Origin of the sequence: Chryseobacterium luquanense (assembly GCF_026460945.1) — a bacterium.
Lineage (GTDB): Bacteria > Bacteroidota > Bacteroidia > Flavobacteriales > Weeksellaceae > Chryseobacterium > Chryseobacterium luquanense.
Window position 1 is genome coordinate 1 of record NZ_JAOVZV010000016.1, and the last position, 57,671, is coordinate 57,671.

Annotated in this window: 55 protein-coding genes (1 of these 55 running past the window's edge); 20 read left to right on the forward strand and 35 right to left on the reverse strand. The window is 33.6% G+C overall.

All coding sequences use genetic code 11. From position 1 onward, the window contains the following. Positions 1-56: 56 nt before the first annotated feature. The 7 genes from OEA66_RS14255 to OEA66_RS14285 all read right to left on the reverse strand — a co-directional run bounded on the left by OEA66_RS14255 (position 57) and on the right by OEA66_RS14285 (position 7,668). Positions 57-1,148 (reverse strand): hypothetical protein, encoded by a 1,092-nt coding sequence (locus OEA66_RS14255; RefSeq protein WP_267282013.1) that lies wholly within the window; start codon positions 1,146-1,148, stop codon positions 57-59. A gap of 39 nt (positions 1,149-1,187) precedes the next feature. Next, positions 1,188-1,631, reverse strand: coding sequence for a hypothetical protein (locus OEA66_RS14260; RefSeq protein ID WP_267282014.1), 444 nt, complete (start codon positions 1,629-1,631; stop codon positions 1,188-1,190). A gap of 26 nt (positions 1,632-1,657) precedes the next feature. Next, on the reverse strand, positions 1,658-5,137 hold the full coding sequence (locus tag OEA66_RS14265; RefSeq protein WP_267282015.1) for a hypothetical protein: 3,480 nt from the start codon (positions 5,135-5,137) through the stop codon (positions 1,658-1,660). Positions 5,138-5,196: 59 nt separating this feature from the next. Further along, entirely contained in the window at positions 5,197-5,319 is a 123-nt protein-coding gene (locus tag OEA66_RS14270) for a hypothetical protein (protein ID WP_267282016.1), read from the reverse strand. Between the two features lie 322 nt (positions 5,320-5,641). After that, positions 5,642-5,809 carry a hypothetical protein gene (locus OEA66_RS14275; RefSeq protein WP_267282017.1) on the reverse strand — a complete coding sequence of 56 codons (168 nt, stop codon included), beginning with the start codon at positions 5,807-5,809 and terminating at the stop codon, positions 5,642-5,644. A gap of 236 nt (positions 5,810-6,045) precedes the next feature. After that, positions 6,046-7,083: a patatin-like phospholipase family protein gene (locus OEA66_RS14280; protein ID WP_267282018.1), complete on the reverse strand. Its 1,038-nt coding sequence runs from the start codon at positions 7,081-7,083 to the stop codon at positions 6,046-6,048. A 75-nt stretch (positions 7,084-7,158) separates the two neighbouring features. Beyond that, on the reverse strand, positions 7,159-7,668 hold the full coding sequence (locus tag OEA66_RS14285; protein ID WP_267282019.1) for a M15 family metallopeptidase: 510 nt from the start codon (positions 7,666-7,668) through the stop codon (positions 7,159-7,161). A gap of 268 nt (positions 7,669-7,936) precedes the next feature. Here OEA66_RS14285 and OEA66_RS14290 point away from each other — a divergent pair, with 268 nt between their 5' ends. Further along, a complete protein-coding gene (locus OEA66_RS14290; protein WP_267282020.1) occupies positions 7,937-9,211 on the forward strand; it encodes a Y-family DNA polymerase in 1,275 nt (424 codons plus the stop codon). Between the two features lie 72 nt (positions 9,212-9,283). On the opposite strand, the gene OEA66_RS14295 is transcribed toward OEA66_RS14290, so the two are convergent. Both OEA66_RS14295 and OEA66_RS14300 read right to left on the reverse strand, forming a co-directional pair. Next, entirely contained in the window at positions 9,284-9,898 is a 615-nt protein-coding gene (locus OEA66_RS14295; RefSeq protein ID WP_267282021.1) for a YdeI/OmpD-associated family protein, read from the reverse strand. A gap of 186 nt (positions 9,899-10,084) precedes the next feature. Next, positions 10,085-11,158: a serine hydrolase domain-containing protein gene (locus tag OEA66_RS14300; protein ID WP_267282022.1), complete on the reverse strand. Its 1,074-nt coding sequence runs from the start codon at positions 11,156-11,158 to the stop codon at positions 10,085-10,087. A 153-nt stretch (positions 11,159-11,311) separates the two neighbouring features. Between OEA66_RS14300 and OEA66_RS14305 the strand changes: the two genes are divergently transcribed. After that, entirely contained in the window at positions 11,312-12,610 is a 1,299-nt protein-coding gene (locus OEA66_RS14305) for a M48 family metalloprotease (protein WP_267282023.1), read from the forward strand. A gap of 83 nt (positions 12,611-12,693) precedes the next feature. Here OEA66_RS14305 and OEA66_RS14310 read toward each other — a convergent pair whose 3' ends face one another. Further along, on the reverse strand, positions 12,694-14,223 hold the full coding sequence (locus OEA66_RS14310; protein ID WP_267282024.1) for a hypothetical protein: 1,530 nt from the start codon (positions 14,221-14,223) through the stop codon (positions 12,694-12,696). A 196-nt stretch (positions 14,224-14,419) separates the two neighbouring features. Beyond that, positions 14,420-15,961 carry a glycine--tRNA ligase gene (locus OEA66_RS14315; RefSeq protein ID WP_267282025.1) on the reverse strand — a complete coding sequence of 514 codons (1,542 nt, stop codon included), beginning with the start codon at positions 15,959-15,961 and terminating at the stop codon, positions 14,420-14,422. 353 nt (positions 15,962-16,314) lie between these two features. Between OEA66_RS14315 and OEA66_RS14320 the strand changes: the two genes are divergently transcribed. From OEA66_RS14320 to OEA66_RS14330, 3 genes are all read left to right on the forward strand, one after another. Further along, positions 16,315-16,509 (forward strand): DUF4177 domain-containing protein, encoded by a 195-nt coding sequence (locus OEA66_RS14320; RefSeq protein ID WP_267282026.1) that lies wholly within the window; start codon positions 16,315-16,317, stop codon positions 16,507-16,509. Between the two features lie 37 nt (positions 16,510-16,546). Continuing rightward, a complete protein-coding gene (locus OEA66_RS14325) occupies positions 16,547-17,242 on the forward strand; it encodes a pseudouridine synthase (RefSeq protein ID WP_267282027.1) in 696 nt (231 codons plus the stop codon). Positions 17,243-17,627: 385 nt separating this feature from the next. Then, positions 17,628-18,665 (forward strand): quinone-dependent dihydroorotate dehydrogenase, encoded by a 1,038-nt coding sequence (locus OEA66_RS14330; protein WP_267282028.1) that lies wholly within the window; start codon positions 17,628-17,630, stop codon positions 18,663-18,665. Positions 18,666-18,800: 135 nt separating this feature from the next. Here OEA66_RS14330 and OEA66_RS14335 read toward each other — a convergent pair whose 3' ends face one another. Continuing rightward, entirely contained in the window at positions 18,801-20,045 is a 1,245-nt protein-coding gene (locus OEA66_RS14335; RefSeq protein ID WP_267282029.1) for a DUF445 domain-containing protein, read from the reverse strand. Between the two features lie 217 nt (positions 20,046-20,262). Between OEA66_RS14335 and msrB the strand changes: the two genes are divergently transcribed. Both msrB and OEA66_RS14345 read left to right on the forward strand, forming a co-directional pair. Further along, complete coding sequence (msrB, locus tag OEA66_RS14340; RefSeq protein WP_267282030.1) at positions 20,263-20,706, forward strand: peptide-methionine (R)-S-oxide reductase MsrB; 444 nt, start codon at positions 20,263-20,265, stop codon at positions 20,704-20,706. A 111-nt stretch (positions 20,707-20,817) separates the two neighbouring features. After that, positions 20,818-21,579 carry a murein L,D-transpeptidase catalytic domain family protein gene (locus tag OEA66_RS14345; RefSeq protein ID WP_267282031.1) on the forward strand — a complete coding sequence of 254 codons (762 nt, stop codon included), beginning with the start codon at positions 20,818-20,820 and terminating at the stop codon, positions 21,577-21,579. 184 nt (positions 21,580-21,763) lie between these two features. Here OEA66_RS14345 and fabF read toward each other — a convergent pair whose 3' ends face one another. The 10 genes from fabF to OEA66_RS14395 form a co-directional block, all read right to left on the reverse strand. After that, complete coding sequence (gene fabF, locus OEA66_RS14350; protein WP_267282032.1) at positions 21,764-23,005, reverse strand: beta-ketoacyl-ACP synthase II; 1,242 nt, start codon at positions 23,003-23,005, stop codon at positions 21,764-21,766. 72 nt (positions 23,006-23,077) lie between these two features. Continuing rightward, entirely contained in the window at positions 23,078-23,503 is a 426-nt protein-coding gene (locus OEA66_RS14355; RefSeq protein ID WP_267282033.1) for a PaaI family thioesterase, read from the reverse strand. A gap of 5 nt (positions 23,504-23,508) precedes the next feature. Next, a complete protein-coding gene (locus tag OEA66_RS14360) occupies positions 23,509-24,114 on the reverse strand; it encodes a TetR/AcrR family transcriptional regulator (RefSeq protein ID WP_267282034.1) in 606 nt (201 codons plus the stop codon). Positions 24,115-24,346: 232 nt separating this feature from the next. Next, positions 24,347-24,766, reverse strand: coding sequence for an OsmC family protein (locus OEA66_RS14365; RefSeq protein WP_267282035.1), 420 nt, complete (start codon positions 24,764-24,766; stop codon positions 24,347-24,349). Between the two features lie 87 nt (positions 24,767-24,853). After that, positions 24,854-25,720, reverse strand: a complete 867-nt coding sequence (locus OEA66_RS14370; RefSeq protein WP_267282036.1) for a helix-turn-helix domain-containing protein — start codon at positions 25,718-25,720, stop codon at positions 24,854-24,856. 116 nt (positions 25,721-25,836) lie between these two features. Beyond that, entirely contained in the window at positions 25,837-28,530 is a 2,694-nt protein-coding gene (locus tag OEA66_RS14375; RefSeq protein ID WP_267282037.1) for a TonB-dependent receptor domain-containing protein, read from the reverse strand. Positions 28,531-28,635: 105 nt separating this feature from the next. Next, positions 28,636-29,004, reverse strand: coding sequence for a hypothetical protein (locus OEA66_RS14380; protein ID WP_267282038.1), 369 nt, complete (start codon positions 29,002-29,004; stop codon positions 28,636-28,638). Between the two features lie 22 nt (positions 29,005-29,026). Then, positions 29,027-29,647: a hypothetical protein gene (locus tag OEA66_RS14385; RefSeq protein WP_267282039.1), complete on the reverse strand. Its 621-nt coding sequence runs from the start codon at positions 29,645-29,647 to the stop codon at positions 29,027-29,029. A gap of 79 nt (positions 29,648-29,726) precedes the next feature. Next, the gene (locus tag OEA66_RS14390) at positions 29,727-30,413 is read right to left on the reverse strand and encodes a response regulator transcription factor (RefSeq protein ID WP_074230805.1); all 687 of its coding nucleotides are present in this window, start codon (positions 30,411-30,413) and stop codon (positions 29,727-29,729) included. Between the two features lie 38 nt (positions 30,414-30,451). Beyond that, a complete protein-coding gene (locus tag OEA66_RS14395) occupies positions 30,452-31,999 on the reverse strand; it encodes a sensor histidine kinase (RefSeq protein WP_267282040.1) in 1,548 nt (515 codons plus the stop codon). 179 nt (positions 32,000-32,178) lie between these two features. Between OEA66_RS14395 and OEA66_RS14400 the strand changes: the two genes are divergently transcribed. Continuing rightward, positions 32,179-32,676 (forward strand): SRPBCC family protein, encoded by a 498-nt coding sequence (locus tag OEA66_RS14400; protein WP_267282041.1) that lies wholly within the window; start codon positions 32,179-32,181, stop codon positions 32,674-32,676. Between the two features lie 83 nt (positions 32,677-32,759). Here OEA66_RS14400 and OEA66_RS14405 read toward each other — a convergent pair whose 3' ends face one another. From OEA66_RS14405 to OEA66_RS14420, 4 genes are all read right to left on the reverse strand, one after another. Continuing rightward, positions 32,760-33,101, reverse strand: coding sequence for a hypothetical protein (locus OEA66_RS14405; protein ID WP_267282042.1), 342 nt, complete (start codon positions 33,099-33,101; stop codon positions 32,760-32,762). Positions 33,102-33,155: 54 nt separating this feature from the next. Further along, positions 33,156-35,201 carry a S9 family peptidase gene (locus tag OEA66_RS14410; RefSeq protein WP_267282043.1) on the reverse strand — a complete coding sequence of 682 codons (2,046 nt, stop codon included), beginning with the start codon at positions 35,199-35,201 and terminating at the stop codon, positions 33,156-33,158. Positions 35,202-35,292: 91 nt separating this feature from the next. Further along, complete coding sequence (locus OEA66_RS14415) at positions 35,293-36,033, reverse strand: uroporphyrinogen-III synthase (protein ID WP_267282147.1); 741 nt, start codon at positions 36,031-36,033, stop codon at positions 35,293-35,295. 12 nt (positions 36,034-36,045) lie between these two features. Next, on the reverse strand, positions 36,046-36,714 hold the full coding sequence (locus tag OEA66_RS14420) for a DUF4271 domain-containing protein (protein WP_267282044.1): 669 nt from the start codon (positions 36,712-36,714) through the stop codon (positions 36,046-36,048). A gap of 75 nt (positions 36,715-36,789) precedes the next feature. On the opposite strand from OEA66_RS14420, the gene OEA66_RS14425 reads away from it, so the two are divergent. The 4 genes from OEA66_RS14425 (at position 36,790) to OEA66_RS14440 (ending at position 40,208) form a co-directional block, all read left to right on the forward strand. After that, positions 36,790-37,506, forward strand: coding sequence for a polyprenol monophosphomannose synthase (locus OEA66_RS14425; protein ID WP_267282045.1), 717 nt, complete (start codon positions 36,790-36,792; stop codon positions 37,504-37,506). Further along, positions 37,503-37,883: a DUF4296 domain-containing protein gene (locus OEA66_RS14430; RefSeq protein WP_267282046.1), complete on the forward strand. Its 381-nt coding sequence runs from the start codon at positions 37,503-37,505 to the stop codon at positions 37,881-37,883. Before OEA66_RS14425 ends, OEA66_RS14430 begins: the two co-directional genes overlap by 4 nt. 65 nt (positions 37,884-37,948) lie before the next feature. Continuing rightward, positions 37,949-39,079, forward strand: a complete 1,131-nt coding sequence (gene tgt / locus OEA66_RS14435; RefSeq protein WP_267282047.1) for a tRNA guanosine(34) transglycosylase Tgt — start codon at positions 37,949-37,951, stop codon at positions 39,077-39,079. A gap of 16 nt (positions 39,080-39,095) precedes the next feature. Beyond that, positions 39,096-40,208, forward strand: coding sequence for an LptF/LptG family permease (locus tag OEA66_RS14440; protein WP_267282048.1), 1,113 nt, complete (start codon positions 39,096-39,098; stop codon positions 40,206-40,208). On the opposite strand, the gene OEA66_RS14445 is transcribed toward OEA66_RS14440, so the two are convergent. Further along, positions 40,202-40,918 carry a biotin--[acetyl-CoA-carboxylase] ligase gene (locus tag OEA66_RS14445; protein WP_267282049.1) on the reverse strand — a complete coding sequence of 239 codons (717 nt, stop codon included), beginning with the start codon at positions 40,916-40,918 and terminating at the stop codon, positions 40,202-40,204. The two genes, OEA66_RS14440 and OEA66_RS14445, sit on opposite strands and share 7 nt — an antisense overlap. A gap of 86 nt (positions 40,919-41,004) precedes the next feature. On the opposite strand from OEA66_RS14445, the gene rsfS reads away from it, so the two are divergent. The 6 genes from rsfS to OEA66_RS14475 all read left to right on the forward strand — a co-directional run bounded on the left by rsfS (position 41,005) and on the right by OEA66_RS14475 (position 47,467). Further along, the gene (gene rsfS / locus OEA66_RS14450; protein ID WP_267282050.1) at positions 41,005-41,373 is read left to right on the forward strand and encodes a ribosome silencing factor; all 369 of its coding nucleotides are present in this window, start codon (positions 41,005-41,007) and stop codon (positions 41,371-41,373) included. Between the two features lie 16 nt (positions 41,374-41,389). Then, positions 41,390-43,405: an ATP-dependent zinc metalloprotease FtsH gene (gene ftsH, locus OEA66_RS14455; protein WP_267282051.1), complete on the forward strand. Its 2,016-nt coding sequence runs from the start codon at positions 41,390-41,392 to the stop codon at positions 43,403-43,405. 149 nt (positions 43,406-43,554) lie between these two features. Then, entirely contained in the window at positions 43,555-44,136 is a 582-nt protein-coding gene (locus tag OEA66_RS14460) for an LUD domain-containing protein (protein WP_267282052.1), read from the forward strand. A gap of 23 nt (positions 44,137-44,159) precedes the next feature. Continuing rightward, positions 44,160-45,032 carry a phosphatidate cytidylyltransferase gene (locus OEA66_RS14465; protein WP_267282053.1) on the forward strand — a complete coding sequence of 291 codons (873 nt, stop codon included), beginning with the start codon at positions 44,160-44,162 and terminating at the stop codon, positions 45,030-45,032. A gap of 69 nt (positions 45,033-45,101) precedes the next feature. Next, entirely contained in the window at positions 45,102-45,755 is a 654-nt protein-coding gene (locus tag OEA66_RS14470) for a phosphatidylserine decarboxylase family protein (protein WP_267282054.1), read from the forward strand. 383 nt (positions 45,756-46,138) lie between these two features. Next, positions 46,139-47,467 carry a peptide-N-glycosidase F-related protein gene (locus OEA66_RS14475; RefSeq protein ID WP_267282055.1) on the forward strand — a complete coding sequence of 443 codons (1,329 nt, stop codon included), beginning with the start codon at positions 46,139-46,141 and terminating at the stop codon, positions 47,465-47,467. Positions 47,468-47,518: 51 nt separating this feature from the next. Here the strand turns inward: OEA66_RS14475 and OEA66_RS14480 are convergent, their stop codons facing one another. From OEA66_RS14480 to OEA66_RS14495, 4 genes are all read right to left on the reverse strand, one after another. After that, positions 47,519-47,866, reverse strand: a complete 348-nt coding sequence (locus OEA66_RS14480) for a DUF1801 domain-containing protein (protein ID WP_267282056.1) — start codon at positions 47,864-47,866, stop codon at positions 47,519-47,521. A gap of 23 nt (positions 47,867-47,889) precedes the next feature. Continuing rightward, a complete protein-coding gene (locus OEA66_RS14485) occupies positions 47,890-49,728 on the reverse strand; it encodes an ABC transporter ATP-binding protein (RefSeq protein ID WP_267282057.1) in 1,839 nt (612 codons plus the stop codon). Positions 49,729-49,778: 50 nt separating this feature from the next. Beyond that, on the reverse strand, positions 49,779-50,702 hold the full coding sequence (locus OEA66_RS14490) for a M28 family peptidase (RefSeq protein WP_267282058.1): 924 nt from the start codon (positions 50,700-50,702) through the stop codon (positions 49,779-49,781). A gap of 392 nt (positions 50,703-51,094) precedes the next feature. Then, positions 51,095-51,484, reverse strand: coding sequence for a DUF4293 family protein (locus OEA66_RS14495; protein WP_267282059.1), 390 nt, complete (start codon positions 51,482-51,484; stop codon positions 51,095-51,097). A gap of 144 nt (positions 51,485-51,628) precedes the next feature. Between OEA66_RS14495 and rho the strand changes: the two genes are divergently transcribed. Then, the gene (rho, locus tag OEA66_RS14500; protein ID WP_267282060.1) at positions 51,629-53,497 is read left to right on the forward strand and encodes a transcription termination factor Rho; all 1,869 of its coding nucleotides are present in this window, start codon (positions 51,629-51,631) and stop codon (positions 53,495-53,497) included. 54 nt (positions 53,498-53,551) lie between these two features. On the opposite strand, the gene OEA66_RS14505 is transcribed toward rho, so the two are convergent. Beyond that, positions 53,552-54,142: a hypothetical protein gene (locus OEA66_RS14505; protein ID WP_267282061.1), complete on the reverse strand. Its 591-nt coding sequence runs from the start codon at positions 54,140-54,142 to the stop codon at positions 53,552-53,554. 140 nt (positions 54,143-54,282) lie between these two features. Between OEA66_RS14505 and OEA66_RS14510 the strand changes: the two genes are divergently transcribed. After that, entirely contained in the window at positions 54,283-54,879 is a 597-nt protein-coding gene (locus OEA66_RS14510; RefSeq protein ID WP_267282062.1) for a superoxide dismutase, read from the forward strand. A 67-nt stretch (positions 54,880-54,946) separates the two neighbouring features. Here OEA66_RS14510 and OEA66_RS14515 read toward each other — a convergent pair whose 3' ends face one another. The 3 genes in view from OEA66_RS14515 to OEA66_RS14525 are tightly spaced (at most 11 nt apart) and all read right to left on the reverse strand, a layout consistent with a single transcriptional unit that may run on beyond the window. Further along, positions 54,947-56,659: a T9SS type A sorting domain-containing protein gene (locus OEA66_RS14515; RefSeq protein WP_267282063.1), complete on the reverse strand. Its 1,713-nt coding sequence runs from the start codon at positions 56,657-56,659 to the stop codon at positions 54,947-54,949. Between the two features lie 3 nt (positions 56,660-56,662). Beyond that, positions 56,663-57,613 carry a hypothetical protein gene (locus OEA66_RS14520; RefSeq protein ID WP_267282064.1) on the reverse strand — a complete coding sequence of 317 codons (951 nt, stop codon included), beginning with the start codon at positions 57,611-57,613 and terminating at the stop codon, positions 56,663-56,665. Positions 57,614-57,624: 11 nt separating this feature from the next. After that, positions 57,625-57,671 carry the end of a hypothetical protein gene (locus OEA66_RS14525; protein WP_267282065.1) on the reverse strand. Its footprint extends 808 nt past the window's final position, so only the last 47 of its 855 coding nucleotides appear in the window; its start codon lies off the right edge, out of view; the stop codon is at positions 57,625-57,627.

Genomic DNA, 57,671 nt, shown 5'->3' on the forward strand with positions numbered 1-57,671 from the left:
GAGTTTTAAACTCTGCCTGTTCAGGTTAATATTCTGTTGAGTAGAATATATAGCTGTTAATTGAGTTCAAACCCTTCAATAAAATTAATGGTGTTTTCATAAGTCATTGCTCTATTACTACCTTGAACTAAAAGGCATAGAGCTTCCGAGGTTCCAGTAAAACTAAAATTAGATATTTGGTTATTTAAAGTATTTGTAATAACAACGGTATATAGTTGTCCTGTACGTTGAATAACTACATTATAGGAAACGTCTACATACGATTGCACTGGGAGTTGAATTCCATTTAAGAAAGATTTTATCTCCTTTGCTTGAAAACCGGGATGTGAAAAATAAGAACCTAAATTATGCTTAAGCTGCGAAATTCCTTTTATAATTAAATTATTGGGTGTTCCTACAGGAATTAATGAAATATAGGTATTTGCAATTGTTGTAAAACTTGGGTTAATAGCAGTATTTGCAGTTGTATTGTAAGAAAGATAAAAATCTTTATTAGCTCCAATAAATTGATTGCTCATTAAAGAAGATATAATTTCATTATCATCAGCCAATGCTTTTATATCCTGATCTGTCTTTAAGACAACTGAAGAACCTACAGCCTGAATTATAGATGATGAGTTACCTCCAAAAAAAACCTTATCCCAATTTAAACTGTTTAAGTCTATGCGCGGGAATGTATTTGATATTGTTGTATGCATTGTGGTTGTGTGGTAAGAAACCCCGTTCCATAGTCTCACTCTAAAATCACCTGTCTGAAATCCACTGAAGTTGTAGTAGAAAGTCAACTCTATTCCGTTTGAATTTAGTTGCACCTGATTATTTGGAATTGCAGCTATGACATTATCTGATGAATCTATCAAAACAATAGAAAAAGAAGTAGGATTCAAATTTAAATTAGTTCCTTTAAGTAAAAACCATGTTGGATGATTCAAATTGTTATCAACCATTGGAGGTGATATTAATCCCACACTCATTGTATTTGTTGTCCATCCACCATTCATCGCTGTTTTCCATGCTGTTTTTTCTTCTTCTGTAAGAATATTAGGTAGCGTCAGGAATGGTTGTACTCCATTTGTTTTTCCTAATTGGCCGTTTTCGTTTTGAGATAGAAAAGCATTGAATGTAGAATCATTTGATACATTATTCAATCCTGAAATTGATTATTTTTTTCCTTGTGTTTCTAAAGCTCAATCTGCTCCTAAAGTTAATCCGGCTCCTTCAATAGATGTCAGCGAAGAATTGGCAATATTTTTACCTAAATCTCCGGCAGGTAATTTAGCGGTATTTCCATGATGGTCAAATCCCAAAACTTCAGTGTATTGCGATGTTGTACCTGTTGTAGAGGGCTTATTTAATTTAGCTCCTAATTGCTCACGAGTATTTAAATTAAATTCTTCTTGGGTTTCAATGCCTTCCTCAAGAAATTCGGGAGTTGAAATATTTACAGCATAATCAACCAAATCTTCGGGATTAAAATAACCTACGTGTGTTTTGACATCACCATTTTCATCAATAGCGTAGTCTGTGTAAGTAGCTGCACCTGGCGCAGCTACTTGGTAAATGACATTGTTTTCTCTTTCTTCAATAGGAGGTAATGTATTTACTCTTATGATCTTTCCTGTATTAGACATATTTGTTTTTTTTAATGTTAGTTTGATTATTCCCAGTCTCCGGAAATGACTTTTTCAGAATTTCCATTAGATTGTACTCCCAAAAGATTATTATTTGACTTAAAGTCCGAATCATTAATTACTACATCTGAAGGAACTTCAAATTCTTCAGGATTTTCTTGAGTAAATGGTAATGCTGTCAGTGTTTTCAATCCGATGGAATCTTCTTGTAAAATATTTAATGAAGTTGGTAATGTGGTAATCCAGGCTTTACCTTGTTTTAATCCTAAAGGCTCACGCATTTCGTCTACAATAGACATGTACATAGGGTCTCCGATTACAGGAACTTCGCCACCATTCCAGATTTTTCCGGTGGTCATAAAGAACTGTACAGCATCTTCAAAACCAGGATTTACGGTTACGATCACTCTTGCCATACCTGCCTGTAAGAAGTTTCTGAATAGAGGGTCTGTACTTTCAGATAAATACATTGTCTGCCATTCATCACGGTTTGCCCAATAGTAAGGATAGAATGTATAGTCCATGATCGTCCACTCAAACGCCTGTTCTAAGAATTTGGCTAAAGCAGCATATTGGTCAAGGTTTTCATCAAGAATTACACTGAACTCTTTCATTGTTTGAGCATTATTGGTGAGATTTTGTCCCAATGTATTGCTGTTAAGATAATCCTGTAATAAGAAAGCGATACAGTTATGTTTAATAATAACTCTTTCCATTTCACGATAGAAATTAGAAAGCTGAACTTTGTTGTTCTCTTCTTCCTCTTTGGCCTTTTCTTCCTCTTCTTTTTGTTTTGCCAAAAAGTCTGCATAAGCAGTTTCGTAAGCCTGAATAATTGCATCGAAGTTCTCCTTTTTCCAAGCCTCAAACAATTCCGGTTTAATTTCTAAATTCAGTTTTAAAGAAATGTCTACAATACCAATATTATATCCTGAGTTTTTAAACACCCAACTTCCTGAAAGATTAAATCCTCCTAAGAAGAATGTTTCAGTTGGTTGGCTCTTAGAAAAACCAATGCCATTAGTAAAATCTCCAGTAACTTCGAGTCTTCTGCTACTTTTTGACTTTGTTGCAGAGTAAGATACTTCCACCGACTTACAGATGTAGTTTGCCGGAATTCCGAAATTTCTTTGCTGGACACTTAAGTTTCCGCTGTCATGAAACTCGTCATGGATGCTTTCAATTTGTTGATCTGTCTCTTTAATTTCTGTTAGCTTGACACCATATATTCCTGCCCAATATGACAATAAATCTTTTGTTGCAGATTTGGAGTCGGCCATAGTTTGAGGAGCTGGCGCTTTCCTTGGATCAACTGGCTCAGTTAACATTGAAGAGGCTTTTGTGAAAGTGGTTGCCAAACGATGAAGCTTTGCAGGCTCAGGAATCATAAATTCAAACATATTACGCTTACCATAATTGTAGATCTGATTTTTCATTTTTTTATCAACCCATCTGTAAACTCCCACTACATGCTTATCACCATTTCTGTTATCAAAACCATGTGCATTATTTTCTTCAAATTCTTCAATGATTTTTTCAATTCTTTCTTCAGCTACTTTGGTAAGAATTCGTTCGGTGGCTTTTTCTGTTATTTCCTGAGATTTTGCAATAGCTTGTCGTGTGCTGTTTTCCTTTGAATTGTGAGTTGCAAAATTTCCACCAACCTCGAATGATTTATTTCCACCACCGTATCTAAAATAAGCTTGAGCATTGGTCTCTTGCTGGATAATGTTAGCAACTTCAGATTGTAAATCATTTCTTGATGTAGTAGTGGTATCGCTTAAGTTTTCTCTCTCAGTAGATTTTGAAGTTGTGGTTTGAATTTCACTTCTTCTTAATCTTCTAGTAGATTTTTGTTTAAACTCTTTTGCTATTACATTCTCGATATGAGTGACTTCTCCCGGAACATAGGCATGAGTGCTTTGTACAACTTTCAGATAATCGGCAATTCCGAGTCTTTTAATTCCAAAGTTTTTAGGAATGAAAGTTCCCGGTTTTGGAGTTGTTCCTGGTTCGGAAGGATTTTCAATTTCCTGTTTTACTCTTTCAGTATATAAAATTCCAGTATAAGGCTCATCCATCACTAAACCAGAAAATTCAAGATTAGCTTCTTCTCCGTTGCTGAAGAATATTTGAATTTTTAATTGTCTAATTACTTTTCCAAACTTATTAATTAACATAGAAGGAAAAGTTACTTTGCCTCCGTAAACACTGATGTTTGAATAAGTTTCTTCATAGGTATTGAAATCTGTAACGGCATAAATTTTAGCTGAAGCTGTTCCCCATGCATTACTTTCTGCTTGATAATAGAATGTAAGATAAGATTGGGATGTAGTCTGTTGATTTGCTTTAAGATAATATGTTCTGGAAATTGAAGATGATTTATTTGCAGAATCATTTACAGGAATCAAAACTCCACCTAAATTGGCATAAACTCTTTGATTTAGAGGGGTCTTTTCAAATAATGATTGTGTATGAAAACTTAATCTTTCGGTTAATTCTTCTAAAACTTCGGTGTAATTGTCGTATTCATCATTCATTGTAACTACCACTTCTCCTAATTGTAATTGTCTGTCTGAAATTACATTCATTGATGAAAAGTTTAGTTCCCTATTATTTGCATCAGTGAAAATGTTAACAAATAATTTTAAAGATTCTAATGAAAGTTTGCTTTTGAAGTCATCAAAATTCAATTCATCTCTGTATTCAAAAATAAAAGATGGAACATTTAATACACCCAATTCGGCGTAGAGGGCACGAATTTCTTCTTCAGAAGTTTCTTCAGTGATTAGGTCTTCAATTTCTTCAAGTCTTGCATTGTACCTATCGATTTCAGGTTGATATTGCTCAAGGTATTCCTTGTAAGCTGCAGTATAAGTCTTGTTTTTAATCTTATAATACGACTTTTGAATTTTCTCAAGTTCAGTTTTTAATTTTTCTAAACCTTGTTTTTCTAAATCAATGGATAATAATTCTGAAATTTTCTCTCCTTCAGCTTTTAGCTGTTCCTGAACAGCAATAGGAAGTTGTTGAGCATTAATAGGATCTTCAGAATCTACTTCGGATCTTCCTACTATAAAAAGTCTGTTAGTTATGGCTCCTGAGTTATCGGTTCCGTCACCGAAAAACCTTAATGGAAGAACCACTTTTGCCTCTAATGCTTTTGCTTTTAAATCATCTCCATTTATTTTCTTAAGCTCATCAGTTACCTGCAATTGACAAACATAGCCAAAGTGGATGGCTTTTAAAATATGAATAATTGCTTCTTTTACGTAGAAATCACTTTGAATTACGGTCTGAAACATTAAGTTGTCCCATAATACTTTATAATGCTCTACTGTCACGCTGTCATATAAATTTACGGCACTATCTCTATCTTGGTCAGAAAGTTCTTGTTTTTTAGCAATTTTTCTTCCTAATCTTAATGTTTCTACAAAAATACCAGATTCAATCTGTGCTTCATTGGTAAATCCTGTTGGACTAAATTCTCTTGCAGCACGTTCCATTGACTGAAATTTGGCTATTGCTGAATCTGTTTCGGTAACCTTGTTATCAAAGGCGCTCTCTAAATCTGTTGGACGGTGAATAAACCTAAATTATCAGCCTTTATTTCGGTAAGTTGAGGATTTCTTAAACTTACAAATCTGAAAAGAGTTTGTGATGAGTTGTTTTTGTGTTCTGTTGCCATTTTTTAAATAAATTTATAAGGTTTTTAAGATTAAAATTTTGAAGTTTCTTTTTATTAGAACTACTTCAGGTTTTAGCCTTATTTTTTAAGGTGGTGTCCGGCAAAGGATATCCACCTTTATTTTTAATAGGAAAAGTCATTTTTATATTTTTATTGATTAATTTTTAGACATATTTTTGGCTGTTCAGACTTTTTATAGGCTGAATACAAAGACTTTCAAAAAGGATAATTGATTGTTTTTGTGCTTTTAATGATATTTCAAATTTACCATCGAGGAGTGATAAAACCTGACGTTTTGAAATTTAATTTTATCATTTTTAATTTAATAATCATCTTCCAAAATGTCATTTTCAAAATCTTCTTTGAAGAAATTTTCAATGTCATCGAGATAATTTTCGTAATCGATTTCTGTGTTTTCGATGTCGCTCCAATTGATGGTGTAGAGGTCTTCATTAAAAATTATATCAGAATTGTGATTTGGTATTTTCATGTTTTGTGTTTTAAAGATTAAAGTTTTTTGAACATATTTTTAGCTGTTCAGCATGTAAGAATGTTGAAATTCAAAAAGGATTTTAAATTTTTTTAGAATTTTTTGTTTTTGTGTCTTTATTTATACTACAAAAGTAGAAGTGAAAAGCGACAAAACTCGACGTGTTAGAATGTTTTTTTAGTAAATGACAAATATAAGCTTAAATGCTTATATTTATCATTTATAAGCTGAAATGCTTATATTTTATTTTTGATTAATTTCTGCACAATTTGATTTAACATCTCTCTATTATCATCAATATAGCTCAAACCTGCTTGAATCAGATTTTCAATATTTGACCTTTTCACATTATCCATTGCGGGAGAAGCATTTTTCAGAGATGGATTGATCCGGTAATAATTCTTTTGATTTCTCTGCCCTAAAGTCTGAAACATCTGACAAAGCTGATAATCCACCGTTTCGGCATTTGCAGACATCAGAATATCGATAATTGGAGTTACCCAACCGATTTTTCCAGCTTTTTCCATTTTTTTGAAGGAATAACTTTTAGATTCAATTCCAGTTCCGATAGAAATAATAATCATATCGTTTACTGTAGGATGATTGGCCTTCTGATGATTTTTTAAAACTTCGGCAAAAGGAATTTTTCTGGCTTCCGCATAAGCACACAATGCCGGATTATTGGCAAACATTCCACCGTCAATTAAACTGAAAATCTGACCGTACATGGATTTAATCTGAACCGGAGTAAAATATGTCGGTGCCGCTGAAGTTGCTCTGCAGACATCCTTTACATAGAAATTATCAGTGCTTAAATTTGCTTTCCAAGAGTTAAATAATTTTGCCCTTCGGTTTTCTATGTCATAACTTGTTATTAAACATGGTTTTATTAATTCTTTTAATTCTAAATTTCCGAAAAAGTCATTCAGGTTTTTTTCTAAAGCTTCCTGAGAAATTTTTTCATTCAGCAATCCAAAAGGATTCACCAATTTTTCCCAAAATGAAACTTGGAATATGTCGCCACCTCTTTCAGAATACAATTCCAACCCTTTCTGAATAGAATATTTTGCTTTTCTGTGTTCGTCGGGACACAAAATAATCGCTGCGATCAATGCTCCTGTGCTGCTTCCTGCAACCAGATCAAAATAATCTCCAAGCTTTGCGCTCGGCTTATCATAAATTTGCAGTTGCTCTTCTATATAGCGTAAAATAATGCAGGTGATGATTCCTCTTATTCCGCCTCCGTCTAAAGAAAGTAGGGTTGTTTTCTTCATTTTTCTACCGTTGTTTTGGTAGAGTAAAGGTAGGAGCGGGAAGCGACAGAACTTGACGTGTTATATTAATAATGCTCAATTATTTTCAAATGTTACATATCCATCCTTATCCTTTTTCAGCTTAGAAAGCGCTTTCCAACTCGTTTTTGCCAAACCTTTTTTAATTGGGAAATTTTTCTTTTCAAAGTGGGGGAGATCTTTGAAAGTCTTCCAGTTTCCGCCCCAATCCCAACCATATTTTGCAAAAACTTTCACGCATTCGTACCAATCGGCAACTTGATCATTGTCCCAATCTTTTGCGGTGTCCCAACTTACAGTTTTTCCGCCGATGATCAAACACATATCCACGGCCAAACCATAATTGTGAATGCTTTGTCCAGCTTTGGCATTGGTTACTTTTTTTCCTGAAGTAATTCTTCCGATGGCATATAATCTTTCCTGTTCCTCAAAACTTCGTAGTCCCTGAGTGATTCTGATTTTGGCTTTTCTGGTGAGAGCTTTATCACATTCTTTAATAATTTGTTTTACTTCCTCTCTCACGAAAGGATGTAGTTTTTCTATTCTTTGCAATGTTACTTTATCCATAATTTTTAATTTTCTTCTGAAGCAAATGTAGATGTGCATTGCGCCAAAACTTGACGTGTTGAAAATGAAAAAAGGTTGTTTTTTTAATAAAAGAATAAACTTCTGTAAACGCTGAATAATACATTAATGCGACAAAACGTGACGTATTTTAAAGTGTTTAAATGGTTGGTTTTTAGTTAAATAATTGTGATGTTGAAAATTTGATTAAACAGAATATTCTATTTTAAAAGTTATAGATTTGTATCTTCAATTAGTCATTTTTACCATTATGTACGCTTTAGTAGATTGCAATAATTTCTTTGTTTCCTGTGAGAGAACGCTCGATCCGGAACTTGAAAACAAACCTGTTGTTGTACTTTCCAACAACGATGGATGTGTTGTGTCCAGAAGTAAAGAAGCAAAAGATTTGGGAATTCCGATGGCGGCTCCCGCATTTAAGTACCAAGAATTATTTAAAAAGCATAATGTAAAAAGTTTTTCTGCAAAATTTGAATTGTATAATTTCAAAAGTCAACAGGTAATATCAATTGCAAGTTCTTATGTTACCGAGTTTGAAACTTACAGTATCGATGAGTTATTTTTAAATCTCACAGGCTTTAAATATATTAACATCTATGATTATTGTCTTGAAATTCGGAAAAGAATTAAAAATGAAGCTAATATCCCTGTAAGCATCGGCATTGCACCCACAAAAACCTTATGCAAAGTTGCCAACAGAATTGTAAAAGATTTTCCTGAAAAATTTAATGAAGGGGTTTATATTTTAGACACTCCCGAAAAAATTGAAAAAGCTTTAAAATGGCTCAATATCGGCGATGTTTGGGGAATCGGTCGAAGACTTGGCGCAAAAATGAATGACAACGGTGTTTATAAAGCCTGGGATTTGCTTCAAAAACCGGAAATGTGGGTTCGTAAAGTTATGGGAATTCATGGGGTAAGAATGATTAACGAACTGAAAGGAATCCGTCAGTTGGAATTAGATTCTCCTTCACCTAAAAAATCGATTGCTGTTACAAGAAGTTTCATGCAAATGTTAACAAAAAAAGATGAGGTAAGGGAGCGTGTGGAAACCTTCGGAATGTATTGCTCAGAAAGGCTGAGAAAACAAAATACCTGTTGCAAAATGGTCACGGTTTTTGTACAGACCAACCGTTTTAGAAAAGATTTACCGGAATATAGAAATGCTAAAACACTGATTTTGCCTAATCCTACCAACTCTTCAATTATTATTGGAAGAGTTGTGAATGATTTGTTTGAATCTATTTTCGAAGAAGGTTTTCATTATAAAAAAGCGGGAGTTATCGTCAATGATTTTGTGCCTGAAGATCAAAGATTGATAAATTTATTTGAAGAAGACGCGCAAAATCAGCATTTACCAGTAATGAGAGCGATGGATGCAATGAATAAAAAATACGGTAAAGATAAAGTTCGCCTCGGAAGTATGAGCGGGAAAAATACTTGGGGAAGAGCACAGATGTCCCCGGAATATGAAGCTTTTCTAAAAAATAATACATTACCGGAAGCTAATTTTAGATTCCACTAAGAGTTTAGTTTGTAATTGAAATTGTCTTCAATATTGTAAACATTCAGCTTACATATCTAACTTCCATCCAAATCACTTCTTTTTCTCATACTTCCAGTTCCTGCCTTTTCCTTCAGAAATCCATTCGATTGCCTGTTCGATTCTTTTATTTTTGGTGGGTTCAGTTTTAGCGTCAATAATCCAATTAATATATTCTTTTCTGAATGATGGAGAAGCTTTTTCAAAAACTTCCAGAGCTTTTTTATTTTGGTTTAAAGAAGTTTTAAAATATTCAGGAACTTCAATTTCTGTTTTTGAAGGCGATGCCTTTTTCAATGTAACACCCATATCGGTCAATTCTATGGCTTCGAGGATGATCTTCTTAAGCTGAGGTCGTTTGGGAAGTTCATCCATTTTGGTAATCTTTCCAAGGCTGAACATGTTAGTTTGTTCTGCATTAGTTTCAAGATTTTTTATCGTCTGCATTTCACTATGAAGCCAAAACCCCATGCTACAATATTGCTTAAATGAAACCATTGAGCAGAGAATTTTTCCTTTGTACATAAACGTCGGGAACTTCCATTTGATTGCTTCTTCAATTTCCGGAGAACATTCGTGTACGACTTCTCTGATGAGGCTTAAAATAGGTTTTGCAAACTCAGGTGCTTTTTCAATGTATTCATCAACTAAAGGATTGTATTTTTCCATAATTTTAATTTAAATGAACTTTAAACATTAAGATTTTTTAGCTTGTAAGAGTTTTTAAGATTCAGAAAAATCTGAAGCTAGTAGTGTGCTTAATGAATGTTTTTAGATATTTCCTTACTGTTTTCCTTAACAATTTAAGTAATCTTAATGGTTAAAAAAAATCAACCTCAAGCTTATACTCGACCTTTAAGCAAAGTGCTTCACCGTTTCATTCACCAAAAATTTCACCTGATCAGGTCTTCCTCTGTCGGTTTTTGGAAGATTATTGTAGCTTCCGGTTCTTACGATGACCATTTTATGCTCAGGAATTATGATGATGTACTGACCTTGAAGTCCAAGGAAATAATAATGTTTGATAGGATTGTCATTATTAACCCAAAATCCCATTCCGTAAATTTCATCAGATTTTTTGGTCGGCGTTCTCATTTTTTCAATGAAATCTAAATTTAAAACCTGTTCATTACCGACCTTTCCATCGTCTAAAAACAACTGTCCAAGTTTCGCAAAATCTCTTGAATTGGAATGGATGCAGCAATAGGTCTTTTCCATTCCGCTTTCGTCAACGCTCCATTCTGCGTTTTGCTCCATTCCCATAGGAATCCAGAATTTTTCAGATAAGTAGCTTGCTAATGATTGATTAATTGCTTTTTTGACTGCAAATCCCAAAAGCTGCGTTGAGCCGCTTTGGTATTCAAATCTTTCACCCGGTTTTTCTTTAAATCTTCTCGAAAAAGTAGCTTTTATAAGACTTCTTCCGTAATAGGCTTTTGCGTTTGGTAGAAAAGGGTTTTTATAATTTTCATCCCAATCCAATCCAGATTCCATTTGAGCCAGATTTTTTAAATTTAAATCTCTTCCGAAAGGTTTGTTTTTAAATTCCTCATACAATTCAGAGAAATTGATATCAATATTTTTAATTTTTTCTTCTTCTAAAGCTTTTCCTAAAAGCATTACGGTAACAGCTTTTGCCATCGAAAAAGAATTAGTCTTCGAAAGTTTATTATAACCGTTCCAATATTGTTCATGCAATAATTTTCCGTGTTTTATAACAAGAAATGATGCCGTATTGGAATCAATTAAATCATCAACGATGTTTCTAGGCAAATCTTTTTTGTTGTAGTCAGGATGTTCATTCCAAAGAACAGGTTTTGAAGTATGAATAATATTGCTCCGAAAGAATTTTCCGTCATCAATATTGGCGCTCATCTTTCCACGTAAATAGGTTTTTGAAATACCACTGAAAAGATAAGAGTATCCCAAAAAATAAAAAATTACCGCGACAGCAACTAAAAATGTGAATATGTAAATAATAATAATCATAAGCAATCTGGTCTTAAACAAATTTAGAATAATTTTAAAAATAAATTTATAAATGTATTTCCAAATGAATTATTTTTGTGATTATTGATGATTATGATGAAAAAATACTTCTTTTTTTTACTGTTCTCTTTTTCAGTGATTTGTTTTGGTCAAATCTATAAAACAATCGATACGGCAGACTATGCTCAAAGGAAAGATTTTATTAAAAATTACTCTTTAAACAATGAACTTTTAATTAAAGATCTCAAAGCAAAATATTCCGGTAAAACGGGAAACGAATTGTCTAAAATCTATAAAGAAGTTGGAAAAGATTTCGAAAAACAGGTGAAAAATAAGGGCTTTGTTTTCAATTCAGTTTTTGATGCTAAAGTGAAAAATCTTTTGGAAAGATTGAGGAAAAACAATCCACAGATTCCACAAAATTTAAAAATACTGATTGCAAAAGACAATACACCGAATGCTTATTGTTTTGCAGACGGAACTTTCGTGATTAATATGGGACTTTTTAATTGGTTGAATAACGACGATCAGTTGGCTGCCGTGATTTCCCATGAATTGGGACATAAAATTACAGAACATACTTTGAAAACTTTTTTAAAATTAATCAATCAGGATCAGCTGGATAAATTGGTGGTTCAAAGTATTAAATCAACCAAAGAAAACCGAAATCAAAGAGCTTTTGATGTTCTCAAAAACAGAGTTTACAAAAAAGGTACAGAAAATAGAAAACAAGAAATGCAGGCAGATTCTTTAGGCTATGCCGTTTTTAAAAACAGTGATTTTAAGAAAGAAGAATTTATCAATACGCTGAAAAGGCTGGAAGATTTTGACACGATTTCACCGAGAACTTTAAAAGTGGAAACTTACAAGAAATTTTTCAATCTTCCCAAACAAGAATTTAATGATAAATGGCTGAAACAGGAAGATTTTTCTCTGTATAATTACAATCATTTTAATGATAAACTGAATAAAGATTCATTGAAATCGCATCCGGAAGTTACGATGAGAATAAATCATCTTAAAAAGCTTTTTCCTGAACTTAAAAATGAAGTGAAAGACGAAAAAGCCTCCGAATCTTATGCCGTTCTTGAGAAAATTGCAAGAATGGAAACGTTGCCGAATTTTTATTACGCTGAAGATTATGGGGTTGGAATTTATGCGAGTCTCCAGTTTTTGCAGGATGGAGAAGAAGAAAAGTATTATAAAAGCTGGTTGGGAAAATGTTTTTCTAAAATCTATGAAGCGCGGAAAAACTATAATTTAAATCGATATTTAGATAGAGTAGACCCGAAAAATCAAAGTGAAAGTTACCAGCAATTCTTGAATTTTATGTGGAATTTAAGTTTAGACGAAATAAAAAATATTGCGGATTATTATCAGAAAGAATCGTAGAATTTGTTTAATTTCTAAAAAATAAAAACCTAACAAACTTCAAGATCTGTTAGGTTTTTTTATTATAAAAATTTTTGTGGTAATTAATAATTCAATCGTTCCAAACGCACTTTATTGAATTTCTCTTTTTCATTGAATTCACGAAGTAAAATATAACCTTCTTTCGCAACATAAGGCGTCACGGTATAATTGTCTTTCTCGGAAATAGGAATAACCTCCTGCTTAAATTTTCCGTTAACAACTGTGTTGATGAATAGATTCCATTTTTTTTCTTTGGTTGCCTGATCTTTTTGATAATCGCGGTAAAAGAAAACCACATCTTTGCCGTCATTCAGATATTGTGAAAACAAATAATCATTGTTTGACCACCTTGTTTTTTCTTTCTCAAAAATTTGTACATCTTTCACCTTAAAATCTTTGTCGGTATTGATATAAACTAAATCTGTAGTTTTTGGTGCATTATATTGTCCTTCAGGTTTAAATTTTTCTGCAAGAATTCCCACACTTCCGTCATTTAAGAAATAGGCATCTTTTGTCTGAAGGAAATACCCGTTTTCCACACCGCCGTCTGCGCTTAGTTTTGGGATGTGATTAGACAAATCCGGTTTGTAGTTCAAAGCTTTCAGATCTACATTGTAATTGTTTTTATCAAGCATGAATCTTGCGAAACCTTTATCACTTTTCGGGACATAATTTCGTCCTAAAAGCACAATTTTATCATCAAAAGTTTTATCATTATCAATTCTTCTTCCGCTTGCGTAAAGGTTGTCGATATTATAAATAGTATCTGGTGAAAGTCCTGTAATTGGTTTGTTCGACAATTCTTTTCCGGTTTTCATATCGATTACCAACATAGAAAACGTCTTGTCGTCATCATTTACCTGTCTTAAGATTCCGTAAATACGGTTTTCATCTTTATCTAAAATAGTGAGATCAGAAAACACTTTTTTGCTTCCGTCGGTATTGTAGCGGTATCTCCAGATTTCTTTTTTGTTTTGATCAAATTTTACCAGGCTGTTTTTGTTAACGTATTTCCCGTAATCGTTGTATTCCACAGCGATAAAACCACCTTCTTTAATTTCTCCAACCGAAGAAACGTAATTGTAACCTTTATCTTTTTTCTCGGCGCGGTTTTCTTTTCTTTCGCTCTTAAAACTTTTGGGCTGTGTGATTTCTACAAACGTTCCGTTTTCCTGATAATCATAATACACTTTAGGTTTTACAGTATTGGTTTTAGGATCAATTACCATCGAAACCGGAGCCGCGGCATCTTTTGCAAAAGCCTGTAAGTAATTGAAATCGGAAGGTTGCAGAATGATTTGTCCTTTAAAATCTACATAACCGTAATAATTCGAAACTAAAAGTCCGGCTTCAAACTCCTTGTTAGAAACAGGGTTGAGATTTTTATCTAAAAGAACATATTCGAATTTCTGAGTTTTTTTGTCTGTTTTACCATAAGAATAAATAGAAACGTAGCCGTAAAGGTTGTCTTTAGTGTCGAAAAGTGCATTCATTCCTACATTCGTACCTGAAGCTAAAGAAGCCAAATCTTGAGTTTGGGAAAAAGCAAATGTCTGAATCAATCCAAACATCAATAGAGAAATTTTCTTCATAGTTATTATTTCAAATTCAAAAGTAATGAATTCAAGGATATTTCAAATACATTGATGAAAATATTTTTATGTGAAATTATTATTAAGATTTTATCAATAGAGGTAGACTTTAGTCGGCTTTATAATAAGTTGCTTGCAATTAAATTTATTACGATTAATTCAAATAAAAAAGCCCTGATTTCTCAAGGCTTTCAATTTATATTTTAGAAAGTAAATTTCTGAAATTCGTTTTCTCATCAATAATCCGTCTCAGTTCAGAAACCGGAACTCTTTCCTGCTGCATCGTGTCTCTGTCTCTGATGGTCACGGTATGATCGGTTAACGAATCGTGATCAATCGTGATACAGTATGGCGTTCCGATTGCATCCTGTCTTCTGTAACGTTTTCCGATTGCATCTTTTTCTTCGTAGAATAAGTTGAAATCATATTTCAAATCATTAAAAATATTTTCAGCGTATTCTGCTAAACCATCTTTCTTCATCAAAGGTAGAATCGCTGCTTTTACTGGAGCCAATGCCGGAGGCAAAGATAAAACTGTTCTTTCTGAACCGTCTTCCAAAACCTCGTCTCTTAAACAATGAGAGAATATCGAAAGGAATAGTCTATCTAACCCAACTGAAGTTTCCACAACATAAGGAACGTAGTTTTCATTTCTTTCCGGATCGAAGAACTGAAGTTTTCTTCCGGAGAATTCTTCGTGAGCTTTTAAATCGAAATCCGTTCTTGAGTGAATACCTTCCAGTTCTTTAAATCCGAAAGGGAAATTAAATTCAATATCCGCCGCAGCATTCGCATAATGCGCCAATTTTTCGTGATCGTGGAATCTGTAATTCTCATTTCCTAAACCAAGAGCTAAATGCCAGTTCAGACGTTTTTGCTTCCATTGTTCGTAGAATTCAAGTTCAGTTCCCGGAGCAACGAAAAATTGCATTTCCATCTGTTCGAATTCACGCATTCTGAAGATAAATTGTCTTGCAACAATCTCATTTCTAAATGCTTTTCCAATTTGTGCAATACCAAACGGAAGTCTGTGACGAGAGGTTTTCTGTACGTTTAAGAAGTTAACGAAAATTCCCTGAGCAGTTTCCGGTCTTAGATAAAGATCCATCGCAGAATCTGCAGAAGCACCCAATTTAGTTCCGAACATTAAATTGAATTGTCTTACTTCCGTCCAGTTTCTAGAACCTGTATCTGGGTCAGCAATTTCCAATTCTTCGATTAATGCTTTTACATCAGCAAGGTCTTCATTTTCTAAAGATTTTGCCAATCGTGATAAAATTTGTTCTCTTTTCGCTCTGTATTCTAAGATTTTAGGATTCGTTGCTTCAAACTGAGCTTTATCGAAAGACTCACCAAATCTTTTGGCAGCTTTTTCAATTTCTTTATTTTCTTTATCCTCGATTTTTGCACAGTAATCTTCCACCAAAACATCTGCTCTGAAACGTTTTTTAGAATCTTTATTGTCAATCAAAGGATCATTAAAAGCATCAACGTGGCCAGAAGCTTTCCAAGTAGTCGGGTGCATCAGGATTGCTGAATCAATACCCACAATATTTTCGTTCAGCTGTACCATCGCTTTCCACCAGTACTGTTTGATATTGTTTTTCAGTTCTGCACCATTCTGTCCATAGTCATAAACAGCGGATAAACCGTCATAGATCTCACTCGAAGGGAAAATAAACCCATATTCTTTAGCGTGGGAAATCACTTTCTTGAAAACATCTTCTTGCTTTGCCATAAATTTTTCGTCTTACCTGCAAAAATAGTGAAAAAGCGGGAAGTTAGAAGCTGGATGGTGGAAGTTTTTGCAACGGAGATTTTTAGGAGCCGGGAACCTGCTGTCCACTGTATCTTTTTTGTGGCGGTCTCCACTTCGTTGCGTTCGCCACAAAAAAGGATGCCGTTTCCATCAGGGCTAATGACAAGAGTACGTTTAAGACAACAAACCTCATAGGTTTCAAAAACCTATGAGGTTTAGAAATAGTTCAAATTTAGCCTTAATCTTGGCAGTCACAAGCCTAAAGGGGTTTTTAAAACCCGTTAGGTTTAACCGCATAGAAATTTATTGTACATTTAAAATAAAAAAAATTCATGAAAAAAAGATTTGAGTATAAAACAGTTGTGGTAAAGCCTAAAGTGAGTTTTTGGACAGTAGAATACGATCCGAACGAAATTGATAAAACATTGAACCAATATGGTAATGAAGGTTGGGAATTGGTAAGTGTAGAAAGCAGAGAATATATGGGAACTTATATATTTAATTATACCTTTAAGCGCGAACAATAGCTACGGTCTTACGGTATAGTTTTCCTACTTTTGCCAAATGTTAGAAATTCTTTATCGAGACGAACATCTTATTGCCATTAATAAACCCAGCGGATTATTGGTTCATAAATCTTTCTATTCCGGAGAAGCAGATACATATGCGATTCAGGAGCTGAGAAAGCAAATTGGGCAGAAAGTTTATCCTGTACATCGATTAGACCGAAAAACTTCCGGCGTTTTGTTGTTTACTTTAGATAAAGAAACTTTGAGAATGATGAGCAAACAGTTTGCATCGCGGGAAGTCGAAAAGAAATACATCGCCATTCTCCGGGGCTGGGCGAAAGAAGAAGAAACAATTGATTATGACTTAGTGAACGAAAATGAAGTAAAGCAAAATGCAGTCACCTATTATCACCGTCTGCAGACTTCGGAAATAGATCTGCCTTTTTTAAAGCATCAGACTTCGAGATATTGTCTGGTAGAAGCCATTCCTGAAACGGGAAGATTTCATCAGTTGAGAAAACATTTTAAACATATTCTGCATCCTATTTTAGGTTGTAGAAAACATGGATGCAACAAACAAAATAAATTATGGCTTCAGGCATTTGAGATCAATAAAATGACACTTCATGCCCATCAGTTAATTTTTAATCATCCTGTTTCTAATGAAAAAATTGTGGTCAGTGCGACTATCGACGACGAATTCAAAAGGGTAGGAGATATTTTGAATTTTGATTTGAGTGCGTATTTGTAATTGTAAAAAGAATTTCGTCAGTTCGAGTGTTTTTCGTAATGAAATGGAGAAAAATGTATCGAGAACTTGGTACAAAATTCTCGATATACTCCGCTTTGCTACGTTACTCGAGGTGACGAAATTCAGAATAAAGCTTCCTCAAATCAAACTGTTGATTGATATTTGCTTCTTAAAATTTTAAAAAATTAAATGAAATCTCCGCATTAAAAAAGTTCTCACTGATTTTATGAGTTAAGCAGATTTTAATTCTATTCGTTGTGTTCATTAATGAAGAAAATTGTGGAATTGGTATTTTTAAAATACGAATAATCTTTATTTAAATAAAATATCATACATCAAAAACCCATTCAATTTAAAATGAGTATTTTTGTAAAACTTTTTTTCAATGTACAAATCGCTTATCCGCCCCATTCTTTTCAAATTTGATCCTGAAGAAGTTCATCACTTTACTTTTTCGATGCTCAAAAATTTCGCGTTCTTAACAAAATTATTCCTTCCAAAACCAATTGTCGACAAACGTCTTGAAAGAGAAGTTTTCGGACTGAAATTTAAAAATCCAGTTGGCTTAGCGGCAGGTTTCGATAAAAATGCGGTTTTATTCAACGAATTAGGCGACTTAGGATTCGGATTTGTAGAAATCGGGACGGTAACACCGAAAGCACAGGCTGGAAACCCCAAGAAAAGACTCTTCCGTCTCATCGATGATGGCGGAATCATCAACAGAATGGGTTTCAACAATGACGGTTTGGAAGCAGCGATTGAAAAACTGAAAGGCAACAAAGGAAAAATCATCATCGGCGGAAACATCGGAAAAAATACCAACACAACGCCTGAAAACTACACACAAGATTATCTCGACTGTTTTGAAGGTCTGCATCCTTACGTAGATTATTTTGTTCTTAATGTAAGCTGTCCCAACGTGGGAAGCCACGCTAAACTGGAAGATGTGGAATATCTGAGAGAGCTGATTACTGCCGTTAAAGAAATTAATCAAACTAAACCGACCCAAAAACCAATTCTTTTAAAAATCGCTCCTGATTTAAACAATCAACAGCTCGACGAAATTATCGAGCTCATCGCAGATACAAAAATCGACGGGATTGTCGTTTCAAATACATCAGTAAACAGAGAAGGTCTGAAAACTTCACCTGAAGTTTTAGCAGAAATCGGAAACGGTGGTTTGAGCGGAAAACCTATTCGTGAGCGAAGCACAAAAATGATCAAGTATCTTTCAGAAAAAAGCAACCGCGCGTTCCCAATTATCGGAGTCGGCGGAATTCACTCTGCAAAAGATGCGATTGAAAAACTGAATGCCGGAGCGAGCTTGGTTCAATTGTACACAGGATTTATTTATGAAGGACCGCAGTTAATCAACGATATTAATCAGGAAATTTTAACGAGAGCAAGTAGAATTTCTAAATAATTAAAATATTAAAAAAGTACGAAAGCAAAATCGATGAGGTTTTGCTTTTTTTGTTATAAAATATCTCGCAGATATAACAGATAAAGCAGATTTATTAAGAACTTTATCTGCAAAATTTGTGTAAGTGATTTAGTTTTAAAGAAAAAAATGCGAAATCGTATAAATAATCAAACCCACCAATCCTCCTACCAAAGTTCCGTTAACACGGATAAATTGTAAATCTTTTCCTACTTCCAGTTCCAGCTTTTGGCTCAATTCTTTCCCTTGCCAATTTCCAACTGTGGAGCTGATTAGAGTGGAAGCTTGATGTGTATTTCGTAAAATATATTTGTAAGCCGTAACCCTCACCCAATTATCAATTTTATTCTGAAGATTTTCATCAGTTTTTAGGTTTTGAGAAAATTCATTCAGATTTTTTGATAGGTAAGTTTTTAAAGTAGAATCATAATTTTGAAGTTCTTCCATCAAAGTTTTTTTAATAGAAGTCCAGATATCGGTTGAATATTCTGCTAATTTATCGTTCTTTAAAAGATCGTTTTTAATAGTTTTAAATTCATCATTCCATTTCGGATCTTCTTTTAAATCGTTTGAAAATTCATAAATTTTTTTCGTAATTAAATCCCGAATTTCATGGTTTGGATTTTCTTCCACTTCTTTAAAAAAATCGGCCAGTCCGCTTGATATTTTATCGGCAATTTTATTATCTACGAACGACGGAATAAAAGTATAACTGCCTTTTTTTACCCTTTCCTGAATCATATCATCATTTTCAACAATATAATCTTTGATCTGTTTTGAAAGATTGGTGATGATTTTTTGATGATCATTTTTGTCTAAAAGATAGATGATTCCATTTCCGAGAATGCCATTGAGTTTAATATTATCGGTCATTTCCGATACTTTTTTGCTGATAAACAGACTTACTTCCAAATCGTCAAGCTTATTTAAAATATCTAAAATAATATCCGACAGATTTTTAATTAAAGTCTCTTGATTTTTATCTTTTCCAAGCCATTCTCCGACAAAACCAGAGATTTTTAGTTTTTGAATATATGGACGAATATTTTCAGGCGAAAGAAAATTAGAAACCACAAAATTTCCCAAATTATCACCCAATTTTTGCTTACTGTTTTCAATCAAATTGGTATGTGGAATTGGCAAACCAAGAGGATGACGGAAAAGCGCTGTCACAGCAAACCAATCTGCCAAAGCTCCGACCATTGCCGCTTCTGAAAATGCCCGAACATAGCCAACCCAATGTGATTCGTGAGTTTTTTGAAGAATAGTAGTTATAATAAAAATAATAGCCATCAAAACAAAAAGTCCTGTGGCAAAAGCTTTATATTTTCTGAGCTGTTTTCGTTTGTCTTCGTCATTCATATTCTCAAATTTACTAAATTTGGTTGTAATTCTTTTACCACAAAAGTCACAAAGATGTATTTGAAATTTTAAGTTAGATCTAAAATATATATAAGAAGAAAAATCAAAGGTTTTCAAAAACTAGTGTACTCTTTTTATATATTGAAAATTTAACTTGTTAATCTATTGTATTTAAATCTTTTGTGGCTAAATTAAAATGTTAATTTAAAATAATCTTATGCAAAACGAAGCAAAAAACAATCCATATTACTCAAGAACTGAAACTGCGAAATTAAACATTTCCAATGACGAATGGTTCAAAATTTTATCTCCCGATTTATATGCAATTGCGAGGGAAGCGGCCACAGAAAGACCTTTTACGGGAACATACAATGAGTTTGACGAATTAGGAGAATATTACTGTGCGGTTTGTGGAAATCATCTTTTCCGTTCCAATCAAAAATTTACGAGCAGTTGTGGCTGGCCAAGTTTTTTTGAAGCCGATAAAAATGGAGTAGGATATAACCGGGATTCTTCTCACGGAATGGAAAGAATTGAAGTTGTTTGCAAACGTTGTGATTCTCATTTGGGTCATGTTTTTAATGACGGACCGGCTCCGACGGGCACTCGATATTGTATGAATTCTATAAGTTTAGAGTTCGTTCCTGATTCTGAAAAGTAAAAGATATGAGTTAAAGTTTCTTAAATTGCGTTAAACTTTTTCGGATTTAACTGATTGATAATTATGATTTTATAAATTTGTACCCGCAATTTTAATTTAACATAATATTTAATGAAAGGATTTTATAGCTTATTAGGCATTGTGTACATGGTAACAACCTCGTTTTATCTTTCTCCTGAAAAGGTTGAGGTAACAAAGGAAAAATCAAACACAAAAAAAATAGAAACTGCAGTTGAAATTAAATCTGAAAAAAGCACAAATAAAATGAGTTCTTCCGAAGAACTTTACAATTCTATACTATTTGAAAGTGACCACAAGCTAAACTTTGATGTTTTTTCTAAGGCAATTTTAGGTTTTGCTAATCTTAAAAAAGCAGGAAAATTAGACGAAAGTGCACATTTATTAACAATCTGTGATTTCTCAATGTCATCCAATACAAAAAGACTTTGGGTAATCGATATGAATGAGAAAAAAGTACTTTTCAATTCTTTGGTTGCTCACGGAAAGAATACGGGTGAAGAGTTTGCTACAAATTTTTCTAACACAGAAAGTTCACTACAAAGCAGCATGGGTTTTTACATAACAGAGTCTACTTACAATGGTGATAACGGATATTCTTTAAAACTTTTGGGAATGGATAAAGGCTTCAACGATGCTGCTTATAAAAGAGCAGTGGTAATGCATGGAGCAGATTATGTGAGTGAAGAATTTGCTGCAGCTCACAAAAGAATCGGAAGAAGTTGGGGTTGCCCGGCAATTCCGAGATCGTTAACAGAACCGATTATCAATACAATAAAAGGAAAGAATTGTCTCTTTATCTATTATCCAGATGAAAATTATCTTTCATCATCGGAGTGGTTAAGAGAAGCATAAAACAAAAGCAGTCAAATTTTGACTGCTTTTTTATTTAAAGTTAAACATCTTATGTACCACGCCGAATCTAAAGATTTCTAACGAAGAGAATATTATTTTTCTCGTAATTTCAACTCAACTTAGAAGATGTTTGTACAAAATAATCTGCGTTATCCGCCAAATCTGCGAGAGATTATCTTAAAGGTTAAGAAAACTTCTTAAAGACCAAGGTAGCATTATGCCCCCCAAAACCAAATGCGTTGCTTAAAGCAAAATTGATATTTTTCTCTTTTGCTTCTCCGAAAATAATATTCACGTCTTTCGGAATGTTTTCGTCGATATTGTGAAGATTGATTGTGGGTGGAATAATTCCTTTTTCAATAGCTTTAATAGAAAGAATTGCTTCTGCCGCTCCGGCTGCTCCTAATAAATGACCTGTCATCGATTTCGTAGCACTTAAATCCAGGTTTTTACTTCCTTTAAATAATTTGCTGATTCCTTTTAATTCAACCAAGTCTCCAAGTGGAGTAGATGTGGCGTGCGGATTTATATAATCGATGTCTTCTACGTTGGCTCCAGCTTCATTTAATGCCAATTGCATTGCTTTTATAGCTCCAACTCCATCTGGATGAGGTGCAGTCATGTGATATGCATCGGCTGTCATTGCCGCTCCTGCTAATTCTGCATAGATTTTTGCGCCTCTTGCTTTTGCGTGTTCATATTCTTCCAAAACCAAAGCTCCTGCTCCTTCTCCCATTACAAAACCGTCTCGATCTGCATCATAAGGTCGACTTGCCGTCGCAAAATCATCATTTCTTGTAGACATTGCTTTCATTACAGAAAATCCTCCAACAGAAGCCGGAGTAATTGCAGCTTCTGAACCGCCACTAATAATCACTTTTGCTTTTCCTAAACGAATATAATTAAAAGCATCCATCAAAGCGGTATTTCCGGTTGCACAAGCTGAAATAGTTGTGTAATTGATTCCTTGAAGTCCAAACTTCATTGAAATCATTCCTGAAGCCATGTTTGCAATGAATTTAGGAACGAAAAACGGATTAAATCTTGGATTTTCGTCGTTTGCTGCAAAATTCATTACTTCACTTTCGAAAGTCCACATTCCGCCTTGTCCGGTTCCCCAAATTACACCTGTATCAAAAGGATCCATCTTATCAAGCTCCAATCCTGAATCTTGTAAAGCCTCTGCAGATGAATACATCGCATATTGAGAAAACAAATCGCTTCTCTTTATTTCATTGTGATTTAAATAAACTTTAGGATCAAAGTTTTTAACTTCACATGCGAAATTCAGTTTAAATTTTTCGGTATTAAAATGAGTGATTTTATTGGCTCCGCTCACTCCATTGATGCTGTTTTGCCAGAATTCTTCTACATTGTTTCCCAAAGGCGTTACTGCGCCCAATCCTGTAATGACAACTCTTTTCATATATAAATCTTGAATTTATTTACCATTGAATTACAAAAAGTTAGTATAAAATTTTGCAAATAATGATTCATACTAGTTATTAATTTTAAATAAATTTGAGGTTCCTCTTGCAATAAGTCTTGTTTTATCTGCATTCCAGACTTCGCACTGTGCATTCACAAATTGCTTTCCTCTTTTGATGATTTTCGTTTCTGCTACAATATTATCATTTTCTTTTGCAGTTGAAAAATAATCGATGCTATTATTTACGGTTACGATGAAGGTTTTTTCGTTTAAAGAAAACATTGTTGCACCAATAACGTCATCGATAATTGCTGCCGTAACTCCGCCATGAAGATTTCCCATCGGATTCAGCCATTCTTCTCTTACGGTATATTGAAATTCAATTTGGCCTTCTTCTGCAGAAATTACAACTGGATTTAGCCATTTCATAAAAGGAGAAGGCGATTCGGTGAATTCTTTTCCGATAAAAGTTTTAAGTATTTGTAATTTATCCATAATGATTATGAGATACTTTGTTTGATTTCTTTGTTGATAAGTCCGGTAATTCGGTCTAAAGCAAGATTTAAATATTTTTCATCACCCATTGTTTTAGACAATAAAATTCCACCTTCGATAAGGATAATGAAGAGTGATGCATATTGTTCGGAGTTTAGTTCTTTCTTAAATTCGTTATTTTGCTGACCGTATTTGATGATTTCTGAAATCGTTTTTGTCCAGTCTTCAAAAGATAATTTCACTTGATTTTTTAATTCCGGAAATGTATCATCAGATTCTGTTGCAGCATTCATCATGGGACAACCTCCACGTTCAAAAACAAATTGCCAGTTTTTTCTGTAAAAAGAAACAAAAGCATGCAGTTTATCCGACATTGTAGAAAATTCTTCACTGAATGATTTAGACAAATTCTTTTTAAGAATCCCAGAATTGTATTTGTAGACTTCAATGGCAACCTGATCTTTATTTTCAAAATTTCCGTAGATGCTTCCTTTAGTTAAACCTGTAGCTTCGGTAATGTCAGATAAAGACGTAGAAATGTAGCCTTTGGTATTAAACAAAGTTGCTGTTTTCTCGATAATAAATTGTTTTGTCTTTTCTGCTTTTGACATTTTTATCAAATTCTGATACAAAGATAAACAAAATATACCAATCGGTATATTTTGTTTTGGAATTTAATTGATTGAGCTTAAAACAAATCATTTTGAAAAAGTTTTGGCTAAAGCGAATCGAATTTTTATAAAAAAAAACGGGCTAAAGCCCGTTCCTATTGATGAAATTTTAAGAAATTTCATTTATAATAAAGAACTTAACATTCTTTATCAAATAATCTTTAAGTATTTATTAGTTAGCCAAAGTAGCATTCAAAGTAATCTCAAAGTTGAAAGCTGCACTTACAGGGCAACCTTCTTCTGCGATTTTAGCATATTTTTGAAAATCCTCTTCTGAAATTCCCGGAACTTTTGCAGTTAAAGTCAATTCAGATTTTGTAATTTTTCCTACACTTGGGTCTAAAGTGATTACAGATTTTGTAGTCAGTTCTTCCGGTGTAAAACCCGCTTGAGTCAACTCTGCGCTTAGTTTCATTGTAAAACATCCTGCATGAGCTGCAGCTAATAATTCTTCAGGATTTGTTCCTACTCCTTCTTCAAAACGGCTGCTGAAAGAATATTGAGTTTGATTCAATGTTGTACTTTGAGTGGTAATGTGACCTTTTCCTTCTTTTACTGTTCCGTTCCAAACGGCTGTTGCGTTACGTTTCATAATGTTTTGATTTTTTGTTGTTATTATTGTTATTTTGATGAGACAAAGATATATCAGATATTATTCCAAATAAATAGATAAAGAGACTTAAATATTGTACTTTTTTCCCGAACTATAAGTTTTTTTGAAATTTGCAGGTGTGCTTCCAATTTTATTCGTGAAAAGTCTGTTGAAATAAGCCGGATCTTCATAACCCAAATCGTAGGCAATTTCTTTTACAGACTTATCTGTGTAAAATAAAAGTCTTTTGGCTTCCAATAAAATTCTGTTGATAATGAATTGATTCGGAGATTCAAGATTTAAATGTTTGAATTTATGGGTTAAAGTTTTCGGGGAGAGATGAAGAAAATCTGCGTAATCAGCGACATTATGTTTTTCTCTGAAATGAATTTCCAAATGTCTGCTGAAATCTCTGAAAATATCCAGCTCATTGCTCAGAATTTTTATTTCATCATTATCCAGATTTTGTTTTTTCCACTTTCTGGTTGCTCGAATGATGATTTGTTTTACATAGGTTCTAATCATTTCTTCAGCTGAAGAATCTTTAAATTCAAGCTCATCCTGTATACTTTGATATAGTTTTTTAATGATAGCATTTTCATTTTCATCAAGTTCTACAAAAGGAATCTCAAAAACATTATGGAAAAGCAATCCGTCACATGCAACTTCTTTATCATGAATCTGAATGCAGTAAAAATCACGGTTATAATACAGTAGAATACCTTCTTCTATTCCTTTTTCAACTTTTAAATGCTGATTTGTCAGGAAGAATAAAGTGGGTTTGGTTGTTTTAAAATGATTGAAATCTACAAAAAGTTCATAACCAGCGGGAATGAAAAATACCTTGATGTCATAGCGAAATTTATTTCCGTTAATTGTTTCCAGATTGTGTTCTGAAAACTTTTCTAAACCCAATTTCTTATAATTATCTTCGAAAATAAGCGGTTGTGACATTCATTTACTTTAAATTTAAAGATACAAAAAAGCATGATTTCATAATCATTAAATTATTGAAACCATGCTTAATTTTTAATTTGAATGATGCTCGTTACTTATTCAAACTCTCAAATCTAGAATGTTACATCCAAACCAACATAGAAATTAGCTTTCATAATCGGAGCATACACCATTCCGCCATCAAAGTAATTCCCAAAAGGATTTCTAAAATCCATAATTGCATTTTTTTGATAATAAGAAGTCAGGTTTTCTCCACCTAAATAAGCTCTCAGTTTTTTATTGAAATTTCTTGAAATCTGCGCATTCAAAACTGCATAAGATTCAGAATACATTGGCAACTGAAATTCTGCAGGATTTGTTGAGGTGTTTGGAAGTCTTTGTTTCCCAACTACATTCATTGTTGTATCAAAACTCCAAAATCCACCATGATTATTTTTGTTGGTTGAGTAAGCCAGATTCACAAAACCTCTGTGTTTCGCCATAAATGGAACTTCTCTTCTTCCATCCAAATAATCAGCCTGAACATCATAATATTTGTAAGCCAATCTCACATCAAAATTTTTGAAAGGCGTAAAGTCAAACTGAGTCTGGAAAGAGTTTGCGAAAGATTTTCCATCTAAATTATAGAAAGTTAACTGTTGAGGTGAACGATCTAGGTCTACCAAAACCTGATCCTGGAAATCAGTTCTGAAAAAATCTGCCATTATTGTAGATTTTCTTCCGAAAAGTTTGAATTCCTGCTGTAAACTTGCACCATAGTTCCACGCAATTTCCGGTTTTAAACCATAAATATCTCCGCCATTTTGTAAAATCTGAAGATTTCTGTTCGAGGCAAAATATTGCTGACTTTCCGCAAAAACATTCGCTGTTCTAAAGCCTCTCCCCGCAGAAAGTCTCAAAATTGTTTGTGGTGCAAAATCATATTTGAAATTCAATCTTGGTGTAAACTGAGTTCCTGCCAAATTATGAAAATCAGCTCTCGCTCCTGCAACCAAAGTGTATTTTAAGCCCGTTAAAGTATATTCAGCAAAAATTCCGGGAACAATTTCATTTCTCTTAAAATTGTTGGTTAAATACGTTTCATCATAGCCGTCATACATGAAACTTGCTCCGGCTTTGTATTTATGATTGGTATTTCCTAAAATGCTCTCAAAAACTAAGTTAGAGTAATAGGTTTGTTGCTTTCCAGAATAATTTCTCAATCCAAAAAAACTATCCTGTTGATGAAAAGTGTACTGATTCATCCATCCTAAACTCTGATATGGTTTTCCTGCAAAAACATAACCTGTTTTATTCCAAACCTGAAATCTTGAAATATCGATTCCTACCCCGTAAAGTGGTTGTTTGTCCTGAGAAATTTTCTTGTCGAAACCGATTTGTCCGGCTGTTCTTTCGTCTTTAATGAAATTAATTCCGAAATGTGAACCAAATCCTGATTTTTCTAAATCATTAAAATTCAATAAGTAAGCTGCATTTAGCTGAGTTCCTTTCGGACGGTCTAGAAAACTGTCATCGTTCATATCGGTGTCGCCAAAAGTTCCGTTTCCATGAAGCAGAAATGTTTGTGACCACTTCTCGTTGATTGGCGAAACGCTTGTAATATTGGCTTCTGCTCTTCCATTAAAATCGGCGAAAAGATTTAAAGAAGTTTCCGGTTTTTCCGCATTTTTCAGAAATTCAGTGTTGATTTGTCCGGTAATACTTTCGTAGCCGTTTGTTACCGTACTTCCACCTTTTGTAAGCTGAATACTCTCAATCCACCTTCCGGGAATAAAATTTAGACCATATGCAGAAGCTAAACCCCTGATTTCTGGTAAAAGTTCTCTTGTTAAACTTGTGTATTTTTGGTCTAAACCGAGCATTTTAAGCTGTTTTGTTCCCGTAACTGCATTGCTGAAAGAAACATCAACCGTTGCGTTGGTTTCAAAACTTTCAGATAGATTACAACAAGCTGCTTTTAGTAACTCTTTTTTATCAATATTAAAAACCAATCCAGCTTCTTTTTTATTGATTGAAGTCGCCGCTTTTGAGCCTAAAATATTGACTTGCTCAATGTTTTTTTCTGAATTTCCGTGCTGTGAGTGATCTTCTGCATCTTTTTTACCATCATCGTGGTTATCGTGCTTTGACTCTTCTTCAAAATGAACTTTCGGATTTTTTTCTCCAAATGGGATTTCTCTGTCATACAAACAACAGTCGGGAAGATTTTTGTAGACTGCATTGGTTGACTTGAATTTTTCGTTATCGTGACCAACATCTGCAATTTTCTTTAAAATTTTATCTGATGAAGTTTTTACAGGATCAAATTTTAATGTTACTGTTTGTTTTTCCGCATCCCATTCTGCGAAATCTGCTCCAGAATCTTTTGCAGCCTTTTCAATACGAGCTTTACAAGAACCGCAGTTTCCTTTTACATAAAATTCATTCTCGTTTTTTGAATGATTATCATGTTTTTCAGTTGCAATTATTGGTTGTAAATCTCTTTCGTAATGACAACATCCTGGAAGTTTTTCGTAAGTTTCGGCAGATGCTTTGAATTTTTCATTATCATGACCGGCTTCAGCAACTTTTTTTAGGATGTTTTTGGGAGAGATATTTCCTTCAGTTTCTAAAGTTAGCGTTTGAGAATCGATGGAGTATCTTGCTGATTTCGCTCCAGCTTTTATTGCGGTAGTTTCAATTCTTTCTTTGCACATCTCACAGTTTCCTTTTACCTGAAACAGATTTTTAGAAAGATTTTGTGCCGATATAAATGTTGATAATAAGAATAATGTTCCAAGAATTAACTTGGTAATATATAATTTCATTTGTTTAAAATTTAGATTAATTGAATTAATGTAACAGTTTAACAATGTAATAGTGTAGCCAATCTATTGATAGATTGGTAAACTGGTACATCGTTACATTTTTAATCAACCTAATTTTGGCGGTTGCCAAATCTCTTTTAAACCGTTTGAAATGTAAGGGTTAGAATATTGTACCTGAATTTTAGAAAAAGTTTTAAAGGTGGAAAATTCCCAAAAAGTGTTTTTGGCAAAATTGTTTTCAATAAAACTAAAACACACTGCACAAGTAGAGCAGCAGTCATCAGTACAAGATTTATGGTCTTGTTTGCTGTTTTTAGAATCGTGATGATTGTTTTGATTTTTATCGCAACAAGATTTTGTTTTCGATTCTGTTTTACAGCAGTTTTCATGTGAAACCTGAGCATAAAAATTATCTTTAGGAATCAGAAAAATTCCCAAGCAAAAGATAATTAATAAAAGCTGTATTGGTTTCACAGTGCAAATTTAAGAAAAATATTTAAAGTGCAGCGCCAACTTGTTTTGCACAATCATGCCATGGTTCTCCATGAGCAGGATTAAGTTTTGGTTTCGGACCTGTATTGGCAACTGCAGGTTGAGAAGCAGGAACTGGTTGTGGAGCTTGTACAGGCATATTTTGAGCTGCAGGAGGAGCTCCAGGTTTGCTATTTAAAGGTTGCCCTACAGCAATATCACATCTGTGACCAGGTTCCCCGTGTGGTGGATTCATTCCGGGAGCAGTTTTTACCGGAGTTGCATTCCCTTTATTCATCGAGTTTGGATCGATTTGAACCGTATTATTTCCGTTAACCTGAATGTTTTGAGTCGCTGGTTGTGCTGCAGGAGCAGAACCATTTAAAGGTTGTCCGACAGGAATTTCACATTTATGACCAGGTTGTCCATGTGGAGGGTTCATTCCAGGAGCGGTAACCATCGTAGAGCCATTTTGAACATTTGAAGTTTGAATTCCCGCTTGATCGATCAATGATGGCTTTGGAGAGTTCATTGCAACGTTCGGTTGAGTTCCGCTTTCGTCTTTTAAATATGTTGGTTTTTCGTCTTTTTTACATGAAACAGCAACTAATGAAGTCGCTAAAAGGCCAAAAAGTAAATTTTTCATAATAAATTTCTTCATAAAAAACAAAATTAGCAAAACATTTTGGATTGTTTTGCTAATTTAAATTTATTTTAACGTTCGTTTAGTTCTTAACCAACAGTCTGAAACCTTCTCCGTGAACGTTGATGATTTCTAAACCTTCGTCGTCTTTCAAAAGTTTACGAAGTTTAGCAATATAAACGTCCATACTTCTTGCTGTAAAATAGTTTTCTTTTTTCCAGATTTTTCTTAATGCTAAATCTCTCGGCATGAAGTCGTTTCTGTGAAGGCATAGTAATTTTAAAAGCTCGTTTTCTTTTGGCGAAAGTTTATATTCATTATCACCAACTCTCAATTGTCTCAACATGGAATCGAAGAAAATATTGCTGATTTTGAACTGCTCTTGCTCTTCATTTTCCAACGTAGAACTTCTCTGAAGAATTGCCTTTATTTTATATAAAAGAAGCTCAGTATCAAATGGTTTTGTGATGTAATCATCTGCTCCCAATTGGTAACCTTTTAGAATGTCTTCTCTCATATTTCTTGCTGTCAAGAAAATGATGGGTGTGTTTTTGTCGATTTTTTTCACGTCTTCTGCTAAAGAAAATCCGTCTTTTTTCGGCATCATTACATCGAAGATACAAATGTCGAATTCGCTTTCTGTAAATTCTTTTAAACCTTGCTCTCCATCTACAGCAAGTGTAACCTCAAAGTTGTTTATGGTAAGATAATCTTTTAGTACTGCGCCGAAACTCTGGTCGTCTTCTACTAATAATATTCTGTTGCTCATATGTTTTTATATTTTATTATTTGTTTAAAAATTATTAATTATGCCATTGGAAGTTTGATGATGAATTTACTTCCCTGATCTTTTTCTGAATCTACAATGATTTGTCCTTTATGAAGTTCTACGATTTTTTTTACGTAAGAAAGTCCCAAACCTTGCCCTTTTACATTGTGAATATTTCCGGTTTCTTCGCGGAAGAATTTCTCAAAAATCTTGGTTTTATTGTGAGTTTCCATTCCCATTCCTTTGTCTGAAATTTCCAAAACGTACCAATTTCCTTCATTATGGGTTTTTATACTTATTTCAGGTGCTTCCGGAGAGTATTTATTGGCGTTATCCAAAAGATTCACCAACATATTTGAAATGTGGAATTCGTCAATTTTAAAATTATATTTATCTGCATTAAATTCCTGAATCAATGTTCCGTTTCGTTGTTGAATAATCAAGTTGAATGATTCTGTTGTTCTCTTTATTAATTCTCTTACGTTCGTTTCTTTTAAGAATAATTCAACCTCGTTTCGTTCGAGTTTAGACATATTCAGAACATTTTCAACCTGCTTTTTCATCCTCAGATTTTCTTGTTTGATAAGGTTTGAGTAATATTTGACTTTATCCGGATTAGTTGCAATTTTATCATTTGCCAAAGAATCTGTTGCCACTGAAATTGTAGCCAAAGGCGTTTTAAATTCGTGTGACATATTGTTGATGAAATCAGTTTTTACTTCTGCGAGTTTTTTCTGCCTCATCATATAATTAATGGAAATGATATAAATTCCCAAAATCGTCAACAATGAAAGGAAAGTTCCCAAAAGCATCGGCCAATTGTTCATCGCCAAAGAATATTCTTTTTTAGGAAAAACAAGTGCTAAAGTGTAAAGAGTACGATCTTTATTATCCGTAAATAATGGGTAAGAATAAGAATTAGTATCTTTTTTCTCTTTAAAAACTTTATTAACGATATTGGTCAGTTTATTATTTTTATCTGAAATGCCGTAGCCAAAATCGGAGGTGATGCCTTTCATTCTTAATTCTTTGGTAATGACAGAATCTAAAACTGTAGGATCAACTCTTTTATTAATGGGTAAATTATTGCCGTAGACTTCAACAAATTCTTTTAAACTATAATCCCCATTTCTAATATCTTGATTTAGCTCCGAAGTAAGTATTTCTCGTTTGGTCGTGTCCTTTTTTACTTTGTAGGCTGCATCATCGGTGTACATCGTAGTAAGTCTGAGAGAATCACCTTGTCTGGAAATTGGCAATTTTATGGTTTCTGTGAGATTTCGGTAATATACAATCGATTTTTGAGTTCCGGAGTCTTGAGTCTGCTGGATCGTTGTAAGAGATGGTTTGTCTTTATTTGCTTTTACGTCATCTCGAAAATTTGGATAATTTTCATTGAAAAGTTTTTCAACCTCAAGTTCAGCAATGTTTTTTGAAGTATTTTCTAAAGCGGAATAGACTTTGTTGGAGAATTCCTGTTCCAAAGCTACATAATAACCTTTAAGCCAATAAAACTGCAGCGTGACAAATACGATAAGAGATATTGTCATGAAAACCGAGATTATCGGGATGAATTTGTTATTCATTGCATATGGTGATTAAAATTGTGAGTGTTAAAATTAAACATTTTAAGATTTGGTAAACAAAAAATGCGCCAGAATATTGTGTATTTTTTCTTAAAACGATGCTTTTTAACATTTTATTATAAATTGATAGCGTATTTCTTAATGAAACTTGTGATATTTATTAACCAAAAACTATAATTATGAACTCAGAAATTATTTTTAATCAGGATTTTGCTTCTAAAAGTATTTATGTAATGAAAGTTTACAATGCAGATGTTTTAAAAGTTTGGGAATATTTTACAAAACCCGAGCTGCTCGATTTGTGGTGGGCGCCAAAACCCTGGAAATGTGAAACTGAAAATTTAAATTTTGAAGAAGGTGGAGTTTGGCTCTATTCAATGAACGGACCTGCAGGTGAAAAAATATTTTCAATGGTAAAGTACGGAGAAATTAATGAGCATAGAAGTTTTGACGGAATTGATGCATTTTGCGACGAAAACGGAAATGTAGATAAAAATTTTCCACAAACTCAATGGCTGATTGGTTTTACCGGTGTGGAAGAGGGGACGAAGGTTTCTGTGAATATGCATTTTCAATCAGAAGATGATATGAAAAAACAACTGAAAATGGGTTTTGAAGAAGGTTTTAAAATGGGTTTAAATCAGCTTGAAGAAATTTTTGATAATTTTAAAATTTGAGAATGTATTATTTGAAAATTATACTTATAAATAAAAATGGAAAGTAAAAATTACTCTCCATTTTTTTATAATTCATGAATTTTTCAAATTAATTCTTCTTCCTGAAAATAATGAATGATCGCTTTCTTCATCAAAAGCTGCTGTTCATTCGGTTTCAACTCCGGAAGTTTTTCCAACTCGTCAAAGTGCGGATATCCATCTTTGTCGTAATGGGTAAATTTAAAATAACCGAAAGGTTCAAGTAATCTGCAAACTGCGATGTGAAGGATATTCAGTTTGTCATCTTTCGTATATTTTTGTTGTCCGCTTCCCAATTCCTGTACACCTATTAAAAATAAAATGGTATCAATCTGCGGATGTTTTTCTGTGTCAAAATTGGTTTCAAAAAATTCTTCAACCTTTGCCCATAATTCTGCTTCTGTCATATTTTAAGAATGTGTTTTATTGTGGTTAAATCAAAGTTTTATGTTGATTTTAAATTAAATTTTATTTTCAAGTTTCATCAAAAACGCATATTCCAGTGCATCTTCTTTTAAAGATTCAAATCTTCCGCTTGCTCCACCGTGTCCGGAGCTCATATCTGTTTTGAAAATTAAAATATTGTTATCTGTTTTCAGTTCTCTCAATTTTGCGGTCCATTTTGCGGGTTCCCAATATTGTACCTGAGAATCATGAAAACCGGTTGTAATCAATAAATGCGGATAATTTTTCGCTTCGACATTATCGTATGGCGAATATTCTTTCATATAATGATAATATTCTTCGTCGTTCGGATTTCCCCATTCGTCATATTCTCCTGTCGTTAAAGGGATTGTTTCGTCTAGCATCGTAGAAACCACATCCACAAAAGGAACTTGCGCTACAATTCCGTTGAATAAAGCGGGTTCGTAATTCATCACAGCTCCAACCAAAAGTCCGCCTGCGCTTCCTCCCATTGCGTATAAATGTTTTGAAGAAGTATAATTTTCTTTTACTAAATATTTTCCGGCATCAATGAAATCGAAGAAAGTATTTTTCTTAAACAGCATTTTACCGTCTTCATACCATTCTCTCCCTAAATATTCTCCACCACGAATATGAGCGATTGCATAAATAAATCCTCGGTCTAAAATTGATAATCTTACATTAGAAAAACTCGCATCAACGGTGTGACCATAACTTCCATAACCATATAGAAGAACCGGAGTTTCTGCTGTTTTCTTTGTATCTTTATGATAAACCAGAGAAATTGGAATTTTTACTTCTCCGTCTCTTGAGTCTGCCCAGATTCTTTCAGAAATATAATTTTCAGGATTAAATTTTCCACCCAAAACTTCCTGTTGCTTTAAAAGTTTAGTGGTTTTATCTTTTAAATTGTATTCGTAAGTAGAACTTGGCTGAGTTAAAGAAGTGTAACCGTAACGCAAAACTTCAGTGTCAAATTCTAAATTAGTTCCGATATAAGCAGTGTAAGTAGGGTCTGAAAATGGTAAATAATATGATTCCTGAGTTTTTTCGTCGATGATTTTTATTTGAAGCAAACCTTCTTCTCTTTCTTCAAGAATCAGATAATTTTTGAAAATTTCAAAACCTTCCAACAAAACTTCTTCTCTGTGCGGAATGACATCCACCCAGTTTTCCATTCCGCAATTGTCAATTTTTGTTTTTACAATTTTAAAATTGGTTGCGTCATCTGCATTGGTAATGATATAAAATTCATCTTCATAATGTTCCACAGAATATTCCAGATCGTCGATTCTTGGCTGAATCACTTTCCAATCAGCAAAAACATTGTCTGAAGGGATAAAATGATGTTCATCTGAAATCGTACTAGAACTCGCCATGAAAATGTATTCCATAGATTTGGTCTTGAAAACATTCACATCAAAAGTTTCGTCTTCTTCATGAAAAATTAGAACATCTTCTGAAGTATCTGTTCCCAGTTTGTGTCTGTAAACTTTGTAAGCTCTTAAGCTTTCATCTTTTCGGATATAGAAAACATGCTCATTATCATTTGCCCAAACTGCTTTTCCGGTTGTATTTTCAATTTTATCTGAATGAATTTCTCCTGTTTTTAAATTTTTAAAATTTAAAGTATAAATTCTTCTTCCGACATTGTCTGAAGAAAATGAAGCCAATTCATTATTTGGGCTTACCGCAACATTTGCAACTTCGAAAAATTCTTCTCCTTCTGCAAGAATATTCACGTCGAGAACGATTTCTTCTTCATTTTCTAGCGTTTTATATTTTCTGCAAAAAATTGGATATTCTTTTCCTTCTTCATAACGCACGATGTACCAGTATTCATTGAAAAAATAAGGCAAAGATTCATCATCTTTTTTATATCGGGCTTTCATTTCTTCGTAAAGCTGTTCCTGAAATTGCTCCGTATCTTTCATGATTTCATCTGCATAAGTATTTTCTTCTTCAAGATATTTGATGACATCGGGATTTTCTCTTTCATTCATCCAGAAATAATGGTCTGTTCTTCTGTCACCGTGAATTTCAAGTAGTTTTTCTATTTTTTTTGCCTTAGGAGCTTCCATCTAATGTTAATTCTTTTTCAAATTTAATTAAAAAAAAACCATCTTTCCTGTTTCCCGGAAAGACGGCTGATTTTATAGATATTATTAAAGTCTATTTGTGAAGCGCTTTAATGAATTTTTCCAATGCCATTGTCATTGAAGGTGTTTCTTTTGTTGGAGCCATTAGATCTACTTTTAATCCGGCTTCTTCTGCTGCAGCTGAAGTTGTAGGTCCGAAAACCCCGATTTTTGTTTCTTCTTGTTTGAAATCCGGAAAGTTTTGCTGTAGAGATTTAATTCCTTGTGGGCTGAAGAAAATCAACATATCGTAATCTGCGATGTTGATATCTGTCAGATCACTACAAACCGTTCTGTACATAATTGCTCTCGTCCATTCTACATTAGAAGCCCCCATTGTTTTTACAATATCTGGGCTTAAAACATCTGAAGATGGCAATAAATATTTTTCAGATGGGAACTTTTTGAAAAGAGGTGAAAGATCTGCAAAGTTTTTTTCACCAAAACTGATTTTCCTTTTTCTATATACAATGTGCTTCTGAAGGTAGTTTGCAATCGCTTCAGACTGACAAATGTATCTCATCGTGTCTGGAACGGTAAATCTCATTTCTTCGGCAAGTCTGAAATAGTGGTCTATAGCATTTTTACTGGTAAAAATAATACCTGTGTACTGCGTAAGATCTATTTTCTGTGTCCTAAGTTCTTTGTTGTCTACTCCTTCGACGTGGATAAAGGGACGGAAGTCAATTTTTATTTTTTCCTTCTTCGCTATTTCCAAATATGGAGAAGACTCACTAGGTGCTGGTTGAGAAACCAATATTGACTTTATTCTCATCATGTACTTTTATTAAATAAATAATAACTTCCAAAGCATCAACAGCGGTGCAATTTGGAGGGTGCAAATATACAAAAATTTATAATACCATTTTTGTGGTAATATGTTGTTTCTGTGAAACAAATAGAAAAACACCTTGAAAATGAATACAAAACAAAAAAAACTTAAATAATAAATAAATGCGCTATTTCTGTCTATCGGGAAATAGTAATGTGTTACACACAGAATTATTAGCAAAATGGAAAAGATAAAGTGAAATTTTGTGGAGGTAAAATAAAAAATAGTCCATTTTTTTCCGTCACCAATAGATTGATAAAATAAAAATCCTAATGCCGTTCTGATAAAGTAAAATAGTGAAATAACGATTAAAGTATACCCAATTTTATTCAGTTGATATCCGAAAGGTTGAAAATCTGCAACGTATTTCGGTAAAATCGGAACATATTGCGAAACAAGAATACTTAAACTCAAAGTTGTTACCACCGAAGTAATAATCCAACTCGGAAGGTTATTGCTTGCATCATAATATTTCTGAAGAAGAAAATCTTTAAGGTTGGCTTCGCGTTCCACAATATTCATCATGAAAATGTATAAAAAAAGACAACCAATAAGAATAAAAACCACCCAATCATTATTTTCGGGTATTCTTACTTCGTTTCTGAAAGTTTGTAATAATGGCAAAGGAAATTTTTTGCAAAATTATAGATTATTTTGTATAAAATAAAAAACTTAAATAAACTATCTTTGCAAACTGAAATGAAAAAACTCGTCATAATTCCAACCTATAACGAAAAGGAAAATATAGAAAATATAATTTCCGCTGTTTTTGCATTGGAAGAAGACTTTCATGTCTTAGTTGTAGACGATACTTCGCCAGACAAAACTGCAGATATTGTAAAAGAGCTTCAAAAAAAGTTTCCACATACTTTACATCTTTCCATAAGACATATTAAAGATGGTCTTGGGAAAGCTTATATTCATGGTTTTAAATGGGCACTTCAAAACAATTATGACTACATTTTTGAGATGGATGCCGATTTTTCTCATGATCCTAAAGATTTACCTAAACTCTTCGAAGCTTGCAAAAATGCAGATATGGCGGTTGGTTCACGTTATTCTAAAGGAGTAAACGTTGTGAATTGGCCAATGGGAAGAGTTTTGCTTTCTTATTTTGCTTCCAAATATGTGAGATTTATTTTGGGGATTCCAATTCATGATACCACTGCTGGTTTTGTATGTTTTTCGAGAAAAACTTTAGAGCAGATAGGTTTAGATAATGTAAAATTGAAGGGATATGGTTTTCAGATTGAAATGAAATTCAGGGCTTTCAAAAAAGGTTTTAAAATTGTAGAGGTTCCTATTATTTTCACCAACAGAATTTTGGGAGAAAGTAAAATGAACGGCGGGATTATTCATGAAGCGGTTTTTGGTGTTTTAAATTTAAAATGGAAATCAATCATTAACAGATTATGAAAAAACTGATCTTCGTTTTCGTTTTAATGGGTATGTTTTCATGTAATGAATACATCGATAAACCAAACAATCTTATTGATAAAACTAAGATGTCTGAAATTATTGCAGATTTGGCAATTAATGATCAGGTAATATTTTCGTATCCAAAAACGAATTTAGAAAGCGGAACAAGATTTATCCTAAAATCTCACAATGTAAAAACTGAAGATTTTGTGGCAAGCTACAAATATTATATCGTAAAGCAGAAAATGACAGGTATAGTAGATGACGCCCAAAAAATTATTATAGAAAAAGATCCAAAATCTGAAAAGAAGATAAAAGGCGAAACTCAAGTTAAAGATGTTGAATTACCAATGCCAAAACTGGAAAGGAGATAATGGAGTGGAATTCTCATCATCGGAAAATGAAATTTCAGATGATGGTAATTTAAAAACGTATAAGAATGAATTTTTTTAATATAGAAAAAACCTCAGAAGGTAAAGCAAGAGCGGGAGTTTTGAACACCGATCACGGAACTGTTCAGACGCCCATCTTTATGCCTGTTGGAACTGTTGCAAGCGTAAAAACCGTTCATCAAAGAGAAATAAAAGACGATATAAAAGCTCAAATCATTTTGGGAAATACATATCACCTTTATCTTCGTCCCGGAATGGAAGTGATGGAAGCTGCAGGAGGTTTACATAAATTTATGAATTGGGATCTTCCAATTCTTACTGATTCAGGAGGTTTTCAGGTGTTTTCGCTTTCAGGAACAAGAAAAATGTCTGAAGAAGGCGTGAAATTCAAGTCTCACATCGACGGAAGTGTTCATTTATTCACTCCGGAAAAATCAATGGAAATTCAAAGACAGATTGGTGCAGATATTTTCATGGCGTTTGATGAATGTGTTGCTTATCCTGCACATTACAATCAGGTGAAAAAATCGATGGACATGACGCATCGTTGGCTAAAAAGATGCATGGATTGGAATGAGCAAAATCCTGAATTATACGGCTATAAACAAAGATTTTTCCCTATTGTTCAAGGTTCAACGTATTCCGATTTAAGAAAAATTTCGGCAGAAGTTATTGCTGAAGCAGGCGCAGAAGGAAACGCAATTGGCGGACTTTCTGTAGGTGAGCCTGAAGACGAACTGTACAGAATTACCGATGAGGTAACTGATATTTTGCCTAAAGAGAAACCAAGATATTTGATGGGAGTGGGAACTCCTTGGAATATTTTAGAATCTATCGGTTTGGGAATCGATATGATGGATTGTGTGATGCCTACGAGAAATGCCAGAAATGGAATGCTTTTCACTTGGCAGGGCGTAATTAATATGAAAAATGAAAAATGGAAGAAAGATTTTTCTCCATTAGACGAGTTTGGGACAAGTTTTGTAGATCAGGAATATTCAAAAGCGTATGTGCGTCATTTGTTTGTATCTAAAGAATATTTGGCTAAACAAATTGCTTCCATCCACAATCTTGCATTTTATTTAGATTTGGTAAAGGTGGCGAGAGAACATATCTTAGCTGGAGATTTTTATCAGTGGAAAGATTCCATAGTTCCTGTATTAAGACAAAGACTTTAAAAATATTTAAGAAAAAATGCTTAAAATAATAGACGGATATATCGTAAAAAAATACCTTGGAACTTTTAGTTTCATGTTGATATTGTTGTCTATTGTAGTTTTGGTAATTGATGTTCAGCAGAAAATTCCGCGTATTGAAAAAGCGACCGAAATTGATGCGAAACTTGATCTGAATTACTTTTTAATTCATTTTTATCCTTTCTGGATCATCAATTTGGTAGTCACCTTTTTAGCGATTCTTGTATTTATTTCGGTAATATATTTTACCTCAAGAATGGCAAATAATACTGAGATTGTTGCAATTATCAGTAGTGGTGCAAGTTTTCATAGGTTTGCTAGACCTTATCTTTTGACTTCACTTTTTATAGCAATTATCTCGCTATTTGTTAATCATATGATTTTGCCTTGGGCAAATGTCCAGAAAAACCAACTCGAAGCTTACACCTATAACGCTGTTGCAAAAGAAAAGGTTTTAGGAACGGCTCCGGTTTCTGCGCAACTAAGCAAGACAGAATATATTTTCATCAATTCCTGGAACAAAAGAGAAATGAGAGGTTATGGGTTTTTATATCAAAAGTTTGATAAAAACCGTAAACTGATTTATGAGCTTAAAGCAACGGATGTTTTCTGGCAAAAAGAGAAAAAGAATTTTGTACTTAACAGCTATTTAGAAAAAACGATCAACAAAGACGATTCCGAGAAATTAGGACAAGGTTTTGAGTTGAAAAAGAGTTACGGTCAAGACCCTGAAGAATTATTTCCAAACGAACTTTTAGGGCAGAATAAAATAACTCCTGAGTTGATAAAATTCATCGACCGTGAGAAAGAAAAAGGAAATAGCAACCTGAATTCTCACTTAAACGAGTTTCATCAGCGTACTTCAATGCCCGTTTCTATTATCATTCTTACATTTTTAGCACTTTCGCTTTCGTCTCAGAAGAAAAGAGGAGGTTTGGGAATCAACTTGGCGATTGGTATTTCGTTGGCGTTCGTTTTTGTATTCTCTTTTGAGGCTTTAAAAGTGGTTTCTGAGAATAAAAGTATGTCTCCGGCTTTGGCAATGTGGTTTCCGAATATTATTTTCTTCCCGATTACTTTGTTTTTATATATAAAACGTGCAAATCAGTAAAGAAGTTTGATTTCTTTGTGATAAAAAGATTTCAATCCGGATTCTTCCAGTTCTATCCAAATATTACCGTTTTCATCAGCATTTTTTATAATGCCATTTTGTCGCTTTTCGTTTAGTTCAAAAACAGAAATTTCATCTTTTCTAAATAGATTTGAATTAAATTGGTCTAAAATTTCACCATCGCTTGGAATATTATTTAATTTTTCAATTAAAAACGAATGAAGATTTTCTGCAATTTTATTTAGATTAAATCTTTCTCCGGTTTGCGTTAAAAGTGATCCGGCATTAGAAATTTGATCAAATTTTTCCTGTAAAATATTAATTCCTGTTCCGATAATAAAATAATTTTCCTGATTAATTTTCTTCTTCTCAATCAATATGCCGACAACTTTTTTATTTTGAACAATAATATCATTCGGCCATTTTATTTTTACTATCTTTTCAGTCAGATTGGCAAAAAAGTCTTGTATGATGATTGCGGTATAATAATTGAACAAGAAATCCGAGTGCTGAATGCATGAGGTTTTTACAGCCAGTGTATAAGCAAGATTCTGTTCTGCTGTTGATGTCCATATATTTCCATATTGTCCCCGTCCTTTTGTTTGATTAAATGTAAAAAGACCAATAAAATTTGATTTTGGATAAAGTAAAACTTGAGATATTTCGTCATTAGTAGAAGAACACTCGTTGCGGTAAAACAGGTCACTCATTTAAGAAAACTTTAAGACTTTAAAAGCCTAAAAGTAAGGCTAAAGTAAAAGAAAAACAATAAATTTGCAGATTATAGTATATTTTAATGAATAAAACAGTAGAAAAGCAAGCGCTAATAGATAAAATTATTGAAGCTATCCAGGATGTAAAAGGAGAAGATATTATGATTTTCGATCTTTCAAAAATTGAAAACTCGGTAGCAGAAACATTCATCATATGTAGTGGTAACTCAAATACTCAGGTTTCTGCATTAGCAGGAAGTGTTGAGAAAAAAGTGAGAAATGATCTTCAGGATAGACCTTGGCACGTAGAAGGTACAGAAAACTCATTGTGGGTTTTGGTAGATTACGTTACGGTGGTGGTGCATATTTTCCAAAAAGAAACTCGTGAATATTACGATATTGAAGAACTTTGGGGAGATGCGAAAATCACCAGAATAGAAAATGAAATATAAATTTTAAAAAATATAAATGAATAATAAAGGATTTAACTGGTTTTTCCCCATCATGATTATAGCACTTGTGCTATTTTTTGTAGCTAATTCTTTAGGCGACAACACTGCAAAATCAATTGATGAAGATACATTCTTCAAAGAAATGCAGGCTGGGAAAATTCAGAAAGTACTGATTGATAAACAGAAACAAAATGCTGAGGTTTATTTAACGAAAGAGGCAAAAACAGCTACTGTACAGACGCAGGAAAAAAGTCCAAACCCATTCTCTTCACTGGGAATGACTCCAAAAGCAGATTACACACTGAAATACGGTGATTTACAATTATTCTTAAAGAATTTTGAAACACTTAAAGCAGAAAATCCTGCCTTAAAAACAAGTAAAGATTATGCTGAAGGAGAAAGCCCGTTAATGAGTATTCTTATTCAGGCTTTAATCTGGATTACTATTCTTGGTCTTTTCTATTTTATTCTTTTCAGAAAAATGGGAAGTGGAGGCGGTCCTGGAGGACAAATTTTCTCAATCGGGAAGTCTAAAGCTAAACTTTTTGACGAAAAAGAAAAAATTCAGGTAACATTTAAAGATGTTGCAGGTTTGGAAGGAGCAAAAGAAGAAGTACAGGAAGTTGTAGATTTCTTGAAAAACTCTGAAAAATACACAAAATTAGGAGGTAAAATACCTAAAGGAGTACTTTTAGTAGGCCCTCCGGGAACTGGTAAAACCTTATTGGCAAAAGCTGTAGCAGGTGAAGCTAAAGTTCCGTTTTTCTCACTTTCAGGTTCAGATTTTGTTGAAATGTTTGTTGGGGTAGGAGCTTCAAGAGTAAGAGATTTGTTTGCGCAGGCAAGAGCAAAATCTCCGGCAATTATCTTTATTGATGAGATTGATGCGATTGGTAGAGCAAGAGGAAAAAACAATTTCTCAGGTGGTAACGACGAAAGAGAAAATACCCTTAACCAACTTCTTACAGAAATGGATGGTTTTGGTACCGATGTGAACGTTATCGTTATGGCGGCAACCAACAGAGCTGATATTTTAGATAAAGCATTAATGAGAGCTGGCCGTTTTGACCGTTCAGTTTATGTAGATCTTCCGGAATTACACGAAAGAAGAGAGATTTTTGATGTTCATTTAAAGAAAATTAAACTTGATGACACGGTAGACAGAGATTTCTTGGCGAAACAGACGCCTGGTTTCAGTGGAGCAGATATTGCAAATGTTTGTAATGAAGCGGCATTAATTGCAGCTAGAAATAGCCATGAATCTGTAAATAAACAAGATTTCCTTGATGCCGTAGACAGAATTATCGGTGGTCTTGAAAAGAAAAATATGGCAATTAAGCCATCTGAAAAAAGGAGAGTTGCTTTCCATGAAGCAGGTCACGCTACAATTTCATGGTTGGTAGAGCACGCTTCACCACTTCTAAAAGTAACGATTGTTCCAAGAGGAAGATCTTTGGGAGCAGCGTGGTATCTTCCTGAAGAAAGACAGTTGACGACGACTGAACAGATGTTGGACGAGATGTGTGCTACTTTGGGAGGTAGAGCAGCAGAACAGGTAGTATTCGATAATATCTCTACAGGTGCGCTTTCTGATCTTGAAACAGTAACGAAAAGAGCACAGGCAATGGTTACTATTTATGGTTTAAGTCCTAATATTGGTAATATTTCTTACTACGACAGTTCAGGTCAGTCTGAATATAGTTTTGGGAAACCTTATTCTGAAGCAACGGCTTCTAAAATCGATGCAGAAATCAAAGGTATTATTGAAAACCAATACGAAAGAGCAGTAAGAATTCTTACTGAAAATAAAGATAAACTGAATGCTTTAGCCAATAAATTGCTGGAGAAAGAAGTAATCTTCCGTGAAGACCTTGAAGATATTTTCGGTAAAAGAGCTTGGGATCCTGAATTGACAGAAAAACCTGTTACCAATACCATTATTCCTATTCTTGAAAAAGAAGAAGAAAAAGGCAACGATCAGGATATTAAAGAAGGAGAAATTCAGGCTCCGGAAAGTCCGACACAAATCTAGATTTATATCTGTATTTTTATATCTGTATTTTAAATATAAAACCCGACAAGTGCTAATTTGCCGGGTTTTTGTTATTTAAAACTATATTTTTAGATTAATTATAATTATATTTTCTATTTTTGTATGAAGTTGACTAAAAATATACTAAGTTGAGTTTATTTAAAAGAATTGTAAGCAAACTTACCAACCAGCCTGAAGATGATGAGAAGCAAAGTCTGGAAAAGCTTGGAGATTCGCTGAAAAATGCAGATCTCGATTATAAGTTTGCGCAATTATTTACGCATTCGGGAGGCTTTTTCAACTATTGTGCAGATGAAGCAGAGGCACTGCAGACCTTAAACCAGATTTTAAAAATCGAGGGTATTAATTCTGTGTTTTGTTGTGACAAAGATCTTGAGGGATTTTTAAATGTTGTTAAAGTCAATCACAGTCCTCAGTTAGAATCTAATAATGATGCCGCTTTTATCACTTGCGAATACCTTATTGCGTATGATGGCAGAATCATGCTTTCGCATAATAATATCCTGCATTATCATTCTTCTAGACTTCCGGGTAAAATTATCATCATGGCAAATGTCTCTCAGATTGTGAATAATCTGAACGATGCAATGGGTAAGATTAAACGTACGGGAAACATCAAAAACCTTACTTCAATCAGCGGAAACCACTCTAAGCTGGATCCTGCTACAAACAATAATACGAAGCTTTTCTTACTTTTAATAGAAGATTAGCCTCGCTTTCTAAATTTTAAATTTTGGACAAAAATCTTATTCAGAGAACAATTTCAGGGCTGGTTTATGTAGCCGTTATATTTCTTTGTGCGACACCTTTTGGTGCACAATTGCTAGACTCGGTTTCTCCGCAACTCGTTCAGCAACAATATCTTTATTATGGTTTAATCACATTGTTACTATTGGTCGGAACTTGGGAATGTATGAAGATCATGAAGTTCGGGAATGGTTATGAAAAATGGATTGTCTTTCCTTTGGTCATATTTGTTTTTTATCTCTTTTCAAAAAGATATTTTCAGCATGGGTTTTATTTCGACTTCAGATTATGGGAAATATTGGCGCTTTCTCTTACAGTGATTGCCGTCGTTACGTTATTTAAATTTTCAAACGAATTATACATAGACAGCGGAAAGCTTATTTTCACAGTAATCTACGTGGCTTTACCGTTTTCATTTGCTTTAGGTTTGCCTAAATTTTCTTCTATTGACAATACTTTTTCACTTGAGGTTATCTTCTTATTCATTTTGATTTGGAGCAGTGATACGTTTGCTTATTTGGTTGGGAAGTTCTTCGGAAAACATAAAATGGCACCTACAATTTCACCTAAAAAAACTTGGGAAGGCTATATTGGTGGAGTTGTTTTAACATTGGTACTTTCATATTTTGTGGAACAATATCAACCGCAGCTTCGTGGAAACTGGATGATTGTAGGTTTTCTGATTGCTGCATTTGCACCTTTAGGAGATTTGGTTGAAAGCCAATTGAAGAGAAATTTCGGAGTGAAAGACAGCGGGAATATCATTCCGGGGCACGGTGGGGTATTAGACAGACTTGATAGTTTTTTAATTTGCGTTCCTGTTGTATATTTGTACTTTATTTTATCAAAATTTATTTAAACCTATAAAAGAGTTGTGAAGAATGCTAATCGAAGCTTTCAATACAGCAAAAACATTTAATATCCTGTTATGAAACTACATAAAGAATCGAAAGGAACGATTACCGTCGCAACGATACTTTTTGCCCTGATTGCAGCGGCGTCTATTTATTTCCTTGAAATGTGGTCTTTACTGATCATTATCCCGTTATTGGTAATCTACGGTCTGGTATTTTGGTTCTTTAGAGTTCCGAATCGTGATGTTTTAGATCATGTGGAAAACGTAATCGCTCCGGTAGACGGAAAGGTTGTCATGATAAAAGAAGTAGAAGAGGATGAGTTTATTAAAGGAAAAGCAATTCAGGTTTCTATCTTTATGTCTCCTTTAAATGTTCACATTTGTAGATATCCGGTTTCTGGGAATGTAATTTATAAGAAATACCATCCTGGAAAATATTTGGTTGCATGGCACGAAAAATCTTCTACTGAAAACGAAAGAACGACGGTTGCTGTAGAAAGTTTAACGAATCATAAAGTGGTTTTCAGACAGATTGCAGGTTATGTGGCGAGAAGAATTGTTTTCTATTGTAATGAAGGCGATGCTGCGAAAGCAGGACATGAATTCGGTTTTATTAAATTTGGTTCAAGAATGGATATTTTCCTTCCTTTAGACACCGAAATCGTTTGTAAAATTGGTGATAAAACAAAAGGCGGAATCGATGTAATCGCCAAAATGAGAGATTAATATTTCATTTAAATAATTATCTGAGACTGTTTCAAAGAAGCAGTCTTTTTTATGTTTAATAATTTCTTTTAAACCAATCATTGGTGATGCGCAAGAGTTAGGGAACTTCTGCGCAAGAGTTGGTGAACTTATGCGCAAGAGTTGAGTAACTTATGCTTATGTTTTGAATAAATGTTGCGTAGGTTCTAGAATAATGTTTGTAAAAAGCATTTTATTTAATACTAAAAGAGGATAGCAAGATGATTTTTATTCTGGTTAATTTAATTAAAATTTATTGATATTTATGATTTGTTGTTGTTTCGATACTCATTTAATACTTTATGTGTGATAATTGTGATTTTAATTTGTAGATTTGATGTGAAATCTAAAATCTAATTTTTTAAATGAAAAAAATTCTACTTCCTTTAATGGTCTTTACCGGACTATTTAAAATGTATGCTCAAACCAACATCAATGTATTTTCTCAAATCGTTTTTTATGACGGATACGCATCGAATGTTTCCAATCCTGTTCCTGCGAATACCATCAGACTTGCCAATTACAGATATGCTAAAAAACTGACTGATGCGGAACTGAATTCTTTCCAAAATAAAATTACAATGAATGTCTCTATCGGTGCACTGTGTGATAATTACGATAGAATTGGTGGGGTACATCTTGCCTTAGTTCCGAAAAACCAGCCGACTTATACATTAAGTGATACAGGAGTGAAAAGAATTGAAATCGGAAGGTATATTACACCATTCATGAATAAGAATATTTCTCCGACTTCTGTTCCTTATACTTATGAAGTAGACAATTTGTATTCTGTTTTCAGCAATACGGCTTTAAGAAATACCTACGATATGTATGTAGAGCTAGATGTTTTTGGAGTTCCTTATGCTGCAAATACGCAAGTTGCAGGTTGCTCGGGAAGAAATGATGTCTTTGCCGGAACGCTTGATTTTGTTACTTCAAATGATCCTACGATAACAAACCCGTACAACAATTTGCTTCCATTACTAGATTCAAATGAACTGAATAATTATAACAGTACAGATGAACCTGGGCAAACTGTAAGATTGGTAAATTTTAATTTAAACCAAAGTACAGGCAATGCTAAATTTTTCATTATTTCCACGCCCCACGGTGCCAATTCTGGAGGTGAAGAATATGTAAGAAGACAGAACTTTGTTTCTTTAGATAATAATCCGGTTTTAACTTTTACTCCGGGAGGTAAATCTTGTGAGCCTTACAGAATGTACAACACACAAGGAAACGGAATATATGGAACCAATGCGCAGAGTTCTCTTTGGTGGATGTCTTGGAACAACTGGTGTCCTGGAGATTCTGTGCCTATCAGAAGCTTCACTGCACTTACCCTTTCAGGCGGAAGTCATACTTTAAAATATGAGGTTCCTGCTGCTGTTTTTAATGGTCAGGACGGAAGAGTGGTGCTTTCTATTTATATGCAGAGTAACAATCAGTTGTTGTCTGTGAAAGATGTTTCTACGGTTGATGTTTCGGTATATCCAAATCCTACAGCGGACTTTGTGAACATTAAATCAGACAAAAAAGTAAGAAACGTGATTATTTATTCGCTTGACGGAAGAAGACTGAATGAAACTAAAGATTCAAAAATTGATTTCTCAGCGTATCCATCAGGGAATTATTTGCTGGATATTACACTGGAAGGTGGAACTCAGTTTAAGCACAAGATCATTAAAAAGTAATTTAAACATTCATTATAACAGAAAAAGAGAAGCCAATTGGTTTCTCTTTTTTTATTTGATGTGCTGTTTTACCTCGGTTATCAAGTTTAAAATCAATTCGACGGGCAAATCCTCATTTTCATCAATTAAAAGGATTTTAAACTTCTTTCTGCCTTCACTGATAAGCAAAGGATGATCTAATCGATCACCGTGATAAAAGCTGATGTAGTGCTTTTTATGTTTTTTGCTGTAGTAAAGGTAGCACAGCATCTTCTTTTTAAACTTAAAAAACGGAAGTCCGAAGCTTAAAGTTTCTGTGATGTTTTCGGGATCAGATTCTAAGATTTTCTTTCTTAAAAACAAAAGAGTACTTCTTTCAGGCTCATCGATTCTGTAGAAGTACTCTTGTATGGGATTCATTTTAAATTAAATTTAAAATATTTTTAGTCAAAGTTCTGAAGCTCTACCAATTTATGATAAGTGCCTCTTTTTGCCATTAAATCCTGGTGGCTTCCTTGTTCTACAATGTCACCTTTTTCCATTACCACAATCCAGTCTGCTTTCTGAATGGTTGAAAGTCTGTGTGCAATTACTAAAGAAGTACGGTTCTCCATCATTTTTTCAAGGGCATCTTGTACGAATTTCTCAGATTCTGTATCCAAAGCAGAAGTTGCTTCATCCAAAATCATAATCGGTGGGTTTTTCAGAACCGCTCTAGCGATAGAAACTCTCTGCTTTTGTCCTCCTGAAAGTTTTCCTCCATCGTCTCCGATGTTGGTTTCGTAACCATTCGGAAGCTGGCTGATAAATAAATCTGCGTTTGCAATTTTTGCAGCAGCAATTACTTCATCTCTTGTCGCTTCTGGTTTACCCATCAAGATATTGTTGTAAACGGTGTCGTTAAACAGTACAGATTCCTGAGTAACCATTCCAAGGAGTTTTCTGTACTCGCTGATTTTTAAATGTTTAATGTCGGTATCGTCAATTAGAATCTGACCTTCAGAAACATCATAAAATCTTGCTAATAAATTGGCAATTGTTGTTTTTCCGCTTCCACTTTGTCCGACTAAAGCCACCGTTTTCCCTTTTGGAATGGTAAGGCTAAAGTTTTTTAGAATTAAATTAGATTTATCGTAATAGAAACCAATGTCTTTGAATTCAATATGATTGTTTAAAGTAGAAATTGAAACCGGTTCTGCAACTTCCTCAATTTTCACATCAGCATCAAGAATTTCTAAAACTCTGTGTAAAGAAGCTTCTCCTTTCTGAACATTAGAAATAGAAGATGACAAACTTTTTACCGGAGGTAAAATCTGGAAGAACATTCCTAAAAATACCAGAAAATCTTCCGGAGCAATACTTTGATCTACGATAATTTGTTTTCCACCGTACCAAGCGATGATTAAGAAGGTAACAGAACCTAAAAATTCGCTTATTGGCGAAGCCAATTCTTTTTTTCTGCCTAATCTGATTGAGCTGTTAATCCATTTCTGCATGGAGCTCATAAAACGGTTGTCCATGATTTTCTCAGCACTGAAAATCTTAATAACTTTGGATGATTTCAAGGTTTCATCAACAATAGAGAAGATGGTTCCCATTTCGTGCTGAGCTTCGTGAGAATCTTTTTTAAGACTTTTCCCGATTAAAGCAATCATTGTTCCCATTACCGGTAAAACCAAAAGAGAAAAAAGCGTTAATTCAGAACTCAACCAGAAAAGACTGATCAGTGTACTGATTAACATAAACGGAGCGTTGATTAAATCTACCAAACTCCCAAGAATATTTCCTTCTACTTCGCCTACGTCATTTGACATACGAGACATCATATCACCTTTTCTGCTTTCTGTAAAAAAAGAAACAGGCAATGCTAAAACTTTACGATACATGGCTCCACGAAGGTCTTTAGTAACACCTACACGATAATTGATCAAAAGATAAGAACCTAAGTATCTGAAAAGGTTTCTCAGTAAAAACATGAATGCTGTAATTACACAAAGCCAGGCCAAAACATTCAAAGTACCATAATCATCAACTAAAGTTTGAATGTAGTAATTAGAATATTTCTTTAAATAAGAAAATAAATCTATAAGATCTCCGGAATATACTGGAGCAGATTGGAACTGTTCTCGTTTGATTGTGCCAAAAAGCATTCCCAAAACCGGCAAAATTGTTCCTAATGAAGCAATTTGAAACAGAGAATACATTAAATTGAAGAATAAACTTCCATAGATGTATTTCTGGTGTGGTCTTGCGAATTTTAGTATTTTTTTATATTCGTTCATTCAATAAAATTGGATAGCAAAATTAATTAAAATATAATGATAAGACGTTCTTAATTGAATTTTACTTTATCATTATACTTAGGATTAAAGTTTTTCGTGCTTAATTTCTCCAAAGTCTTCGCAAAATTATTGATAATCTGCGTCATATTTTCTGAATTTACAATGCTCATATCATCGTTTACCTGATGATAATGCTTGATTTTGCTCATGTCTGCAGTGGAAATAGAATGGGCAATTATTTTTTTCTTTACAAAACTTACATTATCAGACCGATAGAACAATTGCTGTTTTGCATAAGGATCAGGATGAATTTTTAAACCGTTAACTGCATTTTGATTAAACAGTTCATCAAGATCAGAAAATTCGTCGCCGGTAATAAAGACGGTATTTTCCCCAAATTCTGATTCTGTAGCAACCATTTCAAAATTGAATAAAGCTGAAAGGTTTTTATAAATAGGGTCTAATTTTTTGTCCTCAGAAATAGCAATCGAACCCAACATTCCTTTTTCCTCTCCATTAAATGCCATAAAAAGCATTGAGAATTCAGGTTTTTTATTTTTAAAATAATCGGCAATTCCTACCAAAGTTGTAATTCCGCTTGCATCGTCATCTGCTCCGTTGTAAATATTGTCTCCAGATTTTTCAGTAGTTCCTACATGGTCAAAGTGTCCTGAAAATCCTAATATTTTCTCTGATTTACCTTTTTTAATCCCACAAACATTGTAAGCGGTTTTTCCTTGATAATCAAATGGAACTAAGTAAGATTTTCCTGTGCAGTATTCCAGATTATTTTCCTTGAAAAGTTTTGCGATATATTCTGCAGCTTTGTCATTTTCTGGAGTTCCTATTTCTCTGCCTTTCATTTCATCTGAAGCTAAAGTTGAGATCACGGTTTTTACTCTCTCTTCCGAAACGTCCTGTGCAAAAGCAGAAGTTGCGAAAAATGATAGGGAAAGATAGATTAGTCTTTTCATATTTAGAATGTATTATTTCTTTGATTTAATATTAATTGAATAGTCGCAGATTTAAATGAAATGTTGCAAATATCTAAATAAATTAATAACTTTTTGTACATTTTGCATTTCGGAAATAAGTGAAACGCCTTTGTTTATCTTATTTTCATAACATTAATTAATTTTCATAGTCTTTCTTTGCGTTTAATTATTACAAGGCTAAAGCAAGGTCTTTTTTGAAAAGGAAATTATTTTAAGATAAACAAAGGCACTTCGTTTAAATAAGTAATACAAAGAAAATAATTGTACTCATTTATTTTCAATCATCTGTGTAAAGCTGTGAGATCTTTGGGTAAATAAAAAAAACAGCTCCCAAAAAGGAAGCTGTTCTCACTCAAAAAATCGTTGTAAGGCTATCGAAGTCTGTCTACAGATTTTACGAGCCTCTCATCTTTTTTGATAAATATGTTTGCCAAAAACAAACAAATTACCGCAATTAATGGGAAAACTGGCTCAATACCCTTCTCAGGAAAATCTATTCCTCCGGATAATTTTTGTACCCAATACACCAATACACCAATCAACAAAGCGTTTATAATAATGCTGATATTATTCAGCAAGATTTGTCTTTTTCTGTTTTTAAAACTGAACAAACTTAGTGCTCCTATTATAACTAAAACAATGGAAACTACATCAATAATCGGGAAAGTTCCGAAAACATCAACGTCATGTCCTGTAATAAATAGGAAAGCTGCTGCTAAAACCGACAGCAAAATCCATATTGTTTGTATTCTCTGTAACATAGAATTTCAAATTCAGAAGCAAAAATAACATAAATTTTGCACAATTCAAAAATAAGTGTAGATTTGCAACATACAATGTACTTGAAAACAAAAGTCACCCGACTTACTTTTCTTACTCACAACTAATTACATTTTCACATAAATATGTTTAACATAGAAACGTTAAGGTCAAAATCCGTAACGGAATTGGCTAAAATCCTAAAAGATTTGGGCGTTAAGGTTGCAAGAACCAGCAATGATAATGATAAAATTTTCGCTATTTTAGATTTTCAGGCTTCCAACCCTAAAGTTACAAAAGATTATTTCAATACCACAGAAGCACCTACCGCAAGTGCGGAAGAAAAACCAGCTGAGAAAGTGGTAAAGCCAGCTCCAAAGAAAGCTGCTCCAAAGAAGACTGCAGCAAAACCTAAAGTGGAAACTGAAGTAAAAGAAACTCAACCTGCACCAGAGCCGGAAGTTGCCAAAACAGAAGAAGCGCCTGTGGAAGAAGTAAAAGCAGAGACTCCAAAAAGTGAGACTGAAGAAAAGCCTGCTCCTTCAGAAAACAGACAAAAAAGAAAAAGAGTTTCACCTCCTGCAAAAAGCAGCGAGATTGAAGCACAAGGAACAATAGAACTTCCTATAAATACAGATTCTCAGCCAAGTGCACCTGCACAAGCTAAAGAAGAAAGACCTAAAAGGCCTCAAGGTCAACCTCACAACCCAAATCAAAAAGGTCAAAACCATCCACAACAAAACGGTGGAAATTCTCAAAATCAAAATAGAAATCAGAACAATAACCAAAATCAGAATTCTAATCAAAATAATCCTAATCAAAATCCGAATCAGAATAGACAGCAACAGCAACATTCTGAAAGACAAGAGGAGCAACAGGAGCAGAGAAAAGAGTTCAGCTTCGACGGAATGGTTAGTATTGAAGGGGTTTTAGAGATTCTTCCTGATAATTATGGATTTTTACGTTCGTCGGATTTCTCTTATATTTCTTCGCCCGATGATGTATACGTTTCAACGGCACAAATCAGAAATTTTGGTTTAAAAACCGGTGATACCGTAAGAGGAATTGTAAGACTTCCAAAAGAAGGTGAAAAATATTTTTCTTTATTAAAACCAACTGAAGTTAACGGTAGAGATTTAGCTTACATTAAAGACCGTGTTGCTTTTGAATATTTGACGCCATTATTCCCTGAAGAGAAATTTAATCTTTCCGGAGATAATTCTACAATAGCAACAAGAATCGTTGATCTTTTTGCACCAATCGGAAAAGGACAAAGAGCAATGATCGTTGCACAGCCAAAAACAGGTAAAACAATGTTGCTGAAAGATATTGCAAATTCTATCGCAGCCAATCATCCTGAAGTCTATATGATGGTTCTTTTGATCGACGAACGTCCGGAAGAAGTTACCGACATGGAAAGAAGTGTGAATGCAGAAGTAATTGCTTCAACTTTTGATGAAGCTGCAGATAAACACGTGAAAGTAGCTAATCTTGTTTTGGCAAAAGCTCAGAGAATGGTAGAATGTGGGCATGATGTTGTGATTCTTTTAGATTCAATTACCAGATTGGCAAGAGCTTACAATACAGTAACTCCTGCTTCAGGAAAAGTGCTTTCTGGTGGTGTTGATGCAAATGCGCTTCACAAACCGAAAAGATTCTTCGGAGCTGCGAGAAAAATTGAAAATGGTGGTTCTTTAACTATCGTTGCAACTGCTTTAATTGATACGGGTTCTAAAATGGATGAAGTTATTTTTGAAGAATTTAAAGGTACCGGAAACATGGAGCTTCAGTTAGACAGAAAAATTGCCAACAGAAGAATTTATCCTGCCATCGATTTGGTTTCTTCAAGTACAAGGAGAGATGATTTACTGCTTGATGAAGTTACTTCTCAAAGAATGTGGATTTTCAGAAAATATCTTTCAGAAATGAATCCTATTGAGGCAATGGAATTTGTTAACAAAAACATCAGAGGAACTTTGAACAATGAAGAGTTCTTGATGTCGATGAATAAATAAAAGTTTTTACTTTAAATATAAAAAAGCAGTCAGATTTGGCTGCTTTTTGCTTTGTTAATGGCGAATAAACCATTCGTTGTGTGTCTTAATGAGGCTGATTGTACCGAATATACATTCTTTATTCTCCATTTTTTTACATTTAGTAAAAAAGACCATCGCTTTTTCATTCGACTTATCGAATATAACTCGTTCTAATTTTATTTTACCTAAAAAGTTTTCAGGATTATTTATAGTTTTTACTCTTGTGTAATTTTCAGGAAACCTGAGCATGGAACTATCCATCACGGCTTTTGGTAATTTTTCTTTGCTTGGAATGATGCTGTCGAATTTCATTTCATACATAAATTTTCCACTTTTACTGTCGGCTTCGGAAAGGGTATCTTCAAGGGCAAATTCATATCCTCTCCTCATTGAGATGACCTCATTGATTTTTTTTGCATCTTCCTGACTTATTCGGTTAACATCAATATTATATTCTCGCGCAATCTTATTAAGTTCTTCGGTATCGGTGGAAGTCGTTCCGTAAGGTTGCAAAATATGACCGATTGCTTTATTGATCACTAAATATTCCTCCGACGAAATTTTTTCTTCTGAATTACAGCTCGTTAAAATTAAAATAATTAACAGAAAATATATTTTCATCATAAAAACAAAAATAAATAAAAATCTACTGTTAAAAAGGTATTTGTTATTATCAATGTTAAAGATTTATTAAAATAATCTGCAATTTTTGATATTGGCTTAAATATTGGCTAACTTTGAATCATAACATTAAAAATAAACTTATGTCATTTGAATTACCAAAATTAGGATATGCTTACGAAGCTTTAGAGCCAACAATTGATGCAAAAACAATGGAAATCCACCATTCAAAACATCACCAAGCGTATGTTGATAACTTAAATAAAGCAATTGAAGGAACTGATCTTGAAGGACAATCTATCGAGGATGTTTGCAAAAACGGTTCTGAAAAACCAGCGGTAAGAAATAACGGTGGGGGTCACTTTAATCACTCTCTTTTTTGGGAAATTTTAACTCCGGGAGGAAGCAAAGAGCCTGTAGGAAGTGTAAAAGCTGCTATTGAAAATTATGGTGGTCTTGAAAAATTCAAAAATGATTTTTCTGACGCTGCTAAAACAAGATTTGGTTCAGGATGGGCTTGGTTAGTGAAAAACGATGACGGATCTGTTTCTGTAACTTCTACTCCAAACCAAGACAACCCATTAATGCCGGTTGCTGACGTAAAAGGAACTCCGGTTTTAGGATTAGACGTTTGGGAGCACGCTTACTATTTGAACTACCAAAACAGAAGACCTGATTATGTAACAGCATTCTTCGATGTTGTAAATTGGGATAAAGTTGAAGAATTATTCAACAAATAATCTTCAGTTATTTTAAATAAAAAAGGTTCAGAGATTTTCTGAACCTTTTTTTGTTACTTGAATTATTTTATTTTACAATAACCTTTTTTATTACTTGTTTATTTTTAGTATTTATTTTTAAAATATAAGAAGCTTTTGGAAGACCTTGTACATTTACTTGAGTTGACCTACCTTTCAGAATACTTTTTCCTGAGATGTCAAATACTTCCCACGAAATAACGTCTTCATTTTCAGAATTTATATTAATGAATGTAGATGCAGGATTTGGATAAATATCAATTTGTCTTTCTAAAGTCCTTCTTTCTTCCTTGTCTAATTCTAAAACCATTCCTTTTTGATTTTTATTTTGTGTAAGTCCTGATTTGGCTTCTTTTTTTCTGCAAGGTGCAATAAAAGCGTAGTATTGAGCTCCGTATTGGATATCAGTTCCTGGTAAAAGATTAACACTTTCTCCTGCCTGCATTGTAATATTATGCCTAGAACCTAAAATGTATTTATCTTTAGTTGTTATTTTAGTTCCAATTTCATAATTAAAATTTAAGTTTGGCTCTGAGGTTAATGTTAAATCATCAATACAAGGATAATACACAAAAGGTTCAAGCTGAGGAATTAACTGAGGAAGACCATATTGTGCAATTCCATTACCTAAATTCAGAGAGTTCATTGTTACGCTCATATTTGGGCTATAAACATTAGGATTATTTATAATACCTAAAAATCCATTGGTAATTTTATTTACATAAATACTACCATGCTTATTACGCTGGAGAGTTGTGAAGCCAAAAGGAGATTGCCAGTTTTCTGGTGGACCATTGTAAATTTGCATAGAATTAACATTACTGGTAGTAGAGTTTTGTAAATCAATTGCAAATATTGATGTATGCGCCAAAAACAAAACAGAACCATTGCTATTAAACTCCGGTTGATAACTTCGAATTGCATTTACATTAAGGGAATAATCATTGGTTATAGAGCCAGAATTAGAATCGAAAGAAACAACTCTATTAATACTTTGCGGAGAACTTACACCCGCATTATCTTGCCAATGTGATACGCATAAATAATTTGAAAAGTTTTGACTGTTTAGTTTCGGAGATGCTTTAATACTGAAGAGTTGTGTTGCACCTAATGTAACCGGAAAATTTAGATTACTAATAATAGGATTGCCGTTAGAAAATCCAGTATTATCAAGTCTATAACTGTAGAGATTATTTCCGTTAGGAATAAGAACCCAATATGCGTTGGTGCCACCAATAATTGTGATTGCTTCCGATTCAAAAGTATTTCCAATATTGTCAGTCACAGGTATATTTTTGAAATTTGGTAAGACGTCTCCTAGTGGTACCCCATTTGCTAATGGGCCTAGTGACATATCAACAATTGAATATACAATTTTATTATATGCGTTAATATTGCCATTGTTTGAGGTAGCAATAAAAACGTAATATTGATTTGCATTTGCAGGGTTTTTCACAATTGCAAGTTGTTGCGCGGAAGGATGTCCTAAAAGACCTGTTCCATTAAGCATTGGCTGATGTTGTCGATTCCAAATGGTTTGCGAATTACAGTAAAACAGTAAGTTGCCGCTTGCGTCACTTGCTGTCCCACATGCTTCATAGGACTCCATTTGACTATTGTTTAAAGCGATAGGAGTCGTAATATTTGAAAAATTTAAAGCAGCTTTTTTTCCAAAATACCAATTGTCATTCTCTCCTTGAGCATGACAGAAACTTGTTCCCAAGCTTATAAGGAGTAGCAGAAGATATATCTTTGTTTTCATTGATTATCTATTTTTTTGATTGTTAGAATTCATATGTTTTTTAAGCAATTCTATTTCTTCTTTTTGAATTTTCAGTTGCTTATTTTGCTCAATCGTATAAAGAGTCAATTCTTCAATCTTTTGTAAAAGCTTAATCTGAAACTCTCCTACATTCACTCCTTCTTTTTCCATTTTTTTAGCAGAAGCGATTTCAGGTAAATGTTTTTTCTCTTTAATATGTTTTTCAACATCTTCTAATTTTGGAAGGTCATAATCTTCCGCAAATACAAAGTCTGCAGTTGGAGTAAGAGTTACTTTTATTTCTTTGGCTTCTAGTTTTGCATTAACTCTCATATTATCTTCAAATGAAGATTTTCCATTTACCTCTAATTTATATTGAGGTTTTGATGTTCCTATTCCAACATTGCCATTTTCGATAGAAGCGAAGTTTGAGGTCTGTGCATTGATATCAAATGTGCCAAAATATGAACCTTTTGGTAAGTTGTACAGTGGATCATTTATCGATACAGTACTTAGATTTTGACCTGCTTGATCTTGATGCGAACCTGTATCAGAAATAAGTGTAGCATTTACATAATAATATTTTAATCCTCCTCTTAAATAAACAACGATATCATTGTTGGCCTGTGCGCAAACTACTCTTCCTAAAAAAGATATTATGGCTGTTCCATTTCCAGATTCTGTACCATAGGTGAAATTGTTTACACTTAAACTGTTTCCATTTGATCCCCAACCATTTCCAATTCCTGTAATAGCGACAACACCATGGGCGCTCCACATAATGTCTTCGTGTATATTTGGACGAGAAATAAAAAATGTTCTATTTCCTCCATCTGGAGTTGTAGGTCTAAATACAACAGGAACATATTGATCAGGATTTCCTGAAGCTGTAAAAAACTGAGAGAAAACGTTTTGAATGATCAGTAAAAATAGTAAACTGGATAGTTTTTTCATAGTAGTAAATTTTAGTTTTTATTAATTTTAGATTCTAATTCTTTTATTCTTTTATTTT

What these genes read in the sequence shown, in the direction of transcription:
- OEA66_RS14345 (WP_267282031.1), top strand. Translation starts at nt 20,818, where the DNA reads ATGAAAGGATTTTATAGCTTATTAGGCATTGTGTACATGGTAACAACC.
- OEA66_RS14490 (WP_267282058.1), bottom strand. Translation starts at nt 50,702, where the DNA reads ATGAAAAGACTAATCTATCTTTCCCTATCATTTTTCGCAACTTCTGCT.
- OEA66_RS14275 (WP_267282017.1), bottom strand. Translation starts at nt 5,809, where the DNA reads ATGAAAATACCAAATCACAATTCTGATATAATTTTTAATGAAGACCTC.
- OEA66_RS14515 (WP_267282063.1), bottom strand. Translation starts at nt 56,659, where the DNA reads ATGAAAACAAAGATATATCTTCTGCTACTCCTTATAAGCTTGGGAACA.
- OEA66_RS14485 (WP_267282057.1), bottom strand. Translation starts at nt 49,728, where the DNA reads ATGAACGAATATAAAAAAATACTAAAATTCGCAAGACCACACCAGAAA.
- OEA66_RS14305 (WP_267282023.1), top strand. Translation starts at nt 11,312, where the DNA reads ATGATGAAAAAATACTTCTTTTTTTTACTGTTCTCTTTTTCAGTGATT.
- msrB (WP_267282030.1), top strand. Translation starts at nt 20,263, where the DNA reads ATGCAAAACGAAGCAAAAAACAATCCATATTACTCAAGAACTGAAACT.
- tgt (WP_267282047.1), top strand. Translation starts at nt 37,949, where the DNA reads ATGAATTTTTTTAATATAGAAAAAACCTCAGAAGGTAAAGCAAGAGCG.
- OEA66_RS14390 (WP_074230805.1), bottom strand. Translation starts at nt 30,413, where the DNA reads ATGAGCAACAGAATATTATTAGTAGAAGACGACCAGAGTTTCGGCGCA.
- OEA66_RS14315 (WP_267282025.1), bottom strand. Translation starts at nt 15,961, where the DNA reads ATGGCAAAGCAAGAAGATGTTTTCAAGAAAGTGATTTCCCACGCTAAA.
- OEA66_RS14470 (WP_267282054.1), top strand. Translation starts at nt 45,102, where the DNA reads ATGAAACTACATAAAGAATCGAAAGGAACGATTACCGTCGCAACGATA.
- OEA66_RS14355 (WP_267282033.1), bottom strand. Translation starts at nt 23,503, where the DNA reads ATGGATAAATTACAAATACTTAAAACTTTTATCGGAAAAGAATTCACC.
- OEA66_RS14290 (WP_267282020.1), top strand. Translation starts at nt 7,937, where the DNA reads ATGTACGCTTTAGTAGATTGCAATAATTTCTTTGTTTCCTGTGAGAGA.
- OEA66_RS14445 (WP_267282049.1), bottom strand. Translation starts at nt 40,918, where the DNA reads ATGAGTGACCTGTTTTACCGCAACGAGTGTTCTTCTACTAATGACGAA.
- OEA66_RS14330 (WP_267282028.1), top strand. Translation starts at nt 17,628, where the DNA reads ATGTACAAATCGCTTATCCGCCCCATTCTTTTCAAATTTGATCCTGAA.
- OEA66_RS14365 (WP_267282035.1), bottom strand. Translation starts at nt 24,766, where the DNA reads ATGAAACGTAACGCAACAGCCGTTTGGAACGGAACAGTAAAAGAAGGA.
- OEA66_RS14335 (WP_267282029.1), bottom strand. Translation starts at nt 20,045, where the DNA reads ATGAATGACGAAGACAAACGAAAACAGCTCAGAAAATATAAAGCTTTT.
- OEA66_RS14265 (WP_267282015.1), bottom strand. Translation starts at nt 5,137, where the DNA reads ATGGAACGTGCTGCAAGAGAATTTAGTCCAACAGGATTTACCAATGAA.
- OEA66_RS14270 (WP_267282016.1), bottom strand. Translation starts at nt 5,319, where the DNA reads ATGGCAACAGAACACAAAAACAACTCATCACAAACTCTTTTCAGATTT.
- OEA66_RS14385 (WP_267282039.1), bottom strand. Translation starts at nt 29,647, where the DNA reads ATGAAAAATTTACTTTTTGGCCTTTTAGCGACTTCATTAGTTGCTGTT.
- OEA66_RS14280 (WP_267282018.1), bottom strand. Translation starts at nt 7,083, where the DNA reads ATGAAGAAAACAACCCTACTTTCTTTAGACGGAGGCGGAATAAGAGGA.
- OEA66_RS14360 (WP_267282034.1), bottom strand. Translation starts at nt 24,114, where the DNA reads ATGTCAAAAGCAGAAAAGACAAAACAATTTATTATCGAGAAAACAGCA.
- OEA66_RS14430 (WP_267282046.1), top strand. Translation starts at nt 37,503, where the DNA reads ATGAAAAAACTGATCTTCGTTTTCGTTTTAATGGGTATGTTTTCATGT.
- OEA66_RS14510 (WP_267282062.1), top strand. Translation starts at nt 54,283, where the DNA reads ATGTCATTTGAATTACCAAAATTAGGATATGCTTACGAAGCTTTAGAG.
- OEA66_RS14285 (WP_267282019.1), bottom strand. Translation starts at nt 7,668, where the DNA reads ATGGATAAAGTAACATTGCAAAGAATAGAAAAACTACATCCTTTCGTG.
- OEA66_RS14480 (WP_267282056.1), bottom strand. Translation starts at nt 47,866, where the DNA reads ATGAATCCCATACAAGAGTACTTCTACAGAATCGATGAGCCTGAAAGA.
- rho (WP_267282060.1), top strand. Translation starts at nt 51,629, where the DNA reads ATGTTTAACATAGAAACGTTAAGGTCAAAATCCGTAACGGAATTGGCT.
- OEA66_RS14400 (WP_267282041.1), top strand. Translation starts at nt 32,179, where the DNA reads ATGAACTCAGAAATTATTTTTAATCAGGATTTTGCTTCTAAAAGTATT.
- OEA66_RS14505 (WP_267282061.1), bottom strand. Translation starts at nt 54,142, where the DNA reads ATGATGAAAATATATTTTCTGTTAATTATTTTAATTTTAACGAGCTGT.
- OEA66_RS14495 (WP_267282059.1), bottom strand. Translation starts at nt 51,484, where the DNA reads ATGTTACAGAGAATACAAACAATATGGATTTTGCTGTCGGTTTTAGCA.
- OEA66_RS14415 (WP_267282147.1), bottom strand. Translation starts at nt 36,033, where the DNA reads ATGAGAATAAAGTCAATATTGGTTTCTCAACCAGCACCTAGTGAGTCT.
- OEA66_RS14260 (WP_267282014.1), bottom strand. Translation starts at nt 1,631, where the DNA reads ATGTCTAATACAGGAAAGATCATAAGAGTAAATACATTACCTCCTATT.
- rsfS (WP_267282050.1), top strand. Translation starts at nt 41,005, where the DNA reads ATGAATAAAACAGTAGAAAAGCAAGCGCTAATAGATAAAATTATTGAA.
- OEA66_RS14375 (WP_267282037.1), bottom strand. Translation starts at nt 28,530, where the DNA reads ATGAAATTATATATTACCAAGTTAATTCTTGGAACATTATTCTTATTA.
- OEA66_RS14475 (WP_267282055.1), top strand. Translation starts at nt 46,139, where the DNA reads ATGAAAAAAATTCTACTTCCTTTAATGGTCTTTACCGGACTATTTAAA.
- OEA66_RS14370 (WP_267282036.1), bottom strand. Translation starts at nt 25,720, where the DNA reads ATGTCACAACCGCTTATTTTCGAAGATAATTATAAGAAATTGGGTTTA.
- OEA66_RS14295 (WP_267282021.1), bottom strand. Translation starts at nt 9,898, where the DNA reads ATGGAAAAATACAATCCTTTAGTTGATGAATACATTGAAAAAGCACCT.
- fabF (WP_267282032.1), bottom strand. Translation starts at nt 23,005, where the DNA reads ATGAAAAGAGTTGTCATTACAGGATTGGGCGCAGTAACGCCTTTGGGA.
- OEA66_RS14520 (WP_267282064.1), bottom strand. Translation starts at nt 57,613, where the DNA reads ATGAAAAAACTATCCAGTTTACTATTTTTACTGATCATTCAAAACGTT.
- OEA66_RS14325 (WP_267282027.1), top strand. Translation starts at nt 16,547, where the DNA reads ATGTTAGAAATTCTTTATCGAGACGAACATCTTATTGCCATTAATAAA.
- OEA66_RS14440 (WP_267282048.1), top strand. Translation starts at nt 39,096, where the DNA reads ATGCTTAAAATAATAGACGGATATATCGTAAAAAAATACCTTGGAACT.
- OEA66_RS14410 (WP_267282043.1), bottom strand. Translation starts at nt 35,201, where the DNA reads ATGGAAGCTCCTAAGGCAAAAAAAATAGAAAAACTACTTGAAATTCAC.
- OEA66_RS14310 (WP_267282024.1), bottom strand. Translation starts at nt 14,223, where the DNA reads ATGAAGAAAATTTCTCTATTGATGTTTGGATTGATTCAGACATTTGCT.
- OEA66_RS14425 (WP_267282045.1), top strand. Translation starts at nt 36,790, where the DNA reads ATGAAAAAACTCGTCATAATTCCAACCTATAACGAAAAGGAAAATATA.
- OEA66_RS14395 (WP_267282040.1), bottom strand. Translation starts at nt 31,999, where the DNA reads ATGAATAACAAATTCATCCCGATAATCTCGGTTTTCATGACAATATCT.
- OEA66_RS14405 (WP_267282042.1), bottom strand. Translation starts at nt 33,101, where the DNA reads ATGACAGAAGCAGAATTATGGGCAAAGGTTGAAGAATTTTTTGAAACC.
- OEA66_RS14320 (WP_267282026.1), top strand. Translation starts at nt 16,315, where the DNA reads ATGAAAAAAAGATTTGAGTATAAAACAGTTGTGGTAAAGCCTAAAGTG.
- ftsH (WP_267282051.1), top strand. Translation starts at nt 41,390, where the DNA reads ATGAATAATAAAGGATTTAACTGGTTTTTCCCCATCATGATTATAGCA.